Origin of the sequence: Streptomyces sp. NPDC056734, assembly GCF_042790455.1 — a bacterium.
Classification (GTDB): Bacteria; Actinomycetota; Actinomycetes; order Streptomycetales; family Streptomycetaceae; genus Streptomyces.
In genome coordinates this window covers 122,693-180,363 of the sequence record NZ_JBHTZD010000009.1, presented here as the reverse complement: position 1 = coordinate 180,363, position 57,671 = coordinate 122,693, and the positions used below count along the sequence as shown (strand labels likewise).

Genomic DNA, 57,671 nt, shown 5'->3' with positions numbered 1-57,671 from the left:
GCCAAGCTGCGGGCCGCGGTGGTCAATTCGCGTGCGCTGGCCGGGGTCGGCCGCGGTCTCGACCTGGGCGCCTTCATCCGGCTCGGCCGTGGTGAAGAGGGCACGGGCGGCCGGGACAAGGCGTCCATTCTCGCCGACACCCTGGAAGCGGTGATCGGCGCGGTCTATCTCGACCGGGGCCTCGATGTGGCGTCCGAGCTGGTGCACCGCCTGTTCGACCCGCTGATCGAGAAGTCCTCCAACCTCGGAGCCGGCCTGGACTGGAAGACATCCCTCCAGGAGCTGACCGCGACCGAGGGGCTCGGCGTGCCCGAGTACCTGGTCACGGAGACCGGACCCGACCACGAGAAGACCTTCACCGCTGCCGCCCGCGTCGGAGGCGTCTCGTACGGCACCGGCACCGGCCGCAGCAAGAAGGAGGCGGAGCAGCAGGCCGCCGAGTCCGCCTGGCGCTCCATCCGCGCCGCCGCGGACGAACGAGCCGAGGCGGCGGAAGCCAAGGCCGTGGAAGCCGAGGCGACCCGCCCGGAGGGCGACCGGGACGCCGACGGCGACCAGGCGTCCGACGCCGAGCAGGTTTCCGACGGGGACCAGGCGTCCGACGGGGACCAAGGCTCCCACGGGGACCAGGCGTCCGACGGTGGCCCGGTTCACGACGGCAGCCGGGGTTCCGACGGCGGCCAGGCTCACCCCGGGGGAAGCCAGCCGTCCGAGGGCGACCAGGTGTCGTCCGACGGCGAAGCGTCCGCCTCCGCCTGACGCACACCAGCACGACCCGAGCGCCCTCCCCTCCGTCCGGGGTGGGCGCTCGGGCCGTTGCGACCCGGGACCGCACCTGGCGCCCCGGCCGGCCCACGACGGGGGATCCGATGCCCGAACTGCCCGAGGTCGAAGTCGTACGACGTGGTCTGGAGCGGTGGGTCGCCCATCGCACCGTCGCCGACGCCGAGGTGCTGCACCCGCGTGCCGTGCGCCGCCATCTCGCCGGCGGCGAGGACTTCGGGCACCGGCTCAAGGGGCACCGCATCGGGGTGGCGAGCAGGCGCGGCAAGTATCTGTGGCTGCCGCTGGAGGACACCCGGCAGGCGGTGCTGGCGCATCTCGGGATGAGCGGCCAGCTGCTGGTCCAGCCGCATGCCGCGGCCGACGAGAAGCACCTCAGGATCCGGGTCCGCTTCGCCGACGCCCTCGACACCGAGCTGCGCTTCGTCGACCAGCGCACCTTCGGCGGGCTCTCGCTGCACGACACCGATGCCGACGGGCTGCCCGACGTCATCGCGCACATCGCCCGCGATCCCCTCGACCCGCTCTTCGACGACGAGGCGTTCCACCAGGCGCTGCGCCGCAAGCGGACCACCATCAAGCGCGCCCTGCTCGACCAGTCCCTGATCAGCGGCGTCGGCAACATCTACGCCGACGAGGCGCTGTGGCGCTCCCGGCTGCACTACGAACGCCCGACGGCCACTTTCACCCGCCCGCGTACCACCGAACTCCTCGGCCATGTCCGGGACGTGATGAGCGAGGCCCTCGCGGTCGGCGGCACCAGCTTCGACAGCCTCTACGTCAACGTCAACGGCGAGTCGGGCTACTTCGACCGCTCGCTCGACGCGTACGGCCGCGAGGGACTGCCGTGCAGGCGCTGCGGTACACCGATGCGGCGGCGCGCGTGGATGAACCGGTCGAGCTACTTCTGCCCGACGTGCCAACGGCCACCGCGGGTCCCCTCGTGATCAGGTCTGCCGCTGCTCGTCGTACCGGCGCCGGGCGGCGAGGACGTCGTCCATGCTGTCCTGCACGCACGCGATCAGGGTCAGCAGCCGCTCGGTGACGCGGCGGCCGAGCGGGGTCAGCTCGTAATCCACCCGGGGCGGATTGGTGGGCCGCGCGTCGCGGCGCACCAGGCCGTCGCGCTCCAGGGCGTGCAGGGTCTGGGACAGCATCTTCTCGCTCACGCCGTCGACCCGGCGGCGCAGCTCGTTGAAGCGCAGCGAGCCTTCGTACAGCGCGCCCAGGGTGAGCCCGCCCCAGCGGCCGGTGACATGCTCCAGCGTGCGACGCGAGGGACAGACCTTGGCGAACACGTTGTACGGGAGGTCCCGCTCGTCGGCGCGTTCCTGTGGGGTGTCCATGGCAGGGAGCGTACGGGAGGTAAGCGCTGATCGGCAGAGTGCGCTAACTGGGAGTTAGTGGACGGCCTACCTCCGGTACCCGAGGCGACGTACCTCTAGTACCCGAAGTCCTGTGTCCACCACGGGCCGCCCGAGCCGAACTGGACGCCCACGCCGAGCGTGGTGAAGTCGCAGTTCAGGATGTTGGCGCGGTGGCCGTCGCTGTTCATCCAGGCGTCCATGACGGCGGCGGCGTCGGCCTGGCCGCGGGCTATGTTCTCGCCGCCGAGGTCGGATATCCCGGCCTCCGCGGCCCGGTCCCAGGGCGAGGCGCCGTCGGGGTCGGTGTGGTCGAAGAAGCCGCGGGCGGCCATGTCCTCGCTGAAATCCTGGGCCAGCCCCGACAGCGCGCTGTTCGCGGCGACCGGGCTGCACCCGACCTTGGCCCGCTCGACATTGACCAGCCGCAGCACCTCGGCGGCGGCAGCGGTCTCCTCGGACACGGTGGCCGGGACGGAGGGCTGATCCGGGGCCGCGGGTGGCGGGGCGACCGGGGCGTTCGCGGCCGGACGGCTCGGCGCCGGGGCGGCGGGTTTCGCGGCCGGGGGCGGTGGGGCCGCCTCCGAGGGGGTTTTCGAAGAGGTTTTCGACGGGGTGGTGGCCGGGTTCGTCGCCTGGGGCGACGGCTGCTCGGGCGTCTTCTTCTCGGGCGCGCCGGGAGCGGCCGGGGTGCCGGTCGGGGAGGGTGTGGGGGAGGTGGACCGCTGGGTGGCGTCGCTGGTGGCGCCGGGGGCGTCGCTCTCGGCGCTGCCCGAGGTGCCGCCCTGGGCACTGGGCGTGCCGGTGGGGCTGTCGGCGGCCTCGATGCTGTCGCCGCTGCCGCCGCCGATCCGGTAGTTCCCGGTGCCGGGCAGCACCCCGGTGGCGACCGCGACCGTGCCGAGGGCGACCGCGGCGGAGACCCCGAGCAGCCCGGTGCGGACCGGGCGCGAGCCCTTCTTCCTGGCCCGGCGGTGCGGGCCGGTGCCCGGTGCGCCGGCGCCCGCGAGGGCGGTGGACCCACCGGCGCCGGTGAGCGGGGTGGACCCGTCGGAGCCCGCGTAAGGGCCGGACGCGGCAGTGCCGCCGGTGCTGCCGGTGCCCCGGTGGTCGTCGTCGGTCGCGAACAGGTAGGCCTCGCTGCGGGCCGTGGTCTCGGCGTACGCCTCCGGGTTCAGGTAGGGCGCGATGCCTCTGGCCGCGCGACCGCCTCCGTACGAGTCCCGTGGGTCGTGGTTCCCGGTGCCGGAACCCTGCGGTACGACCCCCGTGGCGCGGTCCCTGGCGGCGCGTCCGGCGGCGGCGCGTCGGTGGCGTCCCATGTCCTGGCCTTCCTCGTGCGTGCGGTCCAGTTCGTCCTTCGTGGCGAATGAAAACTCACTCGATCGAGTGAGTTTCATATGAGATTCACTGCGTCGGGACGGTACCGCATGGTGCTGAACGCGGAAGTGTCCTGAGTGACATCGCCCGGTTAGGTTGCAGGGATGAGCGAGGATGTGCGGCTGGTGGCCTGGGTGCGTGGGCAGGTACAAGGTGTGGGTTTCCGCTGGTTCACGCGGGCCAAGGCGCTGGAGATCGGGGGCCTGAGTGGTTTTGCTCTCAATTTGGCGGACGGTCGGGTGCAGGTGGTCGCCGAGGGGGCGCGGCCGGGCTGCGAAGGGCTCCTCGACTGGCTGCGCGCGGGCGACACGCCCGGCCGCGTGGACGGTGTGACCGAGATCTGGGACACACCTCGCGGGGGCTACGACGGCTTCGCGATCCGCTGATCCAGGGGTCGCACGGACCCCTGCGAGCGGGGCGGGGAAGGGCTCCGGCGCTCGCCGCGCGGGGGAAAGCTCCTGGTGATTGCCGAGAAGCCCTTGCCCCGGCAGGCTCCGCACGGAAAAATGATCGCCACGCCCTGTGGGCCCGCAGGAGCCGCGGCGCCGCCCTCGTGGGCCGCGCGGCGCCGGGCCGCCCGCCAATACGGGGCGTGATCGTGTTGACCGTCAAACTTTTTGGTGAGACGCTGAAAGCCCCGCGCACCTTAGCTGTTTGGCATGGCAGAACAGCAGAGTCACCACTCGATGTGCCAGACACCGCGGGTGCGATTCCCTCACGACCCACACCTCTTCGGTCGGTCACTCAGTGTGGAGGACCATTCCCATGGCAAAGGCGCTTCTCGGTTACGTCGGCGGCTCCGACCCTCGACTCCTCGCCGAGATGCGACGGCTCCAGCAGCGTGTCCAGGACCTGGAATCCGAGCTGGTACGAATCCAGGCGGAGAACGACGCGCTTTCGGCTGCCGCTTCTCACCACGAGATCATGGAGAGCATCGACGCACACCAGGCGGAGCCTGCGCTCACCTGATCACTGCATCGCATCACGACACGCAGTGGTTGGGCAGCCCGTGAAACCCGCTTCAACCGCTCATCTGTCAGAAGTCGCAAGGGACGCTTCGGCGTCCCTTCTTTCTTTCCCCCGCGCATCCTTTCAGGCTCTTTAACGTCTGGTGTGCCCTGCGCGTTCAGCGGCGAAACCGCGGGTTCGTGGAGTGAGACAACACCGGAAGGTAGAGTCCAGCGGCGTGCACCTCAAGGCCCTCACCCTCCGTGGGTTCAAGTCGTTCGCGTCGGCGACCACACTCCGGTTCGAGCCGGGCATCACCTGTGTCGTCGGACCCAACGGCTCGGGCAAGTCCAATGTGGTGGACGCGCTCAGCTGGGTCATGGGGGAGCAGGGCGCCAAGTCGCTGCGCGGCGGCAAGATGGAGGACGTCATCTTCGCCGGCACCACCGGCCGCCCGCCGCTCGGCCGCGCCGAGGTGTCGCTGACCATCGACAACTCGGACGGGGCGCTCCCCATCGAGTACGCCGAGGTCACCATCACGCGGATCATGTTCCGCAACGGGGGCAGCGAGTACCAGATCAACGGTGACACCTGTCGGCTGCTCGACATCCAGGAGCTGCTCTCCGACTCCGGTATCGGCCGCGAGATGCATGTCATCGTCGGCCAGGGCCAGCTCGATTCCGTGCTGCACGCCGATCCGATGGGCCGACGTGCCTTCATCGAGGAGGCGGCCGGTGTTCTCAAGCACCGCAAACGCAAAGAGAAGGCGCTGCGCAAGCTCGACGCGATGCAGGCCAACCTCGCGCGCGTGCAGGACCTCACCGACGAACTGCGCCGCCAGCTCAAGCCGCTCGGCCGGCAGGCCGCCGTCGCCCGCCGGGCCGCCGTCATCCAGGCCGATCTGCGCGACGCCCGGCTGCGGCTGCTCGCCGACGACCTGGTCACCCTGCGCGAGGCACTCAACGCCGAGGTCGCCGACGAGGCCGCGCTCAAGGAGCGTAAGGAGGCCGCCGAGCGGGAGCTGAGGAAGGCCCTCCAGCGCGAGGCCGTCCTGGAGGACGAGGTCCGCCGCCTCACCCCGCGCCTTCAGCGCGCCCAGCAGACGTGGTACGAACTCTCCCAGCTCGCCGAGCGGGTGCGCGGCACGATCTCGCTGGCCGACGCCCGCGTGACGTCCGCGACCTCCGTCCCGCCCGAGGAGCGGCGCGGCCGGGACCCCGAGGACATGGAGCGCGAGGCGCACCGCGTCCGGGAGCAGGAGGCCGAGCTGGAGGCGGCCCTGGAGGCTGCCCAGCGCGCCCTCGACGACACGGTGGAGCACCGCGCCGACCTGGAGCGCGAACTGGCGCAGGAGGAACGCCGTCTGAAGGACGCGGCCCGTGCCATCGCCGACCGGCGCGAGGGCCTCGCCCGGCTCGGCGGCCAGGTCAACGCGGCCCGCTCCCGCGCGGCGTCCGCCCAGGCCGAGATCGACCGGCTCGCCGCCGCCCGCGACGAGGCGCTGGAGCGGGCCCTCGCCGCGCAGGAGGAGTACGAGACGCTGAAGGCCGAGGTCGACGGCCTGGACGCGGGCGACGCCGAACTCACCGACCGGCACGACGCCGCCAAGGCGCGGCTCACCGACGCCGACGCCGCCCTCACCGCCGCCCGCGAGGCGCTCACCGCCGCCGAACGCCGCCGCGCGGCGACGCAGGCCCGCCACGAGGCGCTGGCCCTGGGCCTACGACGCAAGGACGGCACCGGCATACTGCTCCAGGCCCAGGGCCGCCTCACCGGAATCCTGGGCCCGGCGGCCCAGCTCCTGACCATCGCCCCCGGCCACGAGATCGCGCTGGCCGCGGCATTCGGCGCAGCCGCAGACGCCATCGCCGTGACGACCCCGACCGCAGCGGCCAACGCCATCCGCCTCCTACGCAAACAGGACGGCGGAAGAGCGGCCTTGCTCCTGACAGGCACCCCAGAACCCCCGCCCGCCTACCCGCCGCCCACGGCCAGGAGCACGGGGACCAGCGCAATCAACCCCAACGCACTCACGCACGCAAGCCCAACCAACGGCCCCCCTCAGGACACGCCCGAGCACCAAAGGGGCGCGGGGAACTGCGCGACCAGCCACAACGCACCCGCGGACGCCAGTCAGCCCGCCTCCACGCTCCCCGTGTCCGCGCACGGCTGCCCCGCCTGCGGCTCCGCGCACAACACGCCCGAGCAGACCGCCAGGGGCGCGGCAAACTGCGCGAACAACCTCAACGCACCCGCAGCTGCCGGACACCCCGCCAACACGTACGGAAGCCCAACCCACGGCCCCCCTCAGGACACGCCCGAGCATCAAAGGGGCGCGGGGAACTGCGCGACCAGCCCCCACCCACCCGCAGACGCCCGACAACCCACCCCCGCCCCCACCTTCGCCGCAGACCTGGTCCGAGGCCCCCACGACCTCATGCCCGCCGTCCGCCGCCTCCTGCAAGGCATCACCGTGGTCGACACCCTCGAAGACGCCGAGGACCTGATCCGCCGCCGCCCCGACCTCACCGCGGTCACCGCCGAAGGCGACACCCTCGGCGCCCACTTCGCGCACGGCGGCTCCGCCGGGGCCCCCAGCCTGCTGGAGGTGCAGGCGTCGGTCGACGAGGCCGCGAAGGAGCTGGCGGACCTCGCCGTGCGCTGCGCGGAGCTGACCGAGGCCCAGACGGCGGCGCAGGACCGGCGCAAGACGTGCGCGGCCGACGTCGAGGAACTCGGCGAGCGGCGCCGGGCCGCCGAGCGGGAGAAATCCTCCGTCGCCCAGCAGCTCGGCCGCCTCGCGGGCCAGGCCCGGGGCGCCGCCGGGGAGGCCGAACGCGGCACGGCCGCCGCCGCCCGCGCCCAGGACGCCCTCGACAAGGCGCTCCAGGAGGTCGAGGAACTCGCCGAACGACTCACCGTCGCCGAGGAGATGCCGGTCGACGAGGAGCCCGACACCGCCGCCCGCGACCGGCTGGCCGCCGACGGCGCCAACGCCCGCCAGACCGAGATGGAGGCCCGCCTCCAGGTCCGTACGCACGAGGAACGGGTCAAGGGGCTGGCCGGGCGGGCCGACGCTCTCGACCGGGCCGCCCGAGCGGAGCGCGACGCACGCGCGCGTGCCGAGCAGCGGCGGGCCCGGCTGCGCCACGAGGCGGCCGTCGCCGGGGCCGTCGCCTCCGGCGCCCGCCAGCTGCTGGCGCACGTCGAGGTCTCCCTGGCCCGCGCGGAGCAGGAACGTACCGCCGCCGAGGCTGCCAAGGCCCGCCGGGAGCAGGAGCTGACCGCCGCGCGGGGCGCCGGACGGGAACTCAAGGGCGAGCTGGACAAGCTGACCGACTCGGTGCACCGCGGTGAGGTGCTCGGCGCCGAGAAGCGGCTGCGGATCGAGCAACTGGAGACCAGGGCGCTGGAGGAACTGGGCATCGAGCCCGCCGGGCTGGTCGAGGAGTACGGCCCGCACCAGCTGGTGCCGCCCTCCCCGGCGGCCGACGGCGAGGTGCTGCCCGAGGACCCGGCGCACCCCCGTAACCAGCAGAAGCCGTTCGCGCGCGCCGACCAGGAGAAGCGGCTCCGGGCCGCCGAGCGCGCGTACCAGCAGCTCGGCAAGGTGAACCCGCTGGCGCTGGAGGAGTTCGCCGCGTTGGAGGAACGCCATAAGTTCCTCAGTGAGCAGCTCGAAGACCTGAAGAAGACGCGGGCCGATCTGCTCCAGGTGATCAAGGAGGTCGACGAGCGTGTCGAGCAGGTCTTCACCGAGGCGTACCGGGATACCGCACGCGAGTTCGAGGGCGTGTTCGGCAGGCTCTTCCCGGGCGGCGAGGGACGGCTGATCCTGACCGATCCCGACAACATGCTCACCACCGGCGTCGATGTCGAGGCCCGGCCGCCCGGCAAGAAGGTCAAGCGGCTGTCGCTGCTCTCGGGCGGCGAGCGGTCGCTGACCGCCGTGGCGCTGCTGGTGTCGATCTTCAAGGCGCGGCCGAGCCCGTTCTATGTCATGGACGAGGTCGAGGCCGCGCTGGACGACACCAACCTCCAGCGGCTGATCCGGATCATGCAGGAGCTGCAAGAGGCGTCCCAGCTGATCGTCATCACCCACCAGAAGCGGACGATGGAGGTCGCCGACGCGCTGTACGGCGTCTCCATGCAGGGCGACGGCGTGTCGAAGGTGATCAGCCAGCGCCTGCGCTGACATCGACCGACGCGCCTCCCTTGGGTTCTCGTCACTCACCGTGCCCGCGCGCTGCCTCCAGGTGGTGAGCCGCCTGGACCTGTGCGCCACTGGAAGCACCAGCGGGTGGCCCAGGGACCCAGGGAGTCGAATGTGACCGACACAGCACAGGCGCCGCAGTCGGGAGCCGGGCCGGTTCGCCCCGAGCATCTCGGGCATGTCATCTTCATCGCCGCCGCCGCGGCGATGGGCGGTTTTCTCTTCGGCTACGACAGCTCCGTGATCAACGGCGCCGTCGAGGCCATCCGGGACCGCTACGACATCGGCTCCGCGGCACTGGCGCAGGTCATCGCCATCGCCCTGATCGGCTGTGCCATCGGCGCCGCGACGGCCGGGCGGATCGCCGACCGGATCGGCCGGATCCGCTGCATGCAGATCGCCTCCGTGCTGTTCACCATCAGCGCCGTCGGCTCCGCGCTGCCGTTCGCCCTGTACGACCTCGCCTTCTGGCGGATCGTCGGCGGCTTCGCCATCGGCATGGCCTCCGTGATCGGCCCCGCCTACATCGCCGAGGTCTCGCCGCCCGCGTACCGGGGCCGCCTCGGCTCTTTCCAGCAGGCCGCGATCGTCATCGGCATCGCCGTCTCCCAGCTGGTCAACTGGGCGCTGCTGCACGCGGCCGGGGGCAATCAGCGCGGCAAGCTGATCGGCCTGGAGGTCTGGCAGGTGATGCTCGGGGTCATGGTCGTCCCGGCCGTCCTGTACGGCCTGCTCTCCCTCGCCATCCCGGAGTCGCCGCGCTATCTGCTGTCGGTCGGCAAGCGGGAGCGGGCCCGGAAGATCCTCGCCGAGGTCGAGGGCGAACACGCCGGTCTCGACGCCCGGGTCGACGAGATCGAGCAGGCCATGCACCGCGAGCACAAGTCCACCTTCAAGGACCTGCTCGGCGGCTCCTTCCTCTTCCAGCGGATCGTGTGGATCGGCATCGGCCTGTCGGTCTTCCAGCAGTTCGTCGGCATCAACGTCGCCTTCTACTACTCCGCGACCCTGTGGCAGTCGGTCGGCATCGACCCGACGGAGTCGTTCTTCTACTCCTTCACCACCTCGATCGTGAACATCATCGGCACCGTGATCGCCATGATCTTCGTGGACCGCATCGGCCGCAGACCGCTCGCGCTCATCGGTTCCACCGGCATGGCGATCGCCCTCGCCCTGGAAGCCTGGGCCTTCTCCTACCACCTGGTCGACGGCAAGCTCCCGTCCACCCAGGGCACGGTCGCCCTGATCGCCGCCCATGTCTTCGTGCTCTTCTTCGCCCTGTCCTGGGGCGTGGTCGTCTGGGTCTTCCTCGGCGAGATGTTCCCGAACAAGCTCCGCGCCGCCGCGCTCGGCGTGGCCGCCTCCGCCCAGTGGATCGCCAACTGGGCCATCACCGCGAGCTTCCCGTCCCTGGCCGACTGGAACCTCTCCGCGACCTATGTGATCTACGCCTGCTTCGCCACCCTCTCCATCCCCTTCGTCCTGATCTTCGTGAAGGAGACCAAGGGCAAGCCGCTGGAGGAGATGGGCTGAGCGGATGCGGTACGAGGCTGTCCAGGCTGCGTCCCGGCCGACTGCCAGGAGGCGTACGTGCGGGCCGCGTACAGGAAGTGGCCGTCGTAGCGCGCTCGGGAAGAACGGCAGGCCGAGCCGGGCGGTCCGGCGGGCGGCGGCCTTCGGGGCCGATGGCGGCGGAGACGGTCACGGAGAGCCGCCGGGCCTCGCCGGGCACCGCGCCCGCGAACGCGAAGGGGGGCGGCAGCCGGTTGTTCTCGGCGCCGTGGTGCTCCTCGGTCTGCACCAGCGAGACGCCCTGCTCGTCGGGGTAAGCGGCCATCTCCAGGGCCGCCCGGTAGCGGACGCCGAGCGCGGCGGTCGCGGGGCCGGGCGCGAGGAGGTTGACGCGCACGGCCGTGACGGGCATGGCCGTCCCCCTTCGCCCGGGGCGGGCGGCTGCCGGACGGTCGGGCTGCCCCGCGGTGCGGGACTCCGGCCGTGCGGCTGTCGGGCTGTCCGCCGAAGGAGACGGGCTGGTCCGGCGAAGGAGACGGGTGTCAGACGGCCAGCGGCTGCGCGGACGTCTCGCCCGCTGCGGGTGCCGACGCCGGCCCCGGCATCCGTACCGCCGGCTTGGGCAGCAGCGCGTACAGCAGGCCCGCGACGACGATCGTCGCCGCCCAGCCGAGGCCGTACTCGCCGATCGGGTTGCCCGTGGCGAGTGGGCCGGTGAACCAGTCGGACCTGGTGAACAGCAGGCCCGTGACCAGCCCCAGCGCCCATGCGGTGACCGCGGCCGGGCTGAAGCCGCCCCGGTACCAGTAGGCGCTGGTGCGCCCGGTGTCGAGCAGTGCCTCGGCGTCGTACGTCGTGCGGCGGAGCATGTCCACGCCGAACACGCCGACCCATGCCGAGAACGCCACCGCCAGCAGCGACAGAAAGGCGATGAAGGACCCCAGGAAGCTGGTCGCGGCCAGCATCAGGACGGCGCCGAGCGCCAGCGAGATCGCCGCGTTGACCGAGACGGCCCAGGGGCGCGAGACCCGGAAGCCCAGGGTCTGCGCGGTGAAACCGGCCGAGTACATCGACATGGAGTTGATCAGCAGCATCCCGACCAGCGCCATCAGCAGATACGGCACCGCCAGCCACAGCGGCAGGATCTCGCCCAGGAACGACACCGGATCCGCCGCCGACGCCAGATCCGGCGTGCCCGACGCCATCACCGCGCCCATCAGCACCATGGGCAGGACGACGACCCCGGCGCCGCCGACGGAATTGCGCACGATCGCCGCCGAGGACGCCGTACGCGGCAGATAGCGGGTGAAGTCGGGCGAGGACGGCACCCAGCTGATGCCGCCCGCGGCGATCAGGCCCACGCCGGTGATCATCGCGGCCGTGGAGCCCGCGCCCCGCCCGAAGACCTCGCCCCAGTCCGTCTCCACGACGAGATGGCCCAGGACCAGCACGGAGAAGGCACCGAAGAGATACGTCGCCCACTTGTTGCACCGCTGCACGGCCCTGATGCCCAGCCCCGAGATCGCGAACGTGCCGACGACGAAGAGCAGCAGCGTGACGACGACCAGCGCGGTGTTGCGGCGCACGCCGAACAGGATGTCCAGCACCGTGAGCAGCGCGTACGCGCCGGTCACCGCGTTGATCGTCTCCCAGCCCCAGCGCGCCACCCAGATCAGCGAGCCCGGCAGCAGATTCCCACGCTGCCCGAAGACCGCCCGCGACAGCGTCATCCCGGGCGCCCCGCCCCGCTTGCCCGCGATCCCGGTCAGCCCCACGAGCCCGTACGCCACCACGGGCGCGGCGACGCCCACGACGAGCGCCTGCCAGAAATTCAGCCCGTACGTCACCGACAGGCTCGCGCCCATGGTCAGCAGCAGGACGCTGATGTTGGCGGCGACCCAGGTGGGGAACAGCTCGCGGGTCCGGGCGGTGCGCTCGCTGTCGGGGACGGGCTCGATACCGCGGGTTTCGAGCCCGGGTCCGCGCCCGGAGCGGGGGCCCTCGGCCGTGGTGGTGGCGCCATCGTGTGGGGCGGTGGTGCTCATGGAGGGTCATCGTACGTTAGTCCGACTATGGGGTGAAATCGACCGATGCCCGCCGGGGGAGTCTCCAAGGGGCTTCCGGCGTGGACCCATGGCCGATACTGGTCGGGTTATGGAAACCGTCATCCTTGCTGTAGTCATCGCCGTGGTCGTGCTCGGCGCGCTCGGCGGGCTCATCGTCGGCAGCAGGCGCAAGAAGCCGCTGCCCCCGCCGCCGCCCACGACCCCCGACATCACCGCCCCTCCGGCCGAGCCGCAGGTCGGCGACGAGGCCGAGACACCGCGGGACGAGGCCCGCCGCACGATCGAGGAGGTGGACCTCCCGGCCGGCTCGGCGCCGCCCGCCGAGGAGCTGCCACCCGTCGAAGAGCTTCCGGCCGTCGAGATCGAGGTGCCGGAGCCCACCGCGGGCCGTCTCGTGCGCCTGCGCGCCCGGCTCTCCCGCTCCCAGAACGCGCTCGGCAAGGGCCTGCTCACCCTGCTCTCGCGCGAGCACCTGGACGACGAGACCTGGGAGGAGATCGAGGACATCCTGCTCACCGCGGACGTCGGTGTGCAGCCCACGCAGGAACTGGTCGACCGGCTCCGCGAGCGGGTCAAGGTGCTCGGCACCCGCACGCCCGACGAGCTGCGCGCCCTGCTGCGCGAGGAACTGCTGACGCTGGTCGGCGCGGACCTGGACCGGGCGGTGAAGACCGAGCCGGAGACCGGGAAGCCGGGCGTCGTGATGGTGGTCGGGGTGAACGGCACCGGCAAGACGACGACCACCGGCAAGCTCGCCCGGGTCCTGGTCGCCGACGGGCAGAGCGTGGTCCTCGGCGCCGCCGACACCTTCCGGGCCGCCGCCGCCGATCAGCTCCAGACCTGGGGCGAGCGGGTGGGCGCCCACACCGTGCGCGGGCCGGAGGGCGGCGACCCCGCCTCCGTGGCCTTCGACGCGGTCAAGGAGGGCAAGGAGATGGGGGCCGACGTCGTCCTCATCGACACCGCCGGGCGACTGCACACCAAGACCGGCCTCATGGACGAGCTGAGCAAGGTCAAGCGGGTCGTGGAGAAGCAGGCGCCGCTGGACGAGGTGCTCCTCGTCCTCGACGCCACGACCGGGCAGAACGGCCTGGTCCAGGCCCGCGTCTTCGCCGAGGTCGTCGACATCACCGGCATCGTCCTCACCAAGCTCGACGGCACCGCCAAGGGCGGCATCGTCGTCGCCGTCCAGCGCGAACTCGGCGTCCCGGTCAAGCTGGTCGGCCTGGGCGAGGGCGCGGACGACCTGGCCCCCTTCGAGCCGGAGGCGTTCGTTGACGCCCTTATCGGGGAGTGACGTCGCCGCTACGGGTGTGCGGATCTCGTACGTGGCTGTGGAAGCGCCCGTTTCCCCCGGAAGGGTGGGGACGGGCGCTTCTCGGTGTCCGGGGTGCTGATCGGCGGGGTCTGCTGGGGGCGGGTGGCGGCGATCAGGTGTGCCGGGGTTTTGGGTGCCCTGGGTGGTGGTGACGGGCGCGCGGGCTGTGCGTGTCCCGGGACGGTGAGGCGGGCGCCCTCGCGGAGACCCGGGCGCTGTGTGGCGGGGCCTTGGCTGCCCCGGGCGGTGGTTCCGGGCACGCGGGCTTTCGGTGCCCTGGGCGGTGGTGACGGGGGGCGGGGCTCGGTGAGGGCCGAGGCAGTGATGGCGTGTGCCGGGCTTTGGTGCCGGGGTGGGGGATACGTGGCGGGAGGCGCCGGTGCGGCAGGTCCCTGGTGGGAGGAGCCGGGGTGGGCGGCCCGTGGCGGGCAGGCGCCCGCACACACGGACCCGCGGCGGGATGCGCGGGGGCGGTGGCTCGCGGCGGGAGGCGCCCCGCGCACGCGGACCTGCGAGGCAGTCGTGGGTGGGGGACCTGTGGCGGAAGGCGCCGGGACGGGTGGACTTACGGCGGGAGCTGGCCGGCGTATCCGGATCGGCGGCGGGAGGACGCCCCGCACACGCGGCCCCGCGGTCGACCTGGAGTTCTGTGAGTCGCCGTACGCGCGAGGCGCCAACGCGCACGCTGACCCCGGGCAGGCGTGGGGGAGCTGCGGCGGGAGCCGTCGGTAGCGGCGACCCAGGGCGAGCGCCCCCGCCCCGGAGCCCCGAACGGGCGGCCCCTGACCTACTCACCCGGGTAGGCGGACCCACCTAGGGAGGCGGACCTACCCCGGGAGCGGACCCGCCCCCGTACATCCACCCCCGGCGTCCACCCCCGGCGTCCACCCCCGGACACCCACCCCCACCCCAACCCCCCCGCCCCACACCAACCCCCTCAACCCCGAGACCGATGAGCCACGTACGCCAGCGTCCCGAGCAGGAGGCGGGCCGTCGGGGGCCTGGTCGCGGTGTCGAGTTCGGGGGGGCGGAGCCAGTGGACGGGGCCGCGGCCCGCGTGGTCGGAGGGCGGGGCCGTGATGTGGCTGCCGCGGCCCAGGGCGCGCAGGTCGAGGCGGGGGTCGTCCCAGCCCATGCGGTAGAGCAGGGCGGGCAGTTCGGCGGCGGCGCCGGGGGCGACGAAGAAGTGGGCGCGGCCGTCGGGGGTGACGGCGACCGGGCCGAGGGGCAGGCCCATGCGCTCCAGACGGACCACCGCGCGGCGGCCCACCGGCTCCGCCACCTCCAGGACGTCGAACGCCCTGCCGACCGGCAGCAGCACCGCGGCGCCCGGGAACCGGCCCCACGCCTCGGTCACCTCGTCCAGCGTCGCCCCGGCCGGGACCTCGGGCGCGAACTCCAGGGGATGCGCCCCCGGCGAGCGGCAGTCGCAACGGCCGCAGGAGCACACGCCCCCGGCGGCCCGGGCGCCCGGCACCACGGCCCAGCCCCACAGTCCGGTGTACTCGGCCACGGCGGTGCAGTCCGAGTCCCGGCCGCGGCGGCGCGCGCCGGACCGGATGTCGCGAATGCTCCGGCCGGTGCCGATCGTGAAGCCCATGCCTCCTCCAACGCTCCCCACATACCAGGGGTTACGAGACGAACGCGGAACGTGACCGCTCATGGTTCCCGCTTCCCGCTGCCGCGCGATCCAGACAGCGGATTGAAGCGCGATGGGTGGTGCGTCCGAGGTCGCGCGCCCTTTTGTGCATCGCTCCCCCCGTTCGCGCCTGTCGGATGTCAAGTGAATCGTCTGCGGGTGACGCTCAGTTCATTCGAAGGGGTGGCGAATGGTGGCGTTTCCGGGGTCGCCATGGCCGGGCCGGTGATCGTAGGATTACTTTGAGTGCACGGCGGTCACAGGCACATGCACTTCGGGGTATGCCGGAGGCAAGCCGCTCTTTCGTTCGAAGGGTGACAACTGCCGGACGGGCGGCCAAGTTGACGGGCAATCTGATAGGGCTTGACGCACCGGGCGGCAGGCGGTCGGAGGAAATGGGGGCGTCCCAGTGGGCGGCAACGGCGCAGGCGGGGCGAACGCCGAGAAGCGTCCCAACGAGCTGCTGAACTCATGGTTCGTACGCAGCGGTTGGTCGAAGGGCGAGCTGGCGCGCCAGGTCAACCGCCGGGCCCGGCAGCTCGGTGCCAACCACATCTCCACCGACACCTCCCGGGTGCGCCGCTGGCTGGACGGCGAGAATCCGCGCGAGCCGATCCCCAGGATCCTGTCGGAGCTGTTCTCCGAGCGGTTCGGCTGTGTCGTCTCCATTGAGGACCTCGGCCTGCGCACCGCCCGTCAGGCCCCCTCCGTCGCGGGCGTCGACCTGCCCTGGACGGCCCCGCAGACCATCGCCCTGCTCGGTGAGTACTCCCGCAGCGACCTGATGCTCGCCCGGCGCGGCTTCCTCGGCACCTCGCTCGCGCTGTCCGCCGGACCCGCCCTCATCGAGCCCATGCAACGCTGGCTCGTCCCCACCGCCCAGGCCACCGCGCCCGACCCCGAGCCGACCGCCGCCGACCGCAGCCGCAACAAGCTCTCCCAGCCCGAGCTGGAGCTGCTGGAGTCCACCACGGTCATGTTCCGCCGCTGGGACGCCCAGTGCGGCGGCGGCCTGCGCCGCAAAGCCGTCGTCGGCCAGCTCCACGAGGTCACCGATCTGCTCCAGGAGCCCCAGCCCGCCGCCACCACCAGGCGCCTGTTCCGGGTCGCCTCCGAACTGGCCGAGCTGGCCGGCTGGATGAGCTACGACGTGGGGCTCCAGCCCACCGCCCAGAAGTACTTCGTGCTCGCCCTGCACGCCGCGAAGGAAGCCGGCGACCGCCCCCTCGGCTCGTACGTCCTGTCCAGCATGAGCCGGCAGATGATCCACCTCGGGCGCCCCGAGGACGCGCTGGAGCTGATCCATCTCGCGCAGTACGGCAGCCGGGACTGCGCGAGCCCGCGCACCCAGTCCATGCTGTATGCGATGGAGGCCCGCGCCTACGCCAACATGGGCCAGCCCGGCAAGTGCAAACGGGCGGTCCGGATGGCCGAGGACACCTTCTCCGACGCCGACGACTGGGACGAGCCGGACCCCGACTGGATCCGCTTCTTCTCCGAGGCCGAACTGTACGGCGAGAACTCCCACTCCTTCCGCGACCTGGCCTATGTCGCCGGCCGCAGCCCGGCCTACGCCTCGCTGGCAGAACCCCTGATGGAGCGCGCCGTCGAGCTGTTCTCCGCGGACGACGAGCACCAGCGGTCGTACGCGCTCAATCTCATCGGCATGGCCACCGTCCAACTGCTGCGCCGCGAGCCCGAGCAGAGCACGGTCTTCGCCGAGCGCGCCCTGTGCGTCGCCAAGAAGGTGCGCTCCGAGCGGGTCAGCACCCGTATCCGCAAGACCGTCGACACCGCCGCCCGTGACTACGGCGATCTCGCCGAGGTCGTCGATCTCACCGCCAAGCTCGCCGTGGAGCTGCCGGAGGCCGCCGAGGCGGTCTGACCAGCGCGGGCAACGGCCCGCGAGCCCCCTGCCCCGGCCGCGGCCGGCCCTCCCGAACAGCCCGACCCGGCTCCCCCGCCGCCAGGCCATCGGAAGGCCGCCCGCGGCCGGCTCCGTGTGCCCGTGCAACCGTCCGGGAGCCCTTCCGGAGCCCTTCCGGAGCCCTTCCGGAGCCCCTCCGAGGACCCTTCCGGGGGCCTGCGGGAGCGCTCAGGGCTGTATCCACGGGTATCCACGGCCATGCCCCGGCGGCGTCCGCGGCGGCCCCCGGGACCGCCCCCGCGACCCGGTCCGCGGCGACGTCAAGGACGGCGTCCGCCGAAGGTTGCGCCACGATAACGATCACCCCGGCGCGCAGCCGCCAATTCATCGAGGCGTAACACGCGCGGTGCCTTCGTCACCGCCGCGAAACAACCAGGGGCGTCCACCGAAACCGCGTCGCGGCAATCTCTTGGCCCATCGACCGGCCCACCCCCCTTCATCCCGCTCAGGCTTCGCCCGCACGGGGCCGTATCCAACGACGAGGAGATGCCGATGGCATCAGCCATCACGCTTGCGGCGGACGCACCCACGCTGTCGTCCGCAAACACAGGCTTCATGCTCATCTGTTCCGCCATGGTGATGCTCATGACACCGGGCCTGGCCTTCTTCTACGGAGGCATGGTCCGCGTCAAGAGCACCCTGAACATGCTGATGATGAGCTTCATCAGCCTCGGGATCGTCACCATCCTGTGGGTGCTGTACGGCTTCTCCATGGCCTTCGGCACGGACACCGGCGGCCTCATCGGCTGGTCCTCGGACTATGTGGGTCTCACCGGCGTGGGCATCGGTGACCTGTGGGACGGCTACACCATCCCCGTCTACGTCTTCGCCGTCTTCCAGCTCATGTTCGCGATCATCACGCCCGCCCTGATCAGCGGCGCCCTCGCGGATCGCGTCAAGTTCAGCGCCTGGGCACTGTTCATCACCCTGTGGGTCACGATCGTGTACTTCCCGGTCGCGCACTGGGTGTGGGGCGCGGGCGGCTGGGCCTTCGAGCTGGGTGTGATCGACTTCGCCGGTGGTACGGCCGTCCACATCAACGCCGGTGCCGCCGCCCTCGGTGTGATCCTCGTCATCGGCAAGCGCATCGGCTTCAAGAAGGACCCGATGCGCCCGCACAGCCTCCCGCTGGTCATGCTGGGCGCCGGTCTGCTGTGGTTCGGCTGGTTCGGCTTCAACGCCGGCTCCTGGCTGGGCAACGACGACGGCGTCGGCGCGCTGATGTTCATCAACACCCAGATCGCCACCGCCGCCGCCATGCTGGCCTGGCTGATCTACGAGAAGATCCGCCACGGCGCCTTCACCACGCTGGGCGCCGCCTCCGGCGCGGTCGCGGGCCTGGTCGCCATCACCCCGGCCGGTGGCGCGGTCGACCCGCTGGGCGCCATCGCGGTCGGCGCCATCGCCGGTCTGCTGTGCGCCATGGCCGTCGGCCTGAAGTACAAGTTCGGCTACGACGACTCGCTCGACGTCATCGGAGTCCACCTCGTCGGCGGTGTCGCCGGCTCCCTGCTCATCGGGTTCTTCGCCAGCGGCAAGGGCCAGTCCGATGTCGCGGGCCTGTTCTACGGCGGTGGCCTGGAGCAGTTCTGGAAGCAGTGCGCCGGAGTCTTCGCGGTCCTCGCCTACTCCCTGGTGGTCTCCGCGATCCTCGCCTTCCTCCTGGACAAGACGATCGGCATGCGGGTGAGCGAGGATGACGAGATCGCGGGCATCGACCAGGCCGAACACGCCGAGACCGCCTACGACTTCAGCGGCGCCGGCGGCGGGTCCGCCCGCACCACGTCCTTGCCCGCCGCGCCCGCGCAGCCCGCATCCAAGAAGGTGGACGCATGAAGCTCATCACCGCAGTCGTCAAGCCGCACCGGCTCGACGAGATCAAGGAGGCCCTCCAGGCGTTCGGTGTGCACGGTCTGACCGTCACCGAGGCCAGCGGCTACGGCCGTCAGCGCGGCCACACCGAGGTCTACCGCGGCGCCGAGTACACCGTCGACCTGGTGCCCAAGATCAGAATCGAGGTGCTGGCCGAGGACGATGACGCCGAACAGCTCATCGACGTCATCGTCAAGGCCGCCCGTACCGGCAAGATCGGCGACGGGAAGGTCTGGTCGCTCCCCGTCGAGACGGCCGTCCGGGTCCGCACCGGCGAGCGCGGGCCGGACGCGCTCTGACCGGACGAGACGCGCCCCGAACCGGACGGGGCGCGCTCTGACAGAAAGAACAGGAGTCGCCGGGTGACGAGTACGGATGTACGGCAGGAAGCAGAGGACTCGGGACCCGGCGGCTACGCGGCGGCCCGGCTGCACCTCCTCACCGAGGGGGCGCGGTCCGGGCCGCCGCGCCGTTCCGCCCTCTCCGCACTGACCGACGAATGGCTCGCGGGCCTGTTCGGGCCGGCGGCCGGAGCCCTGCGCGGGGTGGCCCTGATCGCCGTCGGCGGCTACGGCCGCGGCGAACTGTCCCCGAGATCCGACCTCGACCTGGTGCTGCTGCACGACGGCGCCGACCCCGGCGCCGTCGCCGCCCTGGCCGACCGGGTCTGGTACCCGGTGTGGGACCTGGGCATCGCCCTCGACCACTCCGTGCGCACCCCGGCGGAGGCCCGCAGGACCGCCACCGAGGACCTCAAGGTCCAGCTCGGCCTGCTGGACGCCCGCCATCTCGCCGGCGACCTGGGCCTGACCGCCGCACTGCGCACGACCGTCCTCGCCGACTGGCGCAACCAGGCGCCCAAGCGGCTGCCCGAACTCCAGGAACTGTGCGCCGAGCGCGCTGAACGCCAGGGCGAACTGCAATACCTGCTGGAGCCCGACCTCAAGGAGGCCCGCGGCGGACTGCGCGACGCCACCGCCCTGCGGGCCGTCGCCGCGTCCTGGCTGGCCGACGCCCCGCGCGAGGGCCTGGACGACGCCCGGCGCCGGCTGCTCGACGTCCGTGACGCCCTGCACCTGGCCACCGGCCGGGCCACCGACCGGCTCGCCCTCCAGGAGCAGGACCAGGTCGCCGCCGAACTGGGCCTGCTCGACGCCGACACCCTGCTGCGGCAGGTGTACGAGGCCGCCCGGGTCATCTCGTATGCCAGCGATGTGACCTGGCGGGAAGTGGGGCGGGTGCTGCGGTCGCGGGCGGTACGGCCCCGGCTGCGCGCCCTGCTGGGGGGCGCGAAACCCGTCACCGAGCGCTCACCGCTGGCCGAAGGGGTGGTGGAGCAGGACGGCGAGGTGGTCCTCGCGCGCGCCGCCCGCCCCGAGCGCGACCCCGTGCTCCCGCTGCGCGCCGCGGCCGCCGCCGCCCAGGCCGGTCTCCCGCTCTCCCTGCACGCCGTACGGCGCATGGCGGGCACCGCGCGCCCCCTGCCCACGCCCTGGCCCGCGGAGGCCCGTGAGCAGCTCGTCACCCTGCTCGGCTCCGGCCGCCCCACCGTCGACGTCTGGGAGGCGCTGGAGGCCGAGGGGCTCATCACTCACCTGCTGCCCGACTGGGAGCGGGTCCGCTGCCGCCCGCAGCGCAACGCCGTGCACATCTGGACCGTCGACCGGCATCTCATCGAGACCGCCGTGCGCGCCTCCGAGTTCGCCCGCCGGGTCAGCCGCCCCGACCTGCTGCTGGTCGCCGCCCTGCTGCACGACATCGGAAAGGGCTGGCCCGGCGACCACTCGGTGGCCGGCGAGATCATCGCCAAGGACGTCGCCGCCCGCATCGGCTTCGACCGCGAGGACGTCACCGTACTGGCCGCCCTCGTACGGCATCACCTGCTGCTCATCGACACCGCGACCCGGCGTGACCTGGAGGATCCGGCCACCGTGCGGGGTGTCGCCGAGGCCGTCGGCTCGCACGGCACGCTGGAGCTGCTGCACGCGCTCACCGAGGCCGACGCGCTCGCCACCGGCCCCGCCGCCTGGTCGTCCTGGCGCGGGTCACTGGTCGCCGACCTGGTCAAACGGGTCGCCGCGGTGCTCGCCGGAGACGCGCCCGAGGACCCGGAGGCCGCCGCGCCGACGGCCGAACAGGAACGCCTCGCGATCGAATCGCTGGCCACCGGCGGGCCTGTCCTCTCCCTGCGCGCCCAGACCGAGCCGCCCACCGAGGACGGGCCGACCGGCGACCCGGAGCCGCTGGGCGTGGAACTGGTGATCGCCGTCCCCGAACAGCCGGGCGTGCTGCCCGCCGTCGCCGGGGTCCTCGCCATGCACCGGCTCACCGTCCGCGCGGCGGAACTGCGCACCCTGGACCTGCCGGACGGCGTCGAGGGCTCCGTGCTGCTGCTGAACTGGCGGGTCGCCGCCCAGTTCGGCTCGCTGCCGCAGGCCGCCCGGCTCCGCGCCGACCTGGTCCGCGCCCTGGACGGCTCACTGGACATCGCGGGCCGCCTGGCCGAGCGGGACGCCGCCTATCCGAGGCGCCGGGGGGTGATCGCGCCCCCGGCGCGCGTGACGGTCGCCCCCACCGCGTCCCGGCACGCCACGGTGATCGAGGTCCGCTCCCAGGACGCCCCCGGCCTGCTGTTCCGGATCGGCTCGGCACTGGAGAAGGCGGGCTTGCAGGTGCGCAGCGCGCATGTCTCGACCCTGGGTTCGAACGCCGTGGACGCCTTCTACGTGACGTCCGGTGCCGGGGTGCCGCTGCCGGGGCCGGAGGCGACCTCGGTGGCGAGGGCGCTGGAGGAGACCTTGCGGGCGTGACGCCGGGTCGGGACGACCGTGCCGCCTTCTCGCCCTCCCGGGATACCCTGGAGGGCGATTCCCCCGCCAGCCCCCGACCGCGAGGACCGACGCCGCCGTGTTCGATACTCTCTCCGATCGCCTCTCAGCCACTTTCAAGTCCCTCAGGGGCAAGGGGCGCCTGAGCGAGGCGGATATCGACGCCACGGCCCGCGAGATCCGCATCGCGCTGCTGGAAGCCGATGTCGCGCTCCCGGTCGTCCGCACGTTCGTCAAGAACATCAAGGAGCGGGCGCTCGGCTCCGAGGTCTCCAAGGCGCTCAATCCCGGCCAGCAGGTCCTCAAGATCGTCAATGAGGAACTGGTCACGATCCTCGGCGGCGAGACCCGCCGGCTCCGCTTCGCCAAACAGCCGCCGACCGTCATCATGCTGGCCGGTCTCCAGGGCGCCGGTAAGACCACGCTGGCCGGCAAGCTCGGCAAGTGGCTCAAGGAGCAGGGCCACTCGCCGCTGCTGGTCGCCTGTGACCTCCAGCGGCCCAACGCCGTCAACCAGCTCAGCGTCGTCGCCGAGCGCGCGGGCGTCGCCGTGTACGCGCCCGAGCCGGGCAACGGCGTCGGCGACCCGGTGAAGGTCGCCAAGGACTCCATCGACTACGCCAAGAGCCGGGTCCACGACCTCGTGATCGTGGACACCGCCGGCCGGCTCGGCATCGACCAGGAGATGATGCAGCAGGCCGCGGACATCCGCGACGCCGTCTCCCCGGACGAGATCCTGTTCGTCGTCGACGCCATGATCGGCCAGGACGCCGTCAACACCGCCGAATCGTTCCGCGACGGCGTCGGCTTCGACGGCGTGGTGCTCTCCAAGCTCGACGGTGACGCCCGCGGTGGCGCGGCGCTGTCGATCCGGCAGATCACCGGCAAGCCGATCATGTTCGCGTCGAACGGCGAGAAGCTCGACGACTTCGACGCCTTCCACCCGGACCGGATGGCCTCCCGCATCCTCGACATGGGTGACCTGCTCACCCTGATCGAGCAGGCGGAGAAGACGTTCGACCAGGCCGAAGCCCAGAAGATGGCCGAGAAGCTGGCCTCCAAGAAGGGCCAGGACTTCACCCTCGATGACTTCCTGGCCCAGATGGAGCAGGTCAGGAAGATGGGCTCCATCTCCAAGCTGCTCGGCATGCTGCCCGGCATGGGCCAGATCAAGGACCAGATCAACAACCTGGACGAGCGGGACGTCGACCGCACCGCCGCCATCATCAAGTCGATGACCCCGGGCGAGCGCCAGGAACCGACGATCATCAACGGCTCGCGCCGGGCGCGGATCGCCAAGGGCTCCGGCGTCGAGGTCAGCGCCGTGAAGAACCTGGTGGAGCGGTTCTTCGAGGCCCGCAAGATGATGAGCCGCATGGCCCAGGGCGGCGGGATGCCCGGGATGCCGGGCGTGCCGGGGATGGGTGGCGGTCCGGGCCGCGCCAAGAAGAAGCAGAAGCAGGCCAAGGGCAAGCAGCGCTCCGGCAACCCGATGAAGCGCAAGCAGCAGGAGCAGGAGGCCGCCGCCCGCCGCGAGGCCGCCGCCCAGGCCGGGGGCGCCTTCGGACTGCCGGGCCAGCAGGCGGCGGGGCAGGACTTCGAGCTGCCGGACGAGTTCAAGAAGTTCATGGGCTGACGGGCCCGCCTGCCGTTCCGGTGGTTTCGCGGTCGTCCGCGTCTGCTGTCGGCGCCCGTTGCCGACGGCGGTAGCCCACGCCTGTTGTGCACGTCCGTTGGTGTCGCCAGGGGGCGCCCTTCGCTGAAGGGCGTCCGGGTCTGCGGCGGGCCCCCTTGCCCCCGGGGGTTCCCCCCGGCTTTTTGTCCACGCCCGTGGGTGCCGCCGGGGGGCCCCCTCCCCTGTCGGCCCCCCCCTGGCGACGTACATGCCTGAAGGGCGGGCGTGTCGGGGTGCTTTTTGCATGGCCTCGGCGTGTCGCCGTTGTCGTCACCCGCGCGCGTGCCTGCCGTACCAGCCTTCCTCGGAACTCACGTCTTACGGCACCCGTGCGATCAGGTACCGGAAGACATTCGGCATCCACACCGTCCCGTCCGGGCGGCGGTACGGGTGGAGGGCCTCGGTCAGTTCCTTGTCGAGCCGTTCCTGGCCGGTGGCCACGGCGGCCGCGTCGAAGAGGCCGGTGGACAGCAGGCCGCGCCGGGCGCTGGTGAGGTCGGCGTAGCCGAAGGGGCAGGCGACCCGCCCCGAACCGTCGGGGCGCAGGCCCGCCCGCGCGGCGGCCTGTTCCAGGTCGTCGCGGCGCGCGGGGCGCCACGTGCCGGTGCCGTGCGGGGGATCGGCGAGCTTCCCGGCCGCCCGCAGCACCGAGGCCGTCGCACACCGCTCGGGCGGCCCCCAGCCGGCCAGCACGACCGGCGTCCCGCGCCGGGCGAGCGGCACCACCGCGCGGAGCGCGTCCGTGAGCCGCTCGGTGTCGCCCGCGAGACAGCCGACGGGCTCGAAGGCGGTCACCAGGCCGTACGGCACCGCCCCGGAGTCGGCTTCGGGCGGGCCGTCCAGGAGGCCGGCGTCGCCACGCGCGCGGGTGCCCCGCTGCCGGGGCAGCAGCCGCTCGCGCGCGAGGGCCAGCCGTTCGGGGGAGGACGTCTCGACGCCCGTGACGACGGCGCCCCGGGAGGCCGCGAGCAGCAGGGCCAGCCCGCTGCCGCAGCCGAGGCCGAGCAGCCGGGTGGCGGGGCCCACCTCCAGTCGCTCGTGGACGGCCTCGTAGAGCGGTATCAGCATCCGCTCCTGGATCTCGGACCAGTCACGCGCGCGGGCACCGAGGTCCACGCGGGGCGCCGGTCCGGTGAGAGGCGGGTGCTGTCGCACGAGCGTCGATGTCATCTAGGTGCGCCCCATTTCGCAGAGAACTGCCGCTGTCGCCCATTTCCGGAGAGGTGAGTGGAGAGGTCCAGTGAAGAGGTGCCGTGGAAAGGTGCCGTGGAGGGGCTCCCGGTGTGGTGAACCGGGGATGCGGAGGGTTCTCGTCGTGCCGGACGCGGGTCCCTGCGGCGTGCGCTCCGCACTGCTCCCTCATGCCAGGTAACTCCTGGCGCGCGACCGCGTCCAGGGGTCACGGGGCCCCGTTTGCCCTGCGCCCGGCCACTTGGCGAGATTTCACGTCCCGGAAACCTGGGACGCCCATAGGGCGTCACTTGCGCGGCGACCGGCCGGAACCCGGCCCCGGCGCTCACTGGCCGGAACTGCCATGGACGGCGTCGGCGCATCGCCGCGCGGGGGCCCGCACCGGTGGCGAGCCGCCGGCGCACGGGCGGACCGGCGGGTCGCGGCCCGGCACGAAGGGACGCCAAGAAGGGTGACGCCGTTCCGGCCAAGGTCGGCGGCGCGTGGGACCGGGCGTACGGGAGCCGCCGTACCGCGTCCGGGCCGTGCGGGCGGCCGGTGTCATGCGGGGACGGCGGGCGCGATACCGTCGGGGGCGTCACGCGCGCCGACCCGGACGGGTCCCGTGCGCCGGACAGGCGGCCGAAACGCCCCTTGCGCAGGGGGCGGCCACAGCGAGCCCGGCGGAGTGATGCCGCGTACACGGGGATTCGTAGCGCGGCCTACGCACCGGCTTGGTACGGACTGTGAGGCTTCTCCGCAGATCAGCGCACCCGCCCTCGTCAGGACGCATCAGCGGCAACTGACGGGTACGTGCAAATTATTTGAGATGCCCCGGAATAGGAACACAGCGCAACCCCGGCTCGTTGTCATTACGTGAGCACGACACCACCTGTTCTCGCCGCAGAGCTGGCGCAGGCGTGGGCCGATATTCAGCGGTACCACCCCGAGCTGCCAGATCTAGCCGCGCCCGAGTCCCTGATCGGAGAGTCCTCGTCCGCCTGCGGGCATGAGCTCTCCTTCGAGCGACTGCTCCATGAGGCAGTCCATGGCATCGCCGCCTCGCGCGGCGTTCGCGACACCTCCCGCGCCGGTCGGTACCACAACCGCAGATTCCTCGCGATCGCCGAGGAACTGGGGCTGGACCACCCCGACGAGCCGCATCCCAGCAGTGGCTTCTCACTGGTCACGCTCAACCCCGAGGCCAAGCGCCGCTACCGCTCCACCACCGAGCGGCTCCAGCGCGCGCTGAAGGCGCACACGGCGGCGACCGCGTCCGACACCACCCGCTCCTTCAGAGGTCCGGCGGCCCGTCATGGGTCCTCCGGGGGTGGTGTCCGGGTCAAGGCGGTCTGCGACTGCGGGCGCAATGTCCGCGTCGTCCCGTCGGTCCTCGCCCAGGCCCCGATCATGTGCGGCGGCTGCGGGAAGCCGTTCCGCATCCCCGAGGTGGTCGGCGCGGGCGCGGCGAGCTGAGCGTCCCCGGCATCTCGTGGATGTCGGGGAGCGGCCGCCGAGCCGTTCGCCCGCCGTGCCCCCAGCGGGACGGCGGGCCAGGGGCGCCGGGCCCCGTGCCGCTGGGCCTTGGCGCCCCTTAGGCGTGCCCTGTCACACCCTCGGCCAAAGCGCCCCACACCGTGTGGCACAATGGCAAGCTGTACTCGACAGTCGCACAGGACCCCTCTCTCCTCCGGCTGACGCGTCCATCGGGCACTCGGGTACCGCAACCCCACGCGGCTTTCTCGCCGTGCCCCATCACGTCAAATCCAGGAGAACCCACTCCCGTGGCAGTCAAGATCAAGCTGAAGCGTCTGGGCAAGATCCGTTCGCCTCACTACCGCATCGTCGTCGCCGACTCCCGCACCCGCCGTGACGGCCGGGCGATCGAAGAGATCGGCAAGTACCACCCGACGTACCACCCGTCGGTGATCGAGGTCGACGCCGAGCGCGTGGCGTACTGGCTGGGTGTCGGCGCGCAGCCGACCGAGCCCGTGCTCGCCATCCTCCGCAAGACCGGCGACTGGCAGAAGTTCAAGGGCGAGCCCGCCCCGGCGCCGCTGCTCGTCGCCGAGCCCAAGACCACGCGTCCGTCGTTCGAGGCTCTCGGCGGCGACGACGAGGGCAAGGGTGAGGCGATCACCCAGAAGAAGAAGGCGGAGAAGAAGGACGAGGCCGCGGCCGAGTCCGAGTCGGCCGGGGCCTGAGCACCATGCTCGAAGAGGCGCTTGAGCACCTCGTGAAGGGCATCGTCGACAACCCCGACGATGTGCAGGTCGCCTCGCGCGACCTGCGCCGCGGGCGGGTGCTGGAGGTCCGGGTGCACCCCGACGACCTCGGCAAGGTGATCGGCCGCAACGGCCGCACCGCACGCGCTCTGCGTACCGTCGTGGGCGCCATCGGCGGACGCGGTGTCCGGGTCGACCTCGTCGACGTGGACCACATCCGCTGACGACGTGGACCACGTCCGCTGACGTCATTCGCTGACGCTGAAGGAACACCGGCTCGGGCCGGGGAGGGCCGCCTGGCCATCCCCGGCCCGTCGTCGTGGGACGGTCGGGTCGTCGTGGGACGGTCGTGCGGACGACAATCCACGAGCTGAAATCCCACGAGCCACGGACGAGATACGGACGACATGCGGACGAGATACGGCAGCCGTGCGGACGGCGTACGGCCGGGGTCCAGGAACGTGACAGGAGATCCAGCAAAGTGCAGCTCGTAGTCGCACGGATCGGCCGCGCCCATGGCATCAAGGGCGAGGTCTCCGTGGAGGTACGTACCGACGAACCGGAGCTGCGGCTCGCGCCCGGTGCCGTCCTGGCCACCGACCCGGCCGCCACCGGGCCACTGACCATCGAGACCGGGCGGGTGCACAGCGGCAGGCTGCTGCTGCGCTTCGCGGGCGTGCAGGACCGCACCGCCGCCGAGGCGCTGCGCAACACCCTGCTGATCGCCGACATCGACCCGGAGGAAATGCCCGAGGGCGACGACGAGTACTACGACCACCAGCTGATCGACCTGGACGTGGTCACCGCGGACGGGGCCGAGGTCGGCCGGATCACCGAGATCTCGCACCTGCCCTCGCAGGACCTGTTCATCGTGGAGCGCCCGGACGGCAGCGAGGTGCTGATCCCGTTCGTCGAGGAGATCGTCACCGAGATCGACCTCGATGAGCAGCGGGCGGTCATCGACCCGCCGCCCGGGCTGATCGACGACCGCGCGGAGGTCGCCTCGACGCGGGACGAACCGGCGGACGGCGGGTCGCGCGGGGACTCTGCGGGGGAGTCGGCGGATGGGCCGCAAGGGGACTCGCCAGGTGACCCGAGGGGCGAATCGGCGGGCGACTCGCCGGGTGGGGCTGCGGGCGAGCGTCAGGACGGGTCCTGATGCGTCTCGACGTCCTCACGATCTTCCCCGAGTACCTCGACCCGCTGAACGTCTCCCTGGTGGGCAAGGCACGCGCGCGGGGGCAGCTCGACGTCCATGTGCACGATCTGCGGGCCTGGACCTACGACCGCCACAACACCGTCGACGACACGCCGTACGGCGGCGGTCCCGGCATGGTGATGAAGACCGGGCCCTGGGGCGACGCGCTCGACTCCGTGCTCGCCGACGGCTACGAGACGGGCTCGGGCGCCCCCGCGCTGATCGTGCCCACGCCCAGCGGGCGGCCCTTCACCCAGGAACTCGCCGTCGCGCTCTCCGAGCGGCCCTGGCTGATCTTCACCCCGGCCCGCTACGAGGGCATCGACCGGCGGGTCGTGGAGGAGTACGCGACCCGGATGCCGGTCCACGAGGTGTCCATCGGCGACTATGTGCTCGCCGGCGGGGAGGCCGCCGTACTCGTGATGACCGAGGCCGTGGCCCGGCTGCTGCCCGGCGTGCTCGGCAACGCCGAGTCGCACCGGGACGACTCCTTCGCGCCCGGCGCCATGGCGAACCTGCTGGAAGGGCCCGTCTACACCAAGCCCCCCGAGTGGCGCGGCCGGGACATCCCCGGCGTGCTGCTCAGCGGGCACCACGGCAAGATCGCCCGCTGGCGGCGCGACGAGGCGATGCGCCGCACCACGGCCCACCGGCCCGACCTGATCGAGCGCTGCGACCCCGGGACCCTCGACAAGAAGGACCGCGAGATGCTCTCCATCCTGGGCTGGGAGCCCGATCCCGAAGGGGCGCGCTCCGGCCGATTTTGGCGCAGGACCGAGGGCGTGGAACAATAGGCCGCTGTTGTGCGCCCGTCCGGCGTGCGCCCCTGCCACAGGGGGACACGACGCCCGCCCCGATCCGCACGGCACTCCTCACCAAGACCTAGTTTCCGTTGATGACCTGTGGCATCAGCGAGGAAAGCGAACGACATGTCTCACCTGCTCGACTCCGTCGACTCCGCGTCGCTGCGCAGCGACGTCCCCGCCTTCCGTCCCGGCGACACGGTCAACGTGCACGTCCGCGTCATCGAGGGCAACCGCTCCCGTGTGCAGCAGTTCAAGGGCGTCGTGATCCGCCGCCAGGGCTCGGGCGTGCGCGAGACCTTCACGGTCCGCAAGGTCTCCTTCTCCGTCGGCGTCGAGCGCACCTTCCCGGTGCACACCCCGATCGTGGAGAAGATCGAGCTGGTCACCAAGGGTGACGTCCGCCGCGCCAAGCTGTACTACCTGCGTGAGCTGCGCGGCAAGGCCGCGAAGATCAAGGAGAAGCGCGAGAACTGAGCGCGCCGAGGCGTTCGCGGCGGGGCCGGATAGCATCTGGCCCCGATGGACACCGAAGCACAGCCCATGGAGCGCGACCGCTCCTCCCGCCCTTCCGACTCCGGGACCACTCCGGAGGCCGAGGGACCGGAGGGACGGTCGCGTTTCGCATGGGTGTCCCGGATCAGCCAGGGCGATCAGCACGGCATCGCGCGCTGGCTCCCCGGCGGCCGGATCAGTCTGACCCTGCTGATCTGCCTGGTGTTCCTGCTGCTGCTGAACACGTTCGTGGTGCGGCCGTTCGAAATCCCCAGCGGATCCATGGAGCCGGGATTGAGGATCGGGGACCGCGTTCTCGTAAATAAGTTGGCGTACCGTTTCGGTGCCGAACCGCGGCGCGGCGAGGTCGTCGTGTTCGACGGCACCGGCTATTTCGGGGACGCCGCCTATGTGAAACGGGTCGTGGGGGTGGCGGGGGACCGGGTGGTCTGCTGCGACCAGGAGGGGAGGATCGAGGTGAACGGCCGGCCGGTCGACGAGTCCGGGTTCCTGTACCCCGGTGACACCCCGTCCACGGTGCCCTTCGACGTCGTCGTACCCGAGAGCAGCCTCTTCCTGCTCGGCGACCACCGCAGCGCCTCCAGCGACTCCCGTGACCACCTCGGCTCGCCCGGCGGCGGCATGATCCCCGTCGACCAGGTCATCGGGCGGGCCGACTGGATCGCCTGGCCCGCCGGCCGCTGGAGCCGGCTCACCCCGTCCGACGCCTACGCGCGCGTGCCCGACCCGGACGGCACCGATGGGTAACCGCGGGAAACCGCGCGGAGTGCCCAGCAGCCCCGCCGACGATCTGCTGCCCACCGGCACCCGCCGCACCGCCGCCCGCGGCACGGGACGCACCCGCGCGGAGCGCCGCAAGCTCCAGCGCAAGGTCAAGCGGCGCCGGCGGCGCTCGGCCATCAAGGAGATACCGCTGCTCGCGGGCGTGGCCGTGCTGATCGCCCTGGTGCTGAAGACATTCCTGGTCCAGGCGTTCGTGATCCCGTCCGGCTCCATGGAGCAGACCATCCAGATCGGCGACCGGGTGCTGGTCGACAAGCTCACCCCGTGGTTCGGTTCCGAGCCGCAGCGCGGGGATGTCGTCGTCTTCCGGGACCCCGGCGGCTGGCTCCAGGAGGAGGAGCCCGCCCAGCAGGCGGACGACCCGATCGTGATCAAGCAGGTCAAGGACGCCCTCACCTTCATCGGCCTGCTGCCCTCGGAGAACGAGAAGGACCTCATCAAACGGGTCGTCGGCGTCGGCGGCGACCGGGTGCAGTGCTGTGACGCGCAGGGCCGGGTGACCGTCAACGGCGTCCCGCTCACCGAGGACGACTATCTGTATCCGGGAAACGCACCCTCCGAAACCAGGTTCGACATCACCGTCCCCGAGGGCCGGCTGTGGGTGATGGGCGACCACCGCTCCAACTCCGCCGATTCACGCGCCCACCAGGACGCCGATTACGGCGGCACGGTCTCCGAGGACGAGGTGGTCGGCCGTGCCATGGTCATCGCCTGGCCCTTCGCCCACTGGTCCGCCCTGGACGAACCGAAAACGTACGCATCCTTGACCGACTCCGCGCCTGGGGCGACCGCCGGTCCCACGCTGTCGCATAGGGTTGCCTTCTACGATCCGAAAGCAATCCAGCTCCCGACCCCTGCGGAACTCCCGCTCGTTATGGGAGTGGTGGGCCTGCGTCGTGCATGGGGCAGGCGGCGGCACAGAGTGAGGAGTTGGCGTGGGGGATGTGGCGGTTGGCGCACGGTCCGGACACGACGGCGAGGAGCACCGCGGACGTCCCGTGGAAGAGTCCGCCCAGGCCGACGGCGCCGTGACCTCAGGCAATGAGGACGGTACGACGCCGGGGGCGCCCGGCGCCGCCGGTCCCGCGGGTCCGTCGGATCCCACGGCCGGCGACCGGGGGACGGACGAGATGCCGCCCCGGCCGAAGAAGCCGCGCTCCTTCTGGAAGGAGCTGCCGATCCTGATCGTCATCGCGCTGGTGCTGGCGCTGCTGATCAAGACGTTTCTGCTCCAGGCGTTCTCGATCCCCTCCGACTCGATGCAGAACACCCTTCAGCGGGGCGACCGGGTGCTGGTCGACAAGCTCACCCCGTGGTTCGGTTCCGAGCCGGACCGCGGCGAGGTCGTCGTCTTCCACGACCCGGACAACTGGCTGGCCGGTGAGCCGACCGCCGAACCCAACGCCTTCCAGACCTTCCTGAGCTGGATCGGCCTGATGCCGTCCTCGGAGGAGAAGGATCTGATCAAGCGGGTCATCGGAGTCGGCGGCGACACTGTCTCGTGTCAGGGAACCGGCCCGGTGATGGTCAACGGCAAGGCACTGGACGAGCCGTACGTCTACCCGGGCAACACCCCGTGCAGCATGGACGACCAGGGCGGCCAGTTCACGGTGGAGGTCCCCGAGGGCTTCATCTGGGTGATGGGCGACCACCGGCAGAATTCCCGGGACTCGCGCTACAACACCGCCGACAAGTACCACGGCATGGTCCCGGTCGAGGAGGTCGTCGGACGGGCCGTCGTCAAGGCGTGGCCGATCAACCGCTGGGGCACCCTGTCGGTTCCGGACACCTTCGACCAGCCGGGCCTCGACGACCAGCCCTCCAACGCGGCGGCGGGCCTGACGACGGCACCGAACGCGCTGGCGCTGGCCGCCGTGGTGCCGGTGGTGTGGTGGCGCCGCAAGGGCGTGGTCGAGAAGACGCGCTGAGCCCGACGGCCGGGCGCTGCGGCGGGGCGGAACCGCCGGACCGACGGGGTCCTCGTGATCGTACGAGGGCCCCGTCGTCGTATGTCGTCGTGTGGTTGCGGAGCCGGGCGGGGCGGGTGATCCGGGTGGGGCCGCCGGGGCGGTGGAAGGGCTGACCGGGGTGGGTGCGCCGCCGGTAGGGTGCGGGTCCATGGGTGGCGAGAGCACGACAGGTACGGCCCCTGGTGGGGGCGGTGGTCCGGCGGGCGGGCGGGCCGGGCAGTTGCTGTCCGGGGCGGCGGTGGCGCTGGGCCTGGTGCTGTTCCTCGGGGGGATCGGCTGGGGAGCGGTGGTCTACCGGCCGTACACCGTCCCGACGGGTTCCATGGCGCCGACCATCGGCGTCGGGGACCGGGTGCTGGCCGAGCAGGTCGACGGGGACGACGTACGCCGGGGCGATGTCGTCGTGTTCAAGGACGCCACCTGGGCGGACGCGCCCGTGGTGAAGCGGGTCGTGGCGGTCGGCGGGGACACGGTGGCCTGCTGCACCGACGGGAAACTGACGGTGAACGGTCAGCCGGTCGACGAGCCCTATCTGCCCGCGGGTGAGTCCGCGGAGGCGGCGGACTTCCCGGCGGTGACCGTTCCCGAGGGACGGATCTTCCTGCTCGGCGACGAGCGGCACAGCTCGCTGGACTCCACGGCCCACCTCACGGACGCGGCGAGCGGCACGGTGGCGCGCGACGCGGTCACCGGGCGGGTGGACGCCGTCGTCTGGCCCATGGACGGGATGCTGGAGCCGCCGAGCGGCTTCGCGGAGCTGGGGGCGCTGTCCGAGCCGGGACCCTTCCGTACGATCGTGGCGCTGATCGTGGGCGGGGCGGTGCTGGTGTCGGCGGGCGCCGCGTACGGGCCGGTGGCCAAGGGGGTGGCGGCGCGGGGGGCGGCGCGGCGGCGGGGGCAGGAGCCGGCGCGTGTCGGCTGACGGGGGTGCGGCGGGGGCCGAGGACACGTACCGGGGCGGGCTGCGGAAGGTCGCTCGGGTGGTGCTGCTGGATCCGCAGGACCGGATTCTGCTGCTGCACGGGCATGAACCGGACGATCCGGCCGACGACTGGTGGTTCACGCCGGGTGGGGGTGTGGAGGGCGACGAGAGCCGGGAGCGGGCCGCGCTGCGGGAGTTGTCGGAGGAGACCGGCATCACCGAGGTCGAGCTGGGGCCGGTGCTGTGGCGGCGCAGGTGCTCCTTCCCGTTCGCCGGGCGGCGCTGGGACCAGGACGAGTGGTACTACCTGGCCCGTACGACGCAGACCGTGACGCGGGCCCTCGCCCTCACCGAGCTGGAGCGGCGCAGTGTCGCCGGGGCGAGGTGGTGGACGTGTCAGGAACTGGCCCGGTCGCATGAGACGGTGTATCCGACCAGACTCGCCGAGCTGGTGCGCAGACTGCTCGACGAAGGTCCCCCGCCCAGGCCGGAGATCCTTGACACGGAAATCGTCTAGAGGCTCACGGGACGGGCGCACAATGGTGGGATCGCACGGCTGAAGGGGAACATGCCATGAGCGCCGAGGACCTCGAAAAGTACGAGACCGAGATGGAGCTGAAGCTCTACCGGGAGTACCGCGATGTCGTCGGTCTGTTCAAATATGTGATCGAGACCGAGCGGCGCTTCTATCTGACCAATGACTATGAGATGCAGGTGCACTCGGTCCAGGGTGAGGTGTTCTTCGAGGTGTCGATGGCGGATGCGTGGGTGTGGGACATGTATCGGCCGGCTCGGTTCGTGAAGCAGGTCCGGGTGTTGACGTTCAAGGACGTGAACATCGAGGAGCTGAACAAGAGCGATCTGGAGCTGCCGGGCGGGTGACGTGGGCTGGGGTGAGGTCCGGCGGGTGAGGCGGGGGCTGTCACTCCGGGTCTGCCACTCGTGGGTCTGTCGCTCGTGTGGGTGGCGGAGATATCCACAACCGGTCGGTAACTCACCAAGATCCACTTCTGGGTGGCGGGTGCGTGATCGTTGGCGCCAGGAGGTGCCGACATGAACGCACGAGACGCACTCGGCAGGTACGGCGAGGATCTGGCCGCGCGACGGCTGACCGAGGCCGGTATGACGGTCCTGGAGCGCAACTGGCGCTGTGGCAGGACCGGTGAGATCGACATCGTGGCGCGGGACGGGGACGTCCTGGTGGTCTGCGAGGTCAAGACCCGCAGGACGGGGTCCTTCGAGCACCCGATGGCGGCGGTGACGCCCGTCAAGGCGGAGCGGCTGCGCGGGCTCGCGCAGCGATGGACCCAGGAGCATGGGGGAGCACCACCCGGCGGGGTGCGCATCGATCTGATCGGCGTGGTCCTGCCCGAGCGCGGCGCGGCCGTGGTCGAGCACGCGCGGGGGGTGGCCTGAGATGGCGTTCGCGCGTACGTGCTCGGTGGCCCTGGTCGGTGTCGAGGGCGTCGTGGTCGAGGTCCAGGCGGACCTGGAACCGGGCGTCGCGGCCTTCACCCTGGTGGGACTGCCGGACAAGAGTCTGACGGAGAGCCGGGACCGGGTGCGGGCCGCGGTGGTGAACTCGGGCGCCGAGTGGCCGCAGAAGAAGCTCACCGTGGGACTCAGCCCGGCGTCCGTGCCCAAGGCGGGATCCGGCTTCGACCTCGCCGTGGCCTGCGCGGTACTGGGCGCCTCGGAGCGGATCGACCCGCGCGTGCTGGCCGACCTCGTGATGATCGGCGAGCTGGGCCTGGACGGCCGGGTCCGCCCGGTGCGGGGCATCCTGCCCGCGGTGCTGGCCGCCGCCGACGCCGGCTACGAACAGGTCGTGGTGCCGGAGTGCGCCGCCGCCGAGGCGTCGCTGGTGCCCGGGGTGTCCGTGCTGGGGGTGCGCAGCCTGCGGCAGCTGATCGCAGTCCTCGCGGACGAACCGGTGCCCGAGGAGGCCCCGGACGACCCGGGCAGGCCGGATCCCTTGCTCGCCGGACTGCGGGTGCCGGGCACCGGCGCCGCCACCGGTATGCACAGCGGGGGTGCCGCGCAGCACGACTCCGGGCACGATCTGGCCGACGTGGTGGGCCAGACCTCGGCGCGCACGGCGGTGGAGGTGTCGGCCGCCGGAGGCCACCATCTCTTTCTTGAGGGCCCACCGGGCGCGGGCAAGACGATGCTGGCGGAGCGGCTGCCCGCGATCCTGCCCCGGCTCGCCCGCCAGGACTCCCTGGAGGTCACCGCCGTGCACTCGGTGGCCGGACTGCTGCCACCGGGCAAACCGCTGATCGATATCGCCCCCTACTGCGCCCCGCACCACTCGGCGACCATGCAGGCGCTGGTCGGCGGCGGGCAGGGGATCGCCCGGCCGGGGGCCGTGTCGCTGTCGCATCGGGGAGTGCTGTTTCTCGATGAGGCGCCCGAGTTCAGCGGGCATGCGCTGGACGCGCTGCGGCAGCCGCTGGAGGCCGGGCATGTGGTGATCGCGCGCAGTGCCGGGGTGGTGCGGTTCCCGGCCCGGTTCCTGATGGTGCTCGCCGCCAATCCATGCCCGTGCGGGCGGTTCTCGGTCACCGGGGACCTGTGCGAGTGCTCGCCGGCCGCGATCCGGCGGTATCAGTCCAGGCTCTCCGGTCCGCTGCTGGACCGCGTCGATCTGCGGGTCGAGGTCGATCGCGTCACCCGCGCGCAGTTGCTCGACCGGGGCGCGCGGGGTGAGTCCACGGCGACCGTCGCCGACCGGGTGCGGGCGGCGCGGGAGCGGGCCGTGGCCCGGCTGGCGGACACGCCGTGGCGCACCAACAGCGAGGTGCCCGGACGCGAGCTGCGCACCCGCTGGCATGCCGCGCCCGGCGCCATGGACGAGGCCGAGCGCACTCTGGAGCGGGGCGCCCTGACCGCGCGGGGGCTGGACCGGGTGCTGCGGGTCGCCTGGACCGTCGCCGACCTCGTCGGCCACGACCGGCCCACCGTCACCGACGTCGCCCTCGCGCTGCAACTGCGGACGGGCGTTCCACGGGGGGTGCCCATGGCGATCGGGGCGTTGACGTGAGCGGGGGCGAATTCCGTGGCGGGAGTGGCGGGGGAGTGGGTGCGGGTGGTGGCGGGAGCGGGGGTGGTGGCGGGGTGTTCGGCCCGACTGGAGGTGCGGACGCCGATGCCGGGAGTGGGGGTGGTGGTGAGTTCGGTGGTGGGCTGTTCGGCCCGACTGGGGACGTGGACACCGATGCCGGGGGCGGGGGTGGTGTTGAGGCCGGTGGCGGACTGGGCGGCCCGGCCGGTGACACCGGCACCTGTGCCGGGACCGGTGGTGAGGGCGGTGGTGAGGTCGGGGGTGAACTGCTGGACCGGGTCTTCCTCACCCGGGTCATCGAACCCGGGGACGAGGTCGGGGGCCGGTGGGTGCGGGAGTTCGGGGTGCGGGAGGTGGCCCGGCGGGTGCGGGGCGGGCGGGCCCTGCCGGGGGTGAGCGATCGGCGGTGGAGTGGGCTGCGGGCGCGGGCCGGGCGGGCCGAGCCGGAGCTGGACCTGGCCGTCGCGCGGGCGGCCGGGGTGCGGTTCGTGAGTCCGGGGGCGGGCGAGTGGCCGGGGCAGCTCGACGACCTCGGGGACGCGCGGCCCCTGGGACTGTGGGTGCGGGGGCGGGCGAGTCTGCGGATATGGGCCCTGCGCTCGGTGGCGGTCGTGGGGGCCCGCGCCTGCACCGAGTACGGCGCCCATATGGCCGTCACCCTCGCCTGCGGCCTCGCCGAACGCGGCTGGGTCGTGGTCTCCGGCGGCGCCTACGGCGTCGACGGCGCCGCTCACCGGGGCGCGCTCGGGGCGGGCGGGGCCACCGTCGCCGTACTGGCCTGCGGAGTCGACAAGCCCTATCCGCGCGGGCACACCCAGCTGATCGAGAGGATCGCGGAACAGGGACTGGTCGTCGGGGAGTTGCCGCCGGGGGAACATCCGACGCCGAGCCGATTCATCCTGCGCAACCGGGTGATCGCCGCGCTCACCCGGGGCACGGTGGTGGTGGAGGCGGCGTACCGGAGCGGGTCACTGGTGACCGCGCGGGCCGCGCAGCGGCTGGGCCGGCACACGATAGGGGTGCCCGGTCCGGCGACCAGTGCCCTGTCGGCCGGGGTGCACGAGTTGCTGCGCGGGGGTGCCGAGCTGGTCACCGATGCCGCCGAGGTGGTCGAACTGGTGGGAGACATGGGCGAGCTGGCCCCGGTCCGGCGCGGTCCGGTGCTGCCGCGCGATCTGCTCACCCCCGCCGCCGGAAGGGTTCTCGCGGCGCTGCCCGGCCGCCGGGCCGCCCGGGCCGAGGAGATCGCGCGCGGCGCGCAGACCACGCCGGACGACACGATCGCGAGACTGTACGAACTCAGAGCGCTCGGGTTTGTCGAACGACACGGCGACGGCTGGAAGTTGACACGCCAGTCGGTGACGCGGGTCCGCGACGGTCGGAGCCCGGGTTGACCCAGGGTGTTCGGCCGTCCGGGGGAAGGTGGAATTCCTTGGGAAATGGCGCAGTTGGCCGGATTGCGTGATCGCGGTGAGTGATCGTCATGACCCGGTGGGGCGTCGAACGGAACGTATCTGCGCACCGCGCGGACCTCGTACTTCGCGCACCGCGACACTCCAGTCACGCTACGCTCACAAGGATCCGGTCCAGACCGGCCACCCACCAGACCGATGGCGCGACCACAGGCACCCCCGCACGAGCTTCACGGCAGAACGGCACAAGGCGACGAATGCCCCAGCACACCTCCGGGTCCGACCGGGCGGCGATCCCCCCAGCCGCCCGTGAGGGTGGCAGCATGCGACCGCCCGCTCCCTCCACGCTCGACGAACTGTGGCGCTCGTACAAGACCACGGGGGACGAGCGGCTGCGGGAGCAGCTGATCCTGCACTACTCGCCGCTGGTGAAGTATGTGGCGGGGCGGGTGAGCGTGGGGCTGCCGCCCAATGTGGAGCAGGCGGACTTCGTGTCGTCGGGGGTGTTCGGGCTGATCGACGCGATCGAGAAGTTCGACATCGACCGGGAGATCAAGTTCGAGACGTACGCGATCACCCGGATCCGGGGCGCGATGATCGACGAGCTGCGGGCGCTGGACTGGATCCCCCGGTCCGTGCGGCAGAAGGCACGCAACGTCGAGCGGGCGTACGCGACGCTGGAGGCGCGGCTGCGGCGGACGCCGAGCGAGTCGGAGGTGGCCGCCGAGCTGGGCATCCCGGTGGACGAACTGCACGCGGTGTTCAGCCAGTTGTCGCTGGCCAATGTGGTGGCGCTGGAAGAGCTGCTGCATGTCGGGGGGGAGGGCGGCGGCGACCGGCTGAGCCTCATGGACACCCTGGAGGACACCGCCGCCGACAATCCGGTGGAGGTGGCGGAGGACCGCGAGCTGCGGCGGTTCCTGGCGCGGGCGATCAACACGCTGCCCGAGCGGGAGAAGACCGTGGTGATGCTCTACTACTACGAAGGGCTGACACTCGCCGAGATCGGCAATGTACTGGGGGTCACCGAGAGCCGGGTCAGTCAGATCCACACCAAGTCGGTGTTGCAGCTGCGGGCGAAGCTGGCCGGATTCGGGCGCTGAAGGCGATCGTCGGGGGTGAGTGCGCCGGTGGGCGGGAGACCCGGGTGGTGTGCGCCACTCCCGAAGCGGTGGGTCCGTCCGTAAAGTGGTTGGCGTGCCAAGGATTCGAGCGGCCTCCGTGGCCGAGCACCGGTCGATGCAGCGAGCCGCCCTGCTGGACGCGGCCCGCTCCCTGCTGTCCGAGGGCGGGACGGAGGCGCTGACCTTCCCCGCACTCGCCGAGCGCACCGGGCTGGCGCGTTCGTCCGTGTATGAGTACTTCCGGTCGCGGGCGGCCGTGGTCGAGGAGCTGTGCCAGGTCGACTTTCCCGTCTGGGCGGCCGAGGTCGAGGCGGCGATGGGTGCCGTGGACGGGCCCGAGGCGAAGGTCGAGGCGTATGTCCGTAAGCAGCTGGAGCTGGTGGGGGACCGGCGGCACCGGGCCGTGGTCGCCATCTCGGCGAGCGAGCTGGACGCCGGGGCGCGGGAGAAGATCCGGGCGGCCCACGGCGGGCTGATCGCGATGATCGTCGAGGCACTGGCCGAGATGGGCCACGTCGAGCCCCGGCTCGCCGCGATGCTGCTCCAGGGGGTGGTGGACGCGGCCGTACGCAGGATCGAGCTGGGCGCGGCGGAGGAGCCGGGCGCGATCACCGAGGCGGCGGTGGGGATGGCGCTGCGGGGGGTCGGGGGCTGAGGGCGGGTCTGTGCGGCGGGGTGCCGTCGACTGTGGCTCGGGTGGGGTGACGCGGACCGGTCCATGCCCCCGCGTCGTCATTCACCTCGGCACAGGCATACTCGATCTTCGGCGGGCGCATCGGCGTCGGCATGGTCCGGAGGTAAGTGATGGCGCAGTCGGGGGCGGCGGCCCGCAGGGTGACGATCGACGATGTCGCCCGGCGCGCGGGGGTGTCCCGGCAGACGGTGTCACGCGCGCTGAACGACAAGGCGGAGATCGGCAACTCGACCAAGCAGCGGGTGCTGGACGCGGCGCAGGCGCTGGGGTACCGGCCGAGCCGGTTCGCGCGGGGGCTGGTGCGGCCGGACACCACCAGCATCGGGCTGGTCATCCCGGATCTGCGGAACCCGTTCTTCACCGAGGTCGCCGCCGCCGCGCTGGAGGCGGCGCGGGCGCGTGGCTGGCATGTCGTCGTCTACGACACCGCCGACAACCCTGATGAGGAGCGCGGGACGCTGGAGGTGATCGGGTCGCAGGTCGACGCGGTCGTGGGGTACTTCAGCAGGCCCGAGGACGAGATCGACCGGCTGGTGCGGGGGGTGCCCGTGGTGCTGATAGGGCGGGAGGGGCCCGCGGTGCGGTTCAGTTCGATCGTGGTGGACGGTAGCGCGGGCGTCGAGCGGGCCATCGGGCATCTCGTGGCCGGCGGGCACCGGCGGATCGGCATGCTCGATCACGCAGGGCGGGCCGAGCCGAGTATCCGGTACGTCTGGTTCCGGGCGGCGCTGGCGGCGCACGGGCTGGGTGAGGGGCCGGTGCGGCGGGCCGCGCAGAGCGTGGAGGGCGGGGAGCGGACGCTGGAGGAACTGCTGGCCGAGCATCCGGACGTCACCGCCGTCTTCACGTTCAACGACATCATCGCCATCGGCGCGTTGCGGGCCGGGCGGCGGCTGGGGCGGCGGATTCCGCGGGACCTGGCCGTGATCGGCTTCGACGGGCTGCAACTCGGCGCGCTCGTCGAACCCGCGCTCACCAGCGTCGCCCTCGACGCCCACCGCCTCGGCACGCTGGCCGTCCACCAGGCCGCCCGGCTGCTGACCGGCACGGGTCCGCTCGATGTGGAGTCGGAAATCGTCCGTGCGGAGCTGTGTGTGCGGGAGTCGGCCTAGGCGCGGTGCCTGTGTGAGGCCCGTGCGGGTGAGCGGCGATCTCACCCAGCGGCTGCTCGCCGCGCGGGCCGGCAACGCCTACGTGCCCGACATCACGATGATCGGCGACAACATCTCGCGCTACTTCGCCTTCAGTGATCGTTTCGTCGATCTCAACGGGCTGGGCGCGCGGCGGCTCGCCGAACGGTATCTGCCCTGGAAGTGGCAGGCCGGGGCCACGCCCGACGGCTTCCAGCTGGGATTTCCCCTTGATATCGGGCCCGCCGCGCTCTACTACCGGCAGGATGTCCTCGCCCGGGCCGGGCTGCCCAGTGAGCCCGCGGACGTGGCCGCCGCCGCGCCCACCTGGGAGGCGTGCTTCACGCTCGCCGACGAGCTGAAGCGGGAGCTGCCGGGGCGGTATGTGATCACCGACACCAAGATGGTGTTCACGTACTTCATGGCGCAGCAGTCGCGGAAGTACTTCGATCCGGGGAATCACTACCTGGACGATCAGTCGCATGTGCGGCACGCCTGGGAGCTGGCCGTGGAGGCGTATCAGCGGCGGCTGACCGCCGGGTTCGCCGGGTCGCAGAGCGTCAACGGGCAGTCCGTCGACCGGCACGCGGCCTGGGTCGGCGGCCAGGAGGCCGGGTTCGTCAGCGCCTCCTGGATCACCGGTGAGCTGAAGGGGTCCGCGCCGGAGACCGCCGGGAAGTGGCGGGTGTGCGCGCCGCCCGGCGGGGCCGGCAATCAGGGCGGGTCCTTCCTCGCCATCACCAGCGCGTGCCCCGAGCCGCAGGCCGCGTTCGACATCCTGAGCTGGTTGCAGAACCCGGCGAACCAGACCACGAACTACCTGGACATCGGGCTCTTCCCGGCCGGCCCCGAGGCGTTCGGGGATCCGCGGATCAGCGCGGGCGACCCGTTCTTCGGCGGTCAGTCCGCCGTACAGGTGTTCGCTCAGATCGCCGACCAGGTGCGGTACGCGTACTTCAGCCCCTGGGACATCACCCTCAGCGACACCTACACCGATGAGCTGACCAACGTCGAGCTCGGCGGCAAGGACCCGGAGGTGGCCCGGAGCGACGCCCGGACCAGTGTCGAACGGCTGCTGCGGCGGCAGGGGGTGCTGTCATGACCGCGTTGCCCGAGCCGGACCCGGCCATCGTCGGCCGGGGCGGGTCCGCCGAGGCCGCGGCCGCCGAGGCCGCCGCGCGCCGGCGCAGGCGCTGGCGGTATCTGCCGCAGTACGTCGCCGTCTCCCCGTTCTTCCTGCTCTTCGCCGCCTTCGGGCTCTACCCGGTGCTCTACTCCCTCTTCCTCGCCTTCCAGCGCTGGGACGGGGTCGGGCCGATGGAGTACGTCGGGCTGGAGAACTTCCGTTTTCATGTCGAACGTCACCTCGATCGTGGCGATGTCCCTGGTCTTCGGGTCGATCTTCAGCGGGCAGTTCGGCGTGCTGAACTGGTTGCTCGGGCTGCTCGGGATCGACGAGGTGCCCTGGCTGACCGACCCGTGGGCGATCCGCTCCGCCATCGCGCTGATGATCATCTGGCGCTGGACCGGCTACAACGCGATCATCTTCCTCGCCGGACTCCAGTCCCTGCCCGGCGAGGTCTACGAGGCCGCCCGCATCGACGGCGCCGGGCCGGTGAAGACCTTCTTCTCCATCAGCCTGCCGCCGCTCCGCCCCGTCCTGCTCTTCTCGCTCGTCATGTCCGTGATCGGCGGCATGCAGACCTTCGCCGAGGCCCAGGTGCTGCTCGGGGACCGCGGCGGCCCCGGCGCGGCCGGTCTGACCATGTCCTGTACTTCTACGGCACCGCCTTCGGGGACAGTGACTTCGGGTACGGCGCCGCCATCTCCTGGGGCATCTTCGTGGTCGTCGTCCTCTTCTCCATCCTCAACTGGCGCCTGCTGTTCCGGTCCGGGCGGGGCCGGAACAGCCTCGATGAGGGCGGGCGATGAGCACCCGCGGGCGCGTCCTGACATACGCCGCGCTGCTGATCGGCGCGGTGATCACCCTCTTCCCGTACTACTGGATGGCCGTGATGGCCTCCAACACCACGGGTGACATCTACGCCTCCCCGCCCAAGCTGGTCCTCGGGGACCAGTTGTTCCACAACGTGGGCGAGGTGTTCTCGCGGATCGAGTTCTTCGGGTCGCTGCTCAACACCCTCCTCGTGGCCATCACGACCACCCTCGCGGTGCTGTTCTTCGACTCGCTCGCCGCGTTCACGTTCGCCAAGTACACCTTTCCCGGCAGCAAGGTGCTCTTCGGGCTGCTGCTCGCCACCTTCGTGGTGCCGACCCAGCTCGCCGCGATCCCGCAGTTCTCGCTGATGGCCGAGCTGGGCTGGGTGGGCAGCCTCAAAGCGCTCGTCGCGCCCGCCGCGGCCAACGCCTTTGGCATCTTCTGGATGTGGCAGTACATCAGTGGCGCCCTGCCGGACGAGATCCTGGAGGCCGCCCGGGTCGACGGCTGCGGCTTCTTCCGCACCTACTGGCAGGTGGCGCTGCCGCTGCTCGGGCCCGCCCTCGCCTTCCTCGGCATCTTCACCTTCGTGAACGCCTGGAACGACTTCCTGTGGCCGCTGGTCGTCCTCATCGACTCCCGGCACATCACCCTCCAGCTCGCGCCGGCCCAGCTCAACGGCCTGTACGCGACCGACTACAGCGTCGTCATGGCAGGCACCCTCGTGGCCATCGTCCCGCTGCTGATCGTCTTCCTCTTCGGCGCCCGGCGCTTCGTCCGGAACGTCGCGGCGGGCGCCCTGAAGGGCTGAGGGAGTCCTGTGCCCCGGCGCCCCCGTCCCCTTCGTCCGTCCCGTTCCCGCCCTCTCCTGACCGGGCGCCGGGGTTGCGCGCCGCCGGGGTCCGGGTACGCGGGGCGCCTCGCGTACCGAGCGCCCCACGTACCCGGCGGGCGTGCCGGAGCCTCTCGCGCCGGGGCAGGGGCCGTCCGTGCGCCTGGCACGAGGGGCGAGCGCCTTGCCGCTGGGGCGCCGGTGATCCGGGCGCAGGGCGGAGGGGTCCGGGCGCCTGGCCGCCGGGCCATGGGCACTCCGCGCCCCGGGCACGTGCCCTCCGTTGCCGGGGCAGGGGTGCCCTATGTACCGGGCCGAGGGCCCGCTCACCCCGCCGCCCGCGCTTCGGGACCCCCCTGTAGCTGGCCCTGGTATCCCGGGCCGCCCGGTGCGAGTGGCGGGTGCCTTGCTGTTGGGGTGCTGGTACTCCGGGCATCCGACGCGAGCGCTGCATGCTGCCCTGATGCCGGGGCGCGAGCCAGTTGCGTCCCGGGCGGACGCGCCGACGCATGCCCCGGCGGCAGCGTCCCTTGCCGCCGGGGCGCCAGGGCAGCGGCACACCATGCACCGGCCCCGGCCCCCGCCCACCCTGTCCCCCACGCACCGGCACCCCCCATACCCGCCGCCCCCGACCCCCGCACCCCCCGCTCCCCAGGCACCGGCACCCCATGCACCGGCAGTAGGCGTGGCGGTGGTCCCTTGGTCAGGTGTTTTGGGAGTAAGGACAAGGGGTCGAGATATGTGTCCCCCCGGCGCAGGCCCCAGTGCAGGCAGTGGTTTGTGCAGTGGGAGGCGGTGGCGGGCTCCAGCCCGCCCAGGTGGGTGCCCGCCGGGATCGTGTCCCCCGCGCGGACCGACGCCCGGACCGGCTCGTACGTCGTTCGCAGGGGTGGGGTGCCGGTGCCGGGGAGTTCCACGGTGATCACGCCCTTGCCCGCGACCCGGCCCGCGAAGGTGACCCGGCCGGGGGTCGGGGACCGTACCGCCTGGCCGGAAGCCGCCGCCAGATCGATGCCGCGGTGGCCCGTGGCGTATGGCGTCAAGGGTGGATCCCAGCCACGCAGGACGCGGGGGCGGTCGCCCACCGGCCAGGTCACCGCGATGGCCGGGGTTGGTGAGGGGGGTGGTGAAAGGGCTGGTGGGGGTGGTTTCGCGTGGGCCTTGCCGGGCAGGGCGGTCACCGTGGTCACCGGGGTCAGGGGTGTCAAGGCCATGGTCAGCAGCGGTGCCAGCAGCAGGCGCAGGAGTCGGTTCATCGCCCCACCGTCGCGCAGCCGCGGCGATCATGGCCGGGAGCTGTGGACAACTCCGAGGTTGTGGACAACGGCGTCACCCGCCGCCTCGTGGGTCCCGTACACTTCTGGTGGCGACCCGGGCCACCGGGTCGACTTCGCACGCCCCGACACGGCGGCCGGAAACGGTCCCGGTCAGCGCCCCTCGGTCCCTAGTGGCACGGCGCGTCAGCGGGCGTCAGGCGCGGAAGCCGTCCGGCATCCGCGGCAACCGAGAACCAAGGAGAACACGGCCATGGCCGTCGTCACGATGCGGGAGCTGCTGGAAAGCGGCGTCCACTTCGGTCACCAGACCCGCCGTTGGAACCCGAAGATGAAGCGCTTCATCTTCACGGAGCGCAACGGCATCTACATCATCGACCTGCTCCAGTCGCTGTCGTACATCGACCGCGCCTACGAGTTCGTCAAGGAGACCGTCGCCCACGGCGGCACGGTCATGTTCGTCGGTACGAAGAAGCAGGCGCAGGAGGCCATCGCCGAGCAGGCCGCCCGCGTCGGCATGCCGTACGTCAATCAGCGCTGGCTGGGCGGCATGCTCACCAACTTCTCCACCGTCTACAAGCGCCTCCAGCGCCTCAAGGAGCTGGAGCAGATCGACTTCGAGGACGTCGCCGCGTCCGGTCTGACCAAGAAGGAGCTTCTCGTGCTCTCGCGCGAGAAGGCCAAGCTGGAGAAGACCCTCGGCGGTATCCGCGAGATGCAGAAGGTGCCCAGCGCCGTCTGGATCGTGGACACCAAGAAGGAGCACATCGCGGTCGGTGAGGCCCGGAAGCTCAACATCCCGGTCGTCGCGATCCTCGACACCAACTGCGACCCCGACGAGGTCGACTACAAGATCCCGGGCAACGACGACGCGATCCGCTCCGTCACCCTGCTCACCCGCGTGATCGCCGACGCCGTCGCCGAGGGCCTCATCTCCCGCTCCGGCGTGGCGACGGAGGGCAAGGGCGAGAAGGCCGCCGGCGAGCCGCTCGCCGCCTGGGAGCGTGACCTGCTGGAGGGCGAGAAGAAGTCGGACGAGGCCGAGGTCCAGACCTCCGCCGAGACCGAGAAGGTCGCCGACGCCGAGCAGGCCGACGCCCCGGCCGAGGCCACCGAGGCCACCGAGGTCACCGAGGCCGCTGCGGAGGCCCCGGCCGCCGCCGAGGCCACCGAGGTCGCCGAGGCCGCTGTCGAGGCCCCCGCCGCCGAGGCGCCCGCCGCCGACGCCGAGCAGGTCTGACGCACCCGGTCTCCCCGTAGACGGTGGGGGCGGTGACATGCACTCCGCCCCCACCGTCCAGCCGTAGGTCAGCCGGTCGTCCGCGAGCCCTCCCCGTAGGGAGAGCGGCTCGCGGACCCCGCCGATCTTCGATCTTCCAGACTTCGAGAAGATCTTCCAGACTTCGAGAAAGACTCACAGACTCATGGCGAACTACACCGCCGCCGACGTCAAGAAGCTCCGTGAGCTGACCGGCGCCGGCATGATGGACTGCAAGAAGGCGCTCGACGAGGCCGGCGGCGACGTCGACAAGGCCGTCGAGGCGCTGCGTATCAAGGGCCAGAAGGGCGTCGCCAAGCGCGAGGGCCGCTCCGCCGAGAACGGCGCCGTGGTCTCGATCATCGCCGACGACAACTCCTCCGGCGTCCTGGTCGAGCTGAAGTGCGAGACGGACTTCGTCGCCAAGGGCGAGAAGTTCCAGGCCGTCGCCCAGGCCATCGCCGAGCACGTCGCCAAGTCCGCCCCGGCCGACCTCGCGGCGCTGCTCGCCTCCGAGATCGAGGCCGGCAAGACCGTACAGGCGTACGTCGACGAGGCCAACGCCAACCTCGGCGAGAAGATCGTCCTGGACCGCTTCGCGCAGTTCTCCGACGGCATCGTCGCCTCCTACATGCACCGCACCATGCCCGACCTGCCCCCGCAGATCGGTGTCCTGGTCGAGCTGGACAAGCCGAACGCCGAGGCCGCCAGGGGCGTCGCGCAGCACATCGCCGCCTTCGCGCCGAAGTACCTCGCCAAGGACGACGTCCCGGCCGACATCGTCGAGAACGAGCGCCGGATCGCCGAGGAGACCACCCGCGCCGAGGGCAAGCCCGAGGCCGCGATCGCCAAGATCGTCGAGGGCCGGGTCAACGGCTTCTTCAAGGACGCCACCCTGCTCGGCCAGCCGTACGCGCTCGACCCCAAGAAGTCGGTCCAGAAGGTCCTGGACGAGGCCGGTGTCACCCTGAAGCGCTTCACGCGCATCAAGGTCGGCATCTGAGTCGTACCGCGTCCGTAACCGCGATCGACGCGCGATCCCCGGCGGAATCCCGCTAGGGTCGAACGCAGTCGTCCGCGCCACCCGCGCACTGCGTCCCGCACACGCGCGTGGCGGACGACGGCAGATCTGACGAGGAGGCCATTGCCGCGCATGGGAGCCACAACCCCCCACCGGCAATGGCCTTCTTGGTATGTGCACCACGTGAAAGAGGCGGGATTTCGATGACCAAGGCCCACAAGAACGACGACGGCAAGGTACGCGGCCGGTTTCTGCTGAAGCTGTCCGGAGAGGCGTTCGCCGGCGGTGGCGGCCTGGGCGTCGACCCGGACGTGGTCCACGCCATCGCCCGTGAGATCGCGGCCGTCGTCCGCGACGGCGCCCAGATCGCGGTCGTCCTCGGCGGCGGCAACTTCTTCCGCGGCGCCGAACTCCAGCAGCGCGGCATGGACCGGGCCCGCTCCGACTACATGGGCATGCTGGGCACGGTGATGAACTGCCTCGCGCTCCAGGACTTCCTGGAGAAGGAGGGCATCCAGTCCCGGGTGCAGACCGCCATCACCATGGGACAGGTCGCCGAGCCCTACATCCCGCTGCGGGCCGTGCGGCACCTGGAGAAGGGCCGGGTGGTGATCTTCGGCGCCGGTATGGGCATGCCGTACTTCTCCACCGACACCACCGCCGCGCAGCGCGCCCTGGAGATCGACGCCGAGGCGCTGCTGATGGGCAAGAACGGCGTGGACGGGGTCTACGACTCCGACCCCAAGACCAACCCCGACGCGGTCAAGTTCGACGCCCTCGGCTACGGCGAGGTCATCACCCGCGACCTCAGGGTCGCCGACGCCACCGCCATCACCCTGTGCCGCGACAACAAGCTGCCGATCCTCGTCTTCGAGATGCTGACCGAGGGAAACATCGCGCGCGCCGTCAAGGGTGAGAAGATCGGCACAGTGGTGGGTGACGAGGACAGCCGGGCCTGACCGGGGGACGGGCCCCGCCCGAGGACGGACCCTGACCGGGGGATGGACAATGACCTGACGGTCGGGAACCGTGCAGTAACAAGACGCGACGCAGCCGGCCGCCCTCTCCGCAGACGCAGCCGGGCCGACTCACAACACGCAGGAGCAAGTGGTGATCGAAGAGACCCTCCTCGAAGCCGAGGAGAAGATGGAGAAGGCCGTCGTGGTCGCCAAGGAGGACTTCGCCGCGATCCGCACCGGCCGTGCGCACCCGGCGATGTTCAACAAGATCGTGGCCGACTACTACGGGGCGCCGACCCCGATCAACCAACTGGCTTCGTTCGCCGTGCCGGAGCCGCGGATGGCGGTCGTCACCCCGTTCGACAAGACCGCCCTGCGCAATATCGAGCAGGCGATCCGTGACTCCGACCTCGGTGTCAACCCGAGTAACGACGGCAACATCATCCGGGTGGTGTTCCCCGAGCTGACCGAGGAGCGCCGCCGCGAGTACATCAAGGTCGCCAAGGGCAAGGGCGAGGACGCCAAGGTGTCCATCCGCTCGGTCCGCCGCAAGGCCAAGGACGCCATCGACAAGCTGATCAAGGACGGCGACGTCGGCGAGGACGAGGGCCGCCGCGCGGAGAAGGAACTCGACGACACCACCGCCAAGTACGTCGCCCAGGTGGACGAGCTTCTCAAGCATAAGGAAGCGGAGCTGCTCGAAGTCTGATGAACGACTCTTCCTGGGGGGTGCCGCCCGGGGCCGGGCAGACCGGGTACTGGGGGCCCACCGAGCACGGACCTGCCCAAGGGGCTGCCCCGGCGGGTCCCGCGTACGATGCGCAGCAGGCGCAGCACACTCGCCCCATGCCCATCGTGCCCGACCTGCCCGCCTACCGCGGGGACCAGGACCACCAGGACCGGGGGACCGCTCGGCCGGGCGGCCCCCTGCTCCATGACCAGGCGCTTTCCCACCAGGCGTTCCCCGATCAGGTACTTCCCGACCAGGCATTTCCCGCTCAGATGTTCGCTGACCACACGTTCCCTGACCGGACGTTCCGCGACGAGACCCCGTCGGCGCAGCCCCGTGCGGAGGTGCCGCAGAATCCGGAGCCCATGCCCGACGCCCCGCAGCCGGCACCCGCACCGCAGAAGAAGAACGCGGGCCGGGACCTGGGTGCGGCCATAGGCGTCGGGATCGGGCTCGGCGTGGTCATCGTCGCCTCGCTGTTCTTCGTCAAGGCCGCGTTCATCGGGGTGATAGCGGTCGCCGTGGTCGTCGGGCTGTGGGAGCTGACCCGGCGCCTGGACGAGCGCAAGGGCATCAAGGCGCCGCTGGTGCCGCTCGCGGTCGGCGGCGCGGCGATGGTCGTCGCCGGGTACGCGCGGGGCGCCGAGGGGGCCTGGGTCGCCATGGCGCTGACCGCCCTCGCGGTGCTGGTCTGGCGGATGACCGAACCGCCGGAGGGCTATCTCAAGGACGTCACGGCGGGCGTCTTCGCCGCCTTCTACGTGCCGTTCCTGGCCACCTTCGTCGCCATGATGCTGGCCGCCGACGACGGCCCCCAGCGCGTCCTGACGTTCCTGCTGCTCACCGTCGTCAGCGACACCGGGGCGTACGCGATCGGCTGGCGGTTCGGCAAGCACAAGCTCGCGCCGCGGATCAGTCCCGGCAAGACCCGCGAGGGCCTGCTGGGCGCGGTCGCCTTCGCGATGGCGGCCGGCGCGCTGTGCATGGAGTTCCTGATCGACGGCGGCACCTGGTGGCAGGGTCTGCTGCTGGGGCTCGCGGTCGCCGCCACGGCCACGCTGGGCGACCTCGGCGAGTCCATGATCAAGCGGGACCTCGGGATCAAGGACATGGGCACCCTGCTGCCGGGCCACGGCGGGATCATGGACCGGCTGGACTCGCTGCTGCCGACGGCGCCCGTGGTGTGGTTGCTGATGGTGGTGTTCGTCGGCTCCGGCTGACGTCCTCCCCGCCCCGCCCGCGCACCGAGTGAACGTTTGCTCCCGCTGCTCGCGACCACCCCTTCCGTACCTATGATCACGGCGTGCGACGCCGGGGTCCAAGGAACGGAAGGGGTGGAGTCGTATGTGGGCACGGCGGCGGGCCGTGAAGCAGGAGCGGCTGGAGCGGGAGGCGGCGAAGGCCGTCGAGACGCTCGGGGCGGGCGTCCGCTCGACCCTGGCCTCGGCGGACGAGGGGCATCAGGCGCTACTGGAGCTGCGCGAGGGGCTCGCCCGGGAACTGGCCGACCTGGAGGCGATGCTCGGCCGGCGCGACGGGCTCCCGGTCGACCTGGTCCGCTCCCAGCTCTCCTCGGCCGCCGATGTCTTCGCCCGGCTCGACGACCTCTCCGCGCGGTACACGGCGGTACGCACGCAGGTCGTCGCCGTGGACCGGAGAGACACGACCGTGCTCCTGCCGCTGCTCGAAGAGCTGGTCGAGTATGTCGAGGGCATGGCCGGGACCGGCGAGGCGGCGATGGGTGCCGTCGAGGGCGTGGAGCGGCTGCGCCTGCGGCTGGAGCGGGTGCGCGCCGACCTGATCCCGGTGCGTGAACGCGTCCACGCCGGATTCCGCGCCGCGGGCGGGGAACTGGAGGCGACCCGGGGCGCCTCCGGCTGGTACGGCCGTCAGGCCGCCCTCGCCGCCCTGGGCGACCGGCTGACGGCGCTGGACGAGGGCCGGGTGCTGCCGACCGCCGAGCACCGGACGACGGATCTGTACCGGGAATTCGAGCGCGAGCTGGCCGAGCTGCGCGACGAGATCGCCCAAGGGCGGCCCTGACCGGCCCTGACCTGCGAAGATGTCCGCCCGATGGAGTTATCCACAGGGCTGGCGGAGGGGGTCCGTGAGTCTGCGACACTGGTACGGCCATGCCTAATCCCGGAGAACTCACCTTTGTCGCGCCGCGCGGAGCCAAGAAGCCGCCGCGGCATCTCGCCGATCTCTCGCCCGCCGAGCGCAAGGAGGCGGTGGCGGGGATCGGGGAGAAGCCGTTCCGTGCCAAGCAGCTCTCGCAGCACTACTTCGCGCGGTACGCGCACGACCCCGCCGAATGGACGGACATCCCGGCCGGGGCCCGGGAGCGGCTGCGGGACGCGCTGCTGCCGGAGCTGATGACCGTCGTGCGGCATCTGTCGACGGACCAGGGGACGACCCGCAAGACCCTGTGGCGGCTGTTCGACGGGACGCTCGTGGAGTCGGTGCTGATGCGGTACCCGGACCGGGTGACCATGTGCATCAGCTCACAGGCCGGGTGCGGGATGAACTGCCCGTTCTGCGCGACCGGGCAGGCGGGGCTCGACCGGAATCTGTCCACCGCCGAGATCGTGCACCAGATCGTGGACGGCATGCGGGCGCTCAGGGACGGGGAGGTGCCCGGGGGGCCCGCCCGGCTGTCCAACATCGTCTTCATGGGGATGGGCGAGCCGCTCGCCAACTACAAGCGGGTCGTCGGGGCCATCCGCGCGCTGACCGATCCGGCGCCCGACGGGGTGGGGCTCTCGCAGCGCGGGATCACCGTGTCGACGGTCGGGCTGGTGCCCGCCATCCACCGGTTCTCCGACGAGGGCTTCAAGTGCCGGCTCGCCATCTCGCTGCATGCGCCCGACGACGAGCTGCGGGACACCCTGGTGCCGGTGAACACACGGTGGAAGGTGCGTGAGGTGCTGGACGCCGGGTTCGCCTACGCGGAGCGGTCCGGGCGGCGGCTGTCCATCGAGTACGCGCTGATCCGGGACATCAACGACCAGGCGTGGCGCGGCGACCGGCTCGGGCGGCTGCTCAAGGGGCGGCCGGTGCATGTGAATCTGATCCCGCTGAATCCGACACCGGGCTCCAAGTGGACCGCGTCCCGGCCCGAGGACGAGAAGGCGTTCGTGGAGGCCATCGCCGCCCATGGGGTGCCGGTGACCGTCCGGGACACCCGTGGCCAGGAGATCGACGGGGCGTGCGGTCAGCTCGCGGCCACCGAGCGGTAGTCTGACGCCGTACACCCGTACATATCTTCATACACATCTTCATATCCGGCAGGGGAGCGCCACAGCGCTGAGAGTGCGGCAGCCGATCCATATCGGTGGGCCGCAGACCCTCTGAACCTCGCCCAGGTCATTCTGGGTAGGGAGATCGGTCGTCACTCATGCTGTTGCGCCCTGCCCGGGAGCCGTGGAAGGTCCCGGGCAGGGCCGCGTCTCTTCCTGGTCACCCAGGAGGACATTCAGTGGGCAACACCAAGCAGATAACCGCCGTGCTCGTCGGGTTCGGGCTGATCACGCTGTCCGCGTGCGGCTCGTCGTCCGACGGCGGGAGCGACGGCGGGGACTCCAAGACGGTCACCCTCGTCAGCCACAACTCATGGGCCGTGTCCGAGGAGGTGCTCGCCGACTTCGAGAAGCGGTCCGGGTACACGGTCAAGGTCCTGGAGGACGGCGACGCGGGCACGGCCGTCAACAAGGCGATCCTCACCAAGGACAACCCGCAGGGCGATGTCTTCTTCGGCGTCGACAACACCCTGCTCTCCCGGGCCCTGGACAACGGGCTGTTCCAGCCGTACGAGGCCGAGGGCGCCGACACCGTCCAGGCCGCCTACCGGGCCGACGACGCCGAGCACCGGGTCACGCCCGTCGACAGCGGGGACATCTGCGTCAACTACGACAAGGCGTACTTCAGCGAGAAGAAGCTGGAGCCGCCGAAGACGTTCGACGATCTGCTCAAGCCCGCCTACAAGGATCTGCTGGTCACCGAGAACGCCTCCACCTCCTCGCCCGGCCTCGGGTTTCTGCTCGGCACGGCCGCCGCCTACGGGGACGACGGCTGGCAGGACTACTGGAAGAAGCTGAGCGACAACGGCGTCAAGGTCGTGGACAGCTGGGAGCAGGCGTACAACGAGGAGTTCTCCGGCTCGGCCGGGGGCAAGGAGGCCAAGGGGGACCGGCCGCTGGTGGTGTCGTACGCCTCCTCGCCGCCCGTGGAGGTCGTCTACGCCGATCCGCAGCCCGCGGACGCGCCCACCGGGGTCGCCGACGGGACCTGCTTCCGGCAGGTCGAGTACGCGGGGCTGCTGAGCAACGCGGGGAATCCGGAGGGCGGGAAGGCGCTGCTGGACTTCATGCTCAGCAAGGAGTTCCAGCAGGACATGCCGCTGAACATGTTCGTCTACCCGGTGATCGAGGGCGCCGAGGTGCCCGAGGTGTTCGCCCAGTACGGGCCGCAGGCCAAGGACCCGCAGACCCTGGACCCGGCGAAGATCGCCGACCACCGTGACGAGTGGGTCAAGTCGTGGACCTCGCTCGTACTGAAGTAGCCCCCCGGAGCCGCACCCGCACCCGCAACAGGGGCCTCTTGCGGGGCGGGCTGCTGGTCGTGCCCGTCGCGTTCTTCGGCGTCTTCTTCGCCTACCCCGTCGCCGCGATCCTCCTGCGGGGGCTCAAGGCCGACGGGGTCTGGCAGGTGGGGCGGCTGTGGGAGGTGCTGGGGCAGCCGGACATCCGGCATGTGCTGTGGTTCACCACCTGGCAGGCGCTGGCCTCGACCGCGCTGACCCTGCTGATCGCGTTGCCCGGCGCGTATGTCTTCGCGCGTTTCGACTTCCCCGGCAAGCAGGCGCTGCGGGCGGTGGTGACCGTGCCGTTCGTGCTGCCGACCGTCGTGGTCGGCACGGCGTTCCTGGCGCTGCTCGGGCGCGGCGGGCTGCTGGACGAGTGGTGGGGCGTACGGCTGGACACCACCGTGTGGGCGATCCTGCTCGCGCATGTGTTCTTCAACTACGCGGTCGTCGTACGGACCGTGGGCGGGCTGTGGGGGCAGCTGGACCCCCGGCAGGAGGAGGCGGCGCGGATGCTCGGCGCCTCGCCCTTCGCCGCATGGCGGCGGGTGACCCTTCCCGCGCTCGGGCCCGCCGTGGCCGCCGCCGCGCTGATGGTCTTCCTGTTCACCTTCACCTCCTTCGGGGTGGTGCAGATCCTCGGCGGGCCGACCTTCGCCACCCTGGAGGTGGAGATCTACCGGCAGACCTCGGAGATCTTCGACCTGTCCACGGCAGCCGTCCTGACGGTCATTCAGTTCCTCGCCGTGGGCGCGATCCTCGCCGTGCACGCCTGGACCGTACGGCGGCGGGAGAGCGCGCTGCGGCTGGTGGACGCGTCCCTGACGGCCCGGCGCCCGCGCGGCGCGGGGCAGTGGGCGCTGCTGGCCGGTGTCCTGGTCTCGATCGCCGTACTGCTGGTGCTGCCGCTGGGTGTGCTGGTGCGGCGGTCGCTGGAAGGGGCCGGGTTCTCCTACTACCGGGCGCTGACCTCGTCCGAGTCCCAGGTGTTCCTCGTCCCGCCGATCGAGGCGATCGGGAACTCGCTGACGTACGCGCTCGTCGCCACCGCCATCGCCCTGCTGGTCGGCTCCCTCGCGGCGGCGGCGCTGGCGCGGCGGGACGCGGGGCGGCTCGTACGGGGGTTCGACGCGCTGCTGATGCTGCCGCTCGGGGTGTCCGCGGTGACCGTGGGCTTCGGGTTCCTGATCGCGCTGGACGAGCCGCCGCTGGATCTGCGCGCGACCTGGATCCTGGTGCCGCTCGCCCAGGCACTGGTGGGGGTCCCCTTCGTCGTACGGACCATGCTGCCGGTGCTGCGGGCGGTGGACGGGCGGCTGCGGGAGGCGGCGGCCGTGCTCGGGGCGTCGCCCTGGCGGGTGTGGCGGGAGGTCGATCTGCCGCTGGTGCGGCGGGCGGCGCTGGTCGCGGCGGGGTTCGCGTTCGCGGTGTCGCTGGGTGAGTTCGGGGCGACCGTGTTCATCGCGCGGCCGGACGATCCGACGCTGCCGGTGGCGGTCGCCAAGCTGATCGGGCGGCCCGGAGAGCTGAACTACGGCCAGGCGATGGCCCTTTCGACGATTCTGATGGTGGTGTGCGCGGTGGCGCTGCTGGTGCTGGAGCGGCTGCGCACCGACCGGACCGGGGAGTTCTAGCGATGCTGCTGTCCCTTGAGGACGTGACGGTACGGCTCGGGGGCCGGGCCGTGCTCGATACGGTCGGCCTCGCCGTCGAGGAGCACGAGACCGTGTGTGTGCTCGGGCCGAGCGGGAGCGGGAAGTCGACGCTGCTGCGCGTGGTCGCCGGGTTGCAGGCGCTGGACGGCGGCCGGGTGCTGCTGGACGGGCGGGACCAGGCGTGGGTGCCCGCGCACCGGCGGGAGATCGGGCTGATGTTCCAGGACCATCAGCTGTTCCCCCAGCGGGACGTGGGCGGCAATGTGGCGTTCGGGCCCCGGATGCGGGGGGCGTCGCGGGACGAACAGCGGGCCCGGGTGGCGGAGCTGCTGGATCTGGTGGGGCTGCCGGGGGCCGCGGGCCGGGCGGTGGCCGAGCTGTCCGGCGGCGAACAGCAGCGGGTCGCGCTGGCGCGGGCGCTGGCGCCGAGCCCCCGGCTGCTGATGCTGGACGAGCCGCTGGGGCAACTGGACCGGTCGCTGCGGGAGCGGCTGGTGGTGGAGTTGCGCGAGCTGTTCGGGCGGCTCGGGACGACCGTGCTGGCCGTGACGCACGACCAGGGTGAGGCGTTCGCGCTGGCCGACCGGGTGGTGGTGATGCGGGACGGGCGGATCGCCCAGACCGGGACGCCCCTTGAGGTGTGGCAGCGGCCCGCCGACGCCTTCGTGGCGCGGTTCCTCGGCTTCGACAATGTGGTCCCGGCGACGGTGAGCGGGCAGGCCGCGGACACCGCGTGGGGGAAACTGCCGGTGCCCGCGGGGGCGGCCCAGGGGGCCGTGGAGGTGCTGGTGCGGCCGGGCGGGGTGCGGCTGGTCGGCGCCGGGGAGGGGTTGCCGTGTGCGGTGGTGGGGCGGACCTTCAAGGGCACGCATGTCGCCGTGCGGCTGCGGCCGGAGGGGGGTGCTCCGGATCTGGAGGCGGCGTGCGCGCTGCGGGACGCGCCCGAGGTGGGGGCGGTGGTGGGGGTGGAGTTCGATGCGGCGGAGGTCGTGGTGTTGGGGGCGGGGGGCTGACCGTGCGGGGCGTGGGGGTGGCCGTGGGGGTGGCTTCGCGGGGTTGGGCGTGGACGTGACGTCGGGCTGGAGCGGGTGGTCGTACACCCCGCCGCTGGGCTGCGGCGGCGGGCCGTAAATCGTGGTGCCGGGGCGAAGGCGCTGGTCATAGGGTGCGGGGCATGACACTGCTCGCGTACGACCGCTACTGCGACGAGATCGCCCTTCAGGTACGGCAGTTCACGGATCTGGTGACCGCGCCCGGTACGGACCTGGCCGCCACCGTGCCGACGTGCCCCGACTGGACGCTGGAGGAACTGACCCGGCACATGGGTGAGGCGCTGCGCTGGGTCGAGGTGACCGTGCGGACCCGGGCGAGCGCGGAGGTGCCCGCGGAGCGGGTGCCCGAGGGTGCCGGGCCCGCGGCGCGGGGGGACGCGGTGGCGCTGGGGGAGTGGTTCGCGCGGGGCGGGGAGTCCGTCGTACGGACCCTGCGCGAGGCGGGGCCGGACGCGGTGGTGTGGGGGTGGGCGGGGGTGCACACGGCCGCGTTCTGGGCGCGGCGGATGACCCATGAGATCACCGTGCACCGGGCGGACGCGGCGCTGGCGGCGGGGGTGCCGTACGAGGTGGCGGGGGAGGTCGCGGCCGACGCGATCGACGAGTGGCTGGAGATCGTGACGTTCGTGCAGCGCGACGATCCGCATGACGCGGCGCGTGAGCTGCGGGGCGGCGAGGGCCGGAGCATTCATCTGCACGCCACCGACGCGGCGGGCCTGAACGCCGAGTGGGTGATCGAGCTTGCGCCCGGCGGGGTGGTCTGGCGGCGGGGGCACGAGAAGGCGAGCGTGGCGCTGCGGGGGCCGCTGACGGAGGTGATGCTCGCGTTCTACCGGCGGGTGCCGCTGGAGGGCGGTGCGGTGGAGGTCGTGGGGGAGCGGGAAGTGCTGGACCACTGGCTGGAGAGGGCGACATTCGGATGAGCTGGCGGCTTGCGAAAGGTATCGATGAGTTTCTGGAGCGGACGGGGGACTTTCTGCGGTCGCGCCCCGGGCTGCACACCACGGCCCTGACGGTGACCGAGAAGATGCGGGTCGAGGGCGCGGACGGGGCCGTGCTGGGCTGGCTGGAGGTGGGGGGTGAGGTGCGCGGCGTCTACTACCGGATCTCCGCGGACCGTGGGGTCTCGGTCACGCCCCTCGCGCCCGAGCACACCGACACCCTCGCCGACCATCTGATCGGGCTCGGGCAGTACGTTCCCTTCGTCACCGCCGAGCGGGCCACCGCCGTGGCCTTCACCGAGGCCTGGCGGCAGCGGACCGGGGCGGCGTCGACGCTCCGGGTCGAGCTGGGGCTGTACCGGCTGGGCACGCTCACACCGCCCGACCCCTTCCCGGCGGGACGGGCACGGCCGGTGGGCGAGGCGGACCACGAGCACCTCATGCAGTGGTGCCGCGAACTCGCGGCCTACTTCGAGGAGGACGTCACCATCAACGCCGAGACCTGGGCCAGTACCCGCTTCGGCGAGAAGCACTACACCTACTGGGAGACCCCGGACGGCACGACCGTCGCCATGGCGGGCGCGAACCCGCTGATCGGCGGTCAGGTCCGGATCGACCCCGTCTACACCCCGGCTGCTCTGCGCGGCCGTGGCTACGGGGCCGCCGCGACCGTGACGGTGAGCCAGGCGGCGCTCGACGCGGGCGCCGAGGACGTCGTGCTGTACACCAACCTGGCCAACCCGACCAGCAACGCGCTGTATCAGCGGGTGGGTTATCGGTTGCTGGCGGAGGTCGCGGTGTACGACTTCGCGGGGGCGTGACCGGCCGTACCTGATGCCCGCGGCCCGTCCCCGGTGGTGCTGGGGGCGGGCCGCGGGTTCACGGCGTCAAG

49 protein-coding genes, 4 pseudogenes and 1 riboswitch (1 of these 54 cut by a window edge) are annotated in these 57,671 nt (G+C 71.8%); of the genes and pseudogenes, 45 read left to right on the top strand and 8 right to left on the bottom strand.

Annotated features, from left to right (window positions below):
• Positions 1–516, top strand: a pseudogene (gene rnc / locus ACFRFC_RS16065) (ribonuclease III); its annotated part reaches 291 nt to the left of the window's first position; the annotation flags it as partial.
• A gap of 353 nt (positions 517–869) precedes the next feature.
• A complete protein-coding gene (gene mutM, locus ACFRFC_RS16060; RefSeq protein ID WP_382685208.1) occupies positions 870–1,730 on the top strand; it encodes a bifunctional DNA-formamidopyrimidine glycosylase/DNA-(apurinic or apyrimidinic site) lyase in 861 nt (286 codons plus the stop codon).
• On the opposite strand, the gene ACFRFC_RS16055 is transcribed toward mutM, so the two are convergent.
• Both ACFRFC_RS16055 and ACFRFC_RS16050 read right to left on the bottom strand, forming a co-directional pair.
• Positions 1,731–2,129 (bottom strand): winged helix-turn-helix transcriptional regulator, encoded by a 399-nt coding sequence (locus ACFRFC_RS16055; RefSeq protein ID WP_382685205.1) that lies wholly within the window; start codon positions 2,127–2,129, stop codon positions 1,731–1,733.
• 95 nt (positions 2,130–2,224) lie between these two features.
• The gene (locus tag ACFRFC_RS16050) at positions 2,225–3,469 is read right to left on the bottom strand and encodes a CAP domain-containing protein (RefSeq protein WP_382685203.1); all 1,245 of its coding nucleotides are present in this window, start codon (positions 3,467–3,469) and stop codon (positions 2,225–2,227) included.
• A 162-nt stretch (positions 3,470–3,631) separates the two neighbouring features.
• Between ACFRFC_RS16050 and ACFRFC_RS16045 the strand changes: the two genes are divergently transcribed.
• The 4 genes from ACFRFC_RS16045 (at position 3,632) to ACFRFC_RS16030 (ending at position 10,221) form a co-directional block, all read left to right on the top strand.
• Positions 3,632–3,913, top strand: coding sequence for an acylphosphatase (locus ACFRFC_RS16045; protein ID WP_382685201.1), 282 nt, complete (start codon positions 3,632–3,634; stop codon positions 3,911–3,913).
• A 379-nt stretch (positions 3,914–4,292) separates the two neighbouring features.
• Positions 4,293–4,496, top strand: coding sequence for a hypothetical protein (locus ACFRFC_RS16040; protein ID WP_355742418.1), 204 nt, complete (start codon positions 4,293–4,295; stop codon positions 4,494–4,496).
• Between the two features lie 217 nt (positions 4,497–4,713).
• Positions 4,714–8,670 (top strand): AAA family ATPase, encoded by a 3,957-nt coding sequence (locus ACFRFC_RS16035; RefSeq protein ID WP_382685198.1) that lies wholly within the window; start codon positions 4,714–4,716, stop codon positions 8,668–8,670.
• Positions 8,671–8,802: 132 nt separating this feature from the next.
• Complete coding sequence (locus ACFRFC_RS16030) at positions 8,803–10,221, top strand: sugar porter family MFS transporter (RefSeq protein ID WP_382685196.1); 1,419 nt, start codon at positions 8,803–8,805, stop codon at positions 10,219–10,221.
• A 145-nt stretch (positions 10,222–10,366) separates the two neighbouring features.
• On the opposite strand, the pseudogene ACFRFC_RS16025 reads toward ACFRFC_RS16030, so the two are convergent.
• Together ACFRFC_RS16025 and ACFRFC_RS16020 are read right to left on the bottom strand one after the other, a co-directional pair.
• A pseudogene (locus ACFRFC_RS16025) lies at positions 10,367–10,612 on the bottom strand (LLM class flavin-dependent oxidoreductase); the annotation flags it as partial.
• 130 nt (positions 10,613–10,742) lie between these two features.
• Positions 10,743–12,245: a cytosine permease gene (locus tag ACFRFC_RS16020; RefSeq protein ID WP_382685193.1), complete on the bottom strand. Its 1,503-nt coding sequence runs from the start codon at positions 12,243–12,245 to the stop codon at positions 10,743–10,745.
• 109 nt (positions 12,246–12,354) lie between these two features.
• Between ACFRFC_RS16020 and ftsY the strand changes: the two genes are divergently transcribed.
• Entirely contained in the window at positions 12,355–13,563 is a 1,209-nt protein-coding gene (gene ftsY / locus ACFRFC_RS16015) for a signal recognition particle-docking protein FtsY (RefSeq protein WP_382685190.1), read from the top strand.
• A 958-nt stretch (positions 13,564–14,521) separates the two neighbouring features.
• On the opposite strand, the gene ACFRFC_RS16010 is transcribed toward ftsY, so the two are convergent.
• Complete coding sequence (locus ACFRFC_RS16010; protein WP_382685188.1) at positions 14,522–15,184, bottom strand: bifunctional DNA primase/polymerase; 663 nt, start codon at positions 15,182–15,184, stop codon at positions 14,522–14,524.
• Between the two features lie 448 nt (positions 15,185–15,632).
• Here ACFRFC_RS16010 and ACFRFC_RS16005 point away from each other — a divergent pair, with 448 nt between their 5' ends.
• Positions 15,633–17,108, top strand: a complete 1,476-nt coding sequence (locus ACFRFC_RS16005; protein WP_382685186.1) for a hypothetical protein — start codon at positions 15,633–15,635, stop codon at positions 17,106–17,108.
• Between the two features lie 302 nt (positions 17,109–17,410).
• On the opposite strand, the gene ACFRFC_RS16000 is transcribed toward ACFRFC_RS16005, so the two are convergent.
• Positions 17,411–17,737 carry a hypothetical protein gene (locus tag ACFRFC_RS16000; RefSeq protein ID WP_382685796.1) on the bottom strand — a complete coding sequence of 109 codons (327 nt, stop codon included), beginning with the start codon at positions 17,735–17,737 and terminating at the stop codon, positions 17,411–17,413.
• On the opposite strand from ACFRFC_RS16000, the gene ACFRFC_RS15995 reads away from it, so the two are divergent.
• The 4 genes from ACFRFC_RS15995 to ffh all read left to right on the top strand — a co-directional run bounded on the left by ACFRFC_RS15995 (position 17,643) and on the right by ffh (position 23,486).
• On the top strand, positions 17,643–18,986 hold the full coding sequence (locus ACFRFC_RS15995; RefSeq protein WP_382685183.1) for an ammonium transporter: 1,344 nt from the start codon (positions 17,643–17,645) through the stop codon (positions 18,984–18,986). The genes ACFRFC_RS16000 and ACFRFC_RS15995 overlap by 95 nt on opposite strands.
• On the top strand, positions 18,983–19,321 hold the full coding sequence (locus ACFRFC_RS15990) for a P-II family nitrogen regulator (protein WP_003997576.1): 339 nt from the start codon (positions 18,983–18,985) through the stop codon (positions 19,319–19,321). Before ACFRFC_RS15995 ends, ACFRFC_RS15990 begins: the two co-directional genes overlap by 4 nt.
• Positions 19,322–19,384: 63 nt before the next feature.
• A complete protein-coding gene (locus ACFRFC_RS15985) occupies positions 19,385–21,832 on the top strand; it encodes a [protein-PII] uridylyltransferase (RefSeq protein ID WP_382685181.1) in 2,448 nt (815 codons plus the stop codon).
• A gap of 97 nt (positions 21,833–21,929) precedes the next feature.
• Positions 21,930–23,486 carry a signal recognition particle protein gene (gene ffh / locus ACFRFC_RS15980; RefSeq protein ID WP_382685177.1) on the top strand — a complete coding sequence of 519 codons (1,557 nt, stop codon included), beginning with the start codon at positions 21,930–21,932 and terminating at the stop codon, positions 23,484–23,486.
• 357 nt (positions 23,487–23,843) lie between these two features.
• Here ffh and ACFRFC_RS15975 read toward each other — a convergent pair whose 3' ends face one another.
• Positions 23,844–24,695 (bottom strand): SAM-dependent methyltransferase, encoded by an 852-nt coding sequence (locus tag ACFRFC_RS15975; RefSeq protein WP_382689880.1) that lies wholly within the window; start codon positions 24,693–24,695, stop codon positions 23,844–23,846.
• A gap of 876 nt (positions 24,696–25,571) precedes the next feature.
• Here ACFRFC_RS15975 and ACFRFC_RS15970 point away from each other — a divergent pair.
• From ACFRFC_RS15970 to ACFRFC_RS15870, 21 genes and pseudogenes are all read left to right on the top strand, one after another.
• Positions 25,572–26,171 (top strand): hypothetical protein, encoded by a 600-nt coding sequence (locus ACFRFC_RS15970; protein ID WP_382689882.1) that lies wholly within the window; start codon positions 25,572–25,574, stop codon positions 26,169–26,171.
• A 308-nt stretch (positions 26,172–26,479) separates the two neighbouring features.
• The gene (gene rpsP / locus ACFRFC_RS15965; protein ID WP_382689884.1) at positions 26,480–26,899 is read left to right on the top strand and encodes a 30S ribosomal protein S16; all 420 of its coding nucleotides are present in this window, start codon (positions 26,480–26,482) and stop codon (positions 26,897–26,899) included.
• A gap of 5 nt (positions 26,900–26,904) precedes the next feature.
• A complete protein-coding gene (locus ACFRFC_RS15960; protein ID WP_252426112.1) occupies positions 26,905–27,144 on the top strand; it encodes an RNA-binding protein in 240 nt (79 codons plus the stop codon).
• 257 nt (positions 27,145–27,401) lie between these two features.
• On the top strand, positions 27,402–28,079 hold the full coding sequence (gene rimM / locus ACFRFC_RS15955; protein WP_382689887.1) for a ribosome maturation factor RimM: 678 nt from the start codon (positions 27,402–27,404) through the stop codon (positions 28,077–28,079).
• Complete coding sequence (trmD, locus tag ACFRFC_RS15950) at positions 28,079–28,912, top strand: tRNA (guanosine(37)-N1)-methyltransferase TrmD (RefSeq protein ID WP_382689889.1); 834 nt, start codon at positions 28,079–28,081, stop codon at positions 28,910–28,912. The genes rimM and trmD overlap by 1 nt, the downstream gene beginning before the upstream one ends.
• A 135-nt stretch (positions 28,913–29,047) precedes the next feature.
• Positions 29,048–29,398, top strand: a complete 351-nt coding sequence (gene rplS, locus ACFRFC_RS15945) for a 50S ribosomal protein L19 (RefSeq protein WP_345583563.1) — start codon at positions 29,048–29,050, stop codon at positions 29,396–29,398.
• 45 nt (positions 29,399–29,443) lie between these two features.
• Complete coding sequence (lepB, locus tag ACFRFC_RS15940; protein ID WP_382689891.1) at positions 29,444–30,184, top strand: signal peptidase I; 741 nt, start codon at positions 29,444–29,446, stop codon at positions 30,182–30,184.
• Positions 30,177–31,265, top strand: a complete 1,089-nt coding sequence (lepB, locus tag ACFRFC_RS15935) for a signal peptidase I (RefSeq protein WP_382689893.1) — start codon at positions 30,177–30,179, stop codon at positions 31,263–31,265. Before lepB (ACFRFC_RS15940) ends, lepB (ACFRFC_RS15935) begins: the two co-directional genes overlap by 8 nt.
• Positions 31,156–32,148, top strand: a complete 993-nt coding sequence (gene lepB, locus ACFRFC_RS15930; protein WP_382689895.1) for a signal peptidase I — start codon at positions 31,156–31,158, stop codon at positions 32,146–32,148. Before lepB (ACFRFC_RS15935) ends, lepB (ACFRFC_RS15930) begins: the two co-directional genes overlap by 110 nt.
• A 190-nt stretch (positions 32,149–32,338) precedes the next feature.
• Positions 32,339–33,112: a signal peptidase I gene (lepB, locus tag ACFRFC_RS15925; RefSeq protein ID WP_382689897.1), complete on the top strand. Its 774-nt coding sequence runs from the start codon at positions 32,339–32,341 to the stop codon at positions 33,110–33,112.
• Entirely contained in the window at positions 33,102–33,629 is a 528-nt protein-coding gene (locus tag ACFRFC_RS15920) for an NUDIX hydrolase (RefSeq protein ID WP_382689899.1), read from the top strand. The genes lepB (ACFRFC_RS15925) and ACFRFC_RS15920 overlap by 11 nt, the downstream gene beginning before the upstream one ends.
• A 56-nt stretch (positions 33,630–33,685) precedes the next feature.
• Positions 33,686–33,994, top strand: coding sequence for a DUF2469 domain-containing protein (locus ACFRFC_RS15915; RefSeq protein ID WP_003965949.1), 309 nt, complete (start codon positions 33,686–33,688; stop codon positions 33,992–33,994).
• Between the two features lie 171 nt (positions 33,995–34,165).
• Positions 34,166–34,528 (top strand): YraN family protein, encoded by a 363-nt coding sequence (locus tag ACFRFC_RS15910; protein ID WP_382689901.1) that lies wholly within the window; start codon positions 34,166–34,168, stop codon positions 34,526–34,528.
• Position 34,529: 1 nt separating this feature from the next.
• The gene (locus ACFRFC_RS15905) at positions 34,530–36,155 is read left to right on the top strand and encodes a YifB family Mg chelatase-like AAA ATPase (RefSeq protein ID WP_382689903.1); all 1,626 of its coding nucleotides are present in this window, start codon (positions 34,530–34,532) and stop codon (positions 36,153–36,155) included.
• Between the two features lie 287 nt (positions 36,156–36,442).
• Positions 36,443–37,570, top strand: a complete 1,128-nt coding sequence (gene dprA / locus ACFRFC_RS15900; protein WP_382690123.1) for a DNA-processing protein DprA — start codon at positions 36,443–36,445, stop codon at positions 37,568–37,570.
• 275 nt (positions 37,571–37,845) lie between these two features.
• Positions 37,846–38,691: an RNA polymerase sigma factor WhiG gene (gene whiG, locus ACFRFC_RS15895; RefSeq protein ID WP_382689905.1), complete on the top strand. Its 846-nt coding sequence runs from the start codon at positions 37,846–37,848 to the stop codon at positions 38,689–38,691.
• Positions 38,692–38,809: 118 nt separating this feature from the next.
• Positions 38,810–39,367, top strand: coding sequence for a TetR/AcrR family transcriptional regulator (locus ACFRFC_RS15890; RefSeq protein ID WP_382690125.1), 558 nt, complete (start codon positions 38,810–38,812; stop codon positions 39,365–39,367).
• 149 nt (positions 39,368–39,516) lie between these two features.
• A complete protein-coding gene (locus ACFRFC_RS15885; RefSeq protein WP_382689908.1) occupies positions 39,517–40,518 on the top strand; it encodes a LacI family DNA-binding transcriptional regulator in 1,002 nt (333 codons plus the stop codon).
• Positions 40,519–40,546: 28 nt separating this feature from the next.
• The gene (locus tag ACFRFC_RS15880; RefSeq protein ID WP_382689909.1) at positions 40,547–41,638 is read left to right on the top strand and encodes an ABC transporter substrate-binding protein; all 1,092 of its coding nucleotides are present in this window, start codon (positions 40,547–40,549) and stop codon (positions 41,636–41,638) included.
• Positions 41,635–42,468, top strand: a pseudogene (locus ACFRFC_RS15875) (carbohydrate ABC transporter permease). Before ACFRFC_RS15880 ends, ACFRFC_RS15875 begins: the two are co-directional and overlap by 4 nt.
• Complete coding sequence (locus tag ACFRFC_RS15870) at positions 42,465–43,286, top strand: carbohydrate ABC transporter permease (RefSeq protein WP_382689911.1); 822 nt, start codon at positions 42,465–42,467, stop codon at positions 43,284–43,286. The pseudogene ACFRFC_RS15875 and the gene ACFRFC_RS15870 overlap by 4 nt, the downstream one beginning before the upstream one ends.
• A 674-nt stretch (positions 43,287–43,960) precedes the next feature.
• On the opposite strand, the pseudogene ACFRFC_RS15865 reads toward ACFRFC_RS15870, so the two are convergent.
• Positions 43,961–44,521 (bottom strand): annotated as a pseudogene (locus tag ACFRFC_RS15865) (murein hydrolase activator EnvC family protein); the annotation flags it as partial.
• A 313-nt stretch (positions 44,522–44,834) separates the two neighbouring features.
• Between ACFRFC_RS15865 and rpsB the strand changes: the two are divergent.
• The 12 genes from rpsB (at position 44,835) to ACFRFC_RS15805 (ending at position 57,600) form a co-directional block, all read left to right on the top strand.
• Entirely contained in the window at positions 44,835–45,821 is a 987-nt protein-coding gene (rpsB, locus tag ACFRFC_RS15860; RefSeq protein ID WP_382689913.1) for a 30S ribosomal protein S2, read from the top strand.
• 184 nt (positions 45,822–46,005) lie between these two features.
• Positions 46,006–46,842 (top strand): translation elongation factor Ts, encoded by an 837-nt coding sequence (gene tsf / locus ACFRFC_RS15855; RefSeq protein WP_382689916.1) that lies wholly within the window; start codon positions 46,006–46,008, stop codon positions 46,840–46,842.
• Between the two features lie 215 nt (positions 46,843–47,057).
• Entirely contained in the window at positions 47,058–47,819 is a 762-nt protein-coding gene (gene pyrH / locus ACFRFC_RS15850) for a UMP kinase (protein WP_382690127.1), read from the top strand.
• 151 nt (positions 47,820–47,970) lie between these two features.
• On the top strand, positions 47,971–48,528 hold the full coding sequence (frr, locus tag ACFRFC_RS15845) for a ribosome recycling factor (RefSeq protein WP_382689918.1): 558 nt from the start codon (positions 47,971–47,973) through the stop codon (positions 48,526–48,528).
• The gene (locus tag ACFRFC_RS15840) at positions 48,528–49,769 is read left to right on the top strand and encodes a phosphatidate cytidylyltransferase (protein ID WP_382689920.1); all 1,242 of its coding nucleotides are present in this window, start codon (positions 48,528–48,530) and stop codon (positions 49,767–49,769) included. The genes frr and ACFRFC_RS15840 overlap by 1 nt, the downstream gene beginning before the upstream one ends.
• A 124-nt stretch (positions 49,770–49,893) precedes the next feature.
• Positions 49,894–50,592, top strand: coding sequence for a hypothetical protein (locus ACFRFC_RS15835; RefSeq protein WP_382689922.1), 699 nt, complete (start codon positions 49,894–49,896; stop codon positions 50,590–50,592).
• Between the two features lie 89 nt (positions 50,593–50,681).
• Entirely contained in the window at positions 50,682–51,788 is a 1,107-nt protein-coding gene (rlmN, locus tag ACFRFC_RS15830) for a 23S rRNA (adenine(2503)-C(2))-methyltransferase RlmN (protein ID WP_382689924.1), read from the top strand.
• A gap of 40 nt (positions 51,789–51,828) precedes the next feature.
• Positions 51,829–51,949: riboswitch (TPP riboswitch) on the top strand.
• A 78-nt stretch (positions 51,950–52,027) separates the two neighbouring features.
• The gene (locus tag ACFRFC_RS15825) at positions 52,028–53,110 is read left to right on the top strand and encodes a thiamine ABC transporter substrate binding subunit (protein ID WP_382689926.1); all 1,083 of its coding nucleotides are present in this window, start codon (positions 52,028–52,030) and stop codon (positions 53,108–53,110) included.
• The gene (locus ACFRFC_RS15820) at positions 53,086–54,765 is read left to right on the top strand and encodes an ABC transporter permease (protein WP_383112624.1); all 1,680 of its coding nucleotides are present in this window, start codon (positions 53,086–53,088) and stop codon (positions 54,763–54,765) included. The genes ACFRFC_RS15825 and ACFRFC_RS15820 overlap by 25 nt, the downstream gene beginning before the upstream one ends.
• Positions 54,766–54,767: 2 nt before the next feature.
• A complete protein-coding gene (locus tag ACFRFC_RS15815; RefSeq protein WP_382689928.1) occupies positions 54,768–55,799 on the top strand; it encodes an ABC transporter ATP-binding protein in 1,032 nt (343 codons plus the stop codon).
• Between the two features lie 161 nt (positions 55,800–55,960).
• Positions 55,961–56,761, top strand: a complete 801-nt coding sequence (locus tag ACFRFC_RS15810) for a maleylpyruvate isomerase family mycothiol-dependent enzyme (protein ID WP_382689930.1) — start codon at positions 55,961–55,963, stop codon at positions 56,759–56,761.
• Positions 56,758–57,600 (top strand): GNAT family N-acetyltransferase, encoded by an 843-nt coding sequence (locus ACFRFC_RS15805; RefSeq protein WP_382689932.1) that lies wholly within the window; start codon positions 56,758–56,760, stop codon positions 57,598–57,600. The genes ACFRFC_RS15810 and ACFRFC_RS15805 overlap by 4 nt, the downstream gene beginning before the upstream one ends.
• Positions 57,601–57,671 lie beyond the last annotated feature (71 nt).

Coding starts and splice junctions, on each gene's coding strand:
- lepB (WP_382689897.1), top strand. CDS start 32,339: ATGGGTGGCGAGAGCACGACAGGTACGGCCCCTGGTGGGGGCGGTGGT.
- whiG (WP_382689905.1), top strand. CDS start 37,846: ATGCCCCAGCACACCTCCGGGTCCGACCGGGCGGCGATCCCCCCAGCC.
- ACFRFC_RS15810 (WP_382689930.1), top strand. CDS start 55,961: ATGACACTGCTCGCGTACGACCGCTACTGCGACGAGATCGCCCTTCAG.
- lepB (WP_382689891.1), top strand. CDS start 29,444: ATGGACACCGAAGCACAGCCCATGGAGCGCGACCGCTCCTCCCGCCCT.
- mutM (WP_382685208.1), top strand. CDS start 870: ATGCCCGAACTGCCCGAGGTCGAAGTCGTACGACGTGGTCTGGAGCGG.
- lepB (WP_382689893.1), top strand. CDS start 30,177: ATGGGTAACCGCGGGAAACCGCGCGGAGTGCCCAGCAGCCCCGCCGAC.
- ACFRFC_RS16055 (WP_382685205.1), bottom strand. CDS start 2,129: ATGGACACCCCACAGGAACGCGCCGACGAGCGGGACCTCCCGTACAAC.
- ACFRFC_RS15990 (WP_003997576.1), top strand. CDS start 18,983: ATGAAGCTCATCACCGCAGTCGTCAAGCCGCACCGGCTCGACGAGATC.
- ACFRFC_RS16050 (WP_382685203.1), bottom strand. CDS start 3,469: ATGGGACGCCACCGACGCGCCGCCGCCGGACGCGCCGCCAGGGACCGC.
- ACFRFC_RS15905 (WP_382689903.1), top strand. CDS start 34,530: ATGGCGTTCGCGCGTACGTGCTCGGTGGCCCTGGTCGGTGTCGAGGGC.
- rpsB (WP_382689913.1), top strand. CDS start 44,835: ATGGCCGTCGTCACGATGCGGGAGCTGCTGGAAAGCGGCGTCCACTTC.
- ACFRFC_RS15840 (WP_382689920.1), top strand. CDS start 48,528: ATGAACGACTCTTCCTGGGGGGTGCCGCCCGGGGCCGGGCAGACCGGG.
- rplS (WP_345583563.1), top strand. CDS start 29,048: ATGTCTCACCTGCTCGACTCCGTCGACTCCGCGTCGCTGCGCAGCGAC.
- ACFRFC_RS15975 (WP_382689880.1), bottom strand. CDS start 24,695: ATGACATCGACGCTCGTGCGACAGCACCCGCCTCTCACCGGACCGGCG.
- ACFRFC_RS15910 (WP_382689901.1), top strand. CDS start 34,166: ATGAACGCACGAGACGCACTCGGCAGGTACGGCGAGGATCTGGCCGCG.
- ACFRFC_RS15885 (WP_382689908.1), top strand. CDS start 39,517: ATGGCGCAGTCGGGGGCGGCGGCCCGCAGGGTGACGATCGACGATGTC.
- ACFRFC_RS16045 (WP_382685201.1), top strand. CDS start 3,632: ATGAGCGAGGATGTGCGGCTGGTGGCCTGGGTGCGTGGGCAGGTACAA.
- ACFRFC_RS15960 (WP_252426112.1), top strand. CDS start 26,905: ATGCTCGAAGAGGCGCTTGAGCACCTCGTGAAGGGCATCGTCGACAAC.
- ACFRFC_RS16000 (WP_382685796.1), bottom strand. CDS start 17,737: ATGAGCATCACCATGGCGGAACAGATGAGCATGAAGCCTGTGTTTGCG.
- ACFRFC_RS15805 (WP_382689932.1), top strand. CDS start 56,758: ATGAGCTGGCGGCTTGCGAAAGGTATCGATGAGTTTCTGGAGCGGACG.
- ACFRFC_RS15995 (WP_382685183.1), top strand. CDS start 17,643: ATGGCATCAGCCATCACGCTTGCGGCGGACGCACCCACGCTGTCGTCC.
- rlmN (WP_382689924.1), top strand. CDS start 50,682: ATGCCTAATCCCGGAGAACTCACCTTTGTCGCGCCGCGCGGAGCCAAG.
- ACFRFC_RS16010 (WP_382685188.1), bottom strand. CDS start 15,184: ATGGGCTTCACGATCGGCACCGGCCGGAGCATTCGCGACATCCGGTCC.
- trmD (WP_382689889.1), top strand. CDS start 28,079: ATGCGTCTCGACGTCCTCACGATCTTCCCCGAGTACCTCGACCCGCTG.
- ACFRFC_RS15915 (WP_003965949.1), top strand. CDS start 33,686: ATGAGCGCCGAGGACCTCGAAAAGTACGAGACCGAGATGGAGCTGAAG.
- ACFRFC_RS15815 (WP_382689928.1), top strand. CDS start 54,768: ATGCTGCTGTCCCTTGAGGACGTGACGGTACGGCTCGGGGGCCGGGCC.
- tsf (WP_382689916.1), top strand. CDS start 46,006: ATGGCGAACTACACCGCCGCCGACGTCAAGAAGCTCCGTGAGCTGACC.
- ACFRFC_RS15835 (WP_382689922.1), top strand. CDS start 49,894: ATGTGGGCACGGCGGCGGGCCGTGAAGCAGGAGCGGCTGGAGCGGGAG.
- ACFRFC_RS16040 (WP_355742418.1), top strand. CDS start 4,293: ATGGCAAAGGCGCTTCTCGGTTACGTCGGCGGCTCCGACCCTCGACTC.
- ftsY (WP_382685190.1), top strand. CDS start 12,355: ATGGAAACCGTCATCCTTGCTGTAGTCATCGCCGTGGTCGTGCTCGGC.
- ACFRFC_RS16020 (WP_382685193.1), bottom strand. CDS start 12,245: ATGAGCACCACCGCCCCACACGATGGCGCCACCACCACGGCCGAGGGC.
- ACFRFC_RS15870 (WP_382689911.1), top strand. CDS start 42,465: ATGAGCACCCGCGGGCGCGTCCTGACATACGCCGCGCTGCTGATCGGC.